General features: G+C 51.0%; 48 protein-coding genes and 4 pseudogenes (2 of these 52 cut by a window edge). 19 read left to right on the top strand and 33 right to left on the bottom strand.

Annotation, left to right across the window (positions count from 1 at the left end; all coding sequences use genetic code 11):
- On the bottom strand, nucleotides 1–566 hold the 5' portion of the coding sequence (locus EB241_RS06920) for a helix-turn-helix domain-containing protein (protein ID WP_158612391.1). The gene continues 307 nt to the left of window position 1, outside the view; only the first 566 of its 873 coding nucleotides appear in the window; the start codon lies at nucleotides 564–566; its stop codon lies off the left edge, out of view.
- A gap of 358 nt (nucleotides 567–924) precedes the next feature.
- On the opposite strand from EB241_RS06920, the gene EB241_RS06915 reads away from it, so the two are divergent.
- The 11 genes from EB241_RS06915 (at nucleotide 925) to EB241_RS06860 (ending at nucleotide 8,969) form a co-directional block, all read left to right on the top strand.
- The gene (locus tag EB241_RS06915; RefSeq protein WP_124232467.1) at nucleotides 925–2,190 is read left to right on the top strand and encodes a PrgH/EprH family type III secretion apparatus protein; all 1,266 of its coding nucleotides are present in this window, start codon (nucleotides 925–927) and stop codon (nucleotides 2,188–2,190) included.
- Between the two features lie 3 nt (nucleotides 2,191–2,193).
- On the top strand, nucleotides 2,194–2,454 hold the full coding sequence (gene sctF / locus EB241_RS06910) for a type III secretion system needle filament subunit SctF (protein ID WP_124232466.1): 261 nt from the start codon (nucleotides 2,194–2,196) through the stop codon (nucleotides 2,452–2,454).
- Between the two features lie 20 nt (nucleotides 2,455–2,474).
- Nucleotides 2,475–2,798 (top strand): type III secretion system inner rod subunit SctI, encoded by a 324-nt coding sequence (gene sctI, locus EB241_RS06905; RefSeq protein ID WP_124232465.1) that lies wholly within the window; start codon nucleotides 2,475–2,477, stop codon nucleotides 2,796–2,798.
- On the top strand, nucleotides 2,798–3,556 hold the full coding sequence (sctJ, locus tag EB241_RS06900; RefSeq protein WP_124232464.1) for a type III secretion system inner membrane ring lipoprotein SctJ: 759 nt from the start codon (nucleotides 2,798–2,800) through the stop codon (nucleotides 3,554–3,556). Before sctI ends, sctJ begins: the two co-directional genes overlap by 1 nt.
- On the top strand, nucleotides 3,553–4,101 hold the full coding sequence (locus tag EB241_RS06895; protein ID WP_124232463.1) for a hypothetical protein: 549 nt from the start codon (nucleotides 3,553–3,555) through the stop codon (nucleotides 4,099–4,101). The genes sctJ and EB241_RS06895 overlap by 4 nt, the downstream gene beginning before the upstream one ends.
- The gene (locus EB241_RS06890; protein ID WP_233592553.1) at nucleotides 4,088–4,780 is read left to right on the top strand and encodes a type III secretion protein; all 693 of its coding nucleotides are present in this window, start codon (nucleotides 4,088–4,090) and stop codon (nucleotides 4,778–4,780) included. The genes EB241_RS06895 and EB241_RS06890 overlap by 14 nt, the downstream gene beginning before the upstream one ends.
- Entirely contained in the window at nucleotides 4,767–5,186 is a 420-nt protein-coding gene (locus tag EB241_RS06885; RefSeq protein WP_124232462.1) for a hypothetical protein, read from the top strand. Before EB241_RS06890 ends, EB241_RS06885 begins: the two co-directional genes overlap by 14 nt.
- 110 nt (nucleotides 5,187–5,296) lie before the next feature.
- Nucleotides 5,297–5,569, top strand: coding sequence for a helix-turn-helix domain-containing protein (locus tag EB241_RS06880; protein WP_124232461.1), 273 nt, complete (start codon nucleotides 5,297–5,299; stop codon nucleotides 5,567–5,569).
- A 693-nt stretch (nucleotides 5,570–6,262) separates the two neighbouring features.
- The gene (locus EB241_RS06870; protein WP_124232460.1) at nucleotides 6,263–7,375 is read left to right on the top strand and encodes a hypothetical protein; all 1,113 of its coding nucleotides are present in this window, start codon (nucleotides 6,263–6,265) and stop codon (nucleotides 7,373–7,375) included.
- Nucleotides 7,285–8,226: an AvrE-family type 3 secretion system effector gene (locus EB241_RS06865; RefSeq protein ID WP_124232459.1), complete on the top strand. Its 942-nt coding sequence runs from the start codon at nucleotides 7,285–7,287 to the stop codon at nucleotides 8,224–8,226. The genes EB241_RS06870 and EB241_RS06865 overlap by 91 nt, the downstream gene beginning before the upstream one ends.
- 50 nt (nucleotides 8,227–8,276) lie before the next feature.
- A complete protein-coding gene (locus EB241_RS06860) occupies nucleotides 8,277–8,969 on the top strand; it encodes a hypothetical protein (protein ID WP_124232458.1) in 693 nt (230 codons plus the stop codon).
- 84 nt (nucleotides 8,970–9,053) lie between these two features.
- Here EB241_RS06860 and EB241_RS06855 read toward each other — a convergent pair whose 3' ends face one another.
- Nucleotides 9,054–11,120, bottom strand: a complete 2,067-nt coding sequence (locus EB241_RS06855) for an AsmA family protein (RefSeq protein WP_124232457.1) — start codon at nucleotides 11,118–11,120, stop codon at nucleotides 9,054–9,056.
- Between the two features lie 880 nt (nucleotides 11,121–12,000).
- On the opposite strand from EB241_RS06855, the gene kdgK reads away from it, so the two are divergent.
- A complete protein-coding gene (gene kdgK / locus EB241_RS06850) occupies nucleotides 12,001–12,945 on the top strand; it encodes a 2-dehydro-3-deoxygluconokinase (protein ID WP_124232456.1) in 945 nt (314 codons plus the stop codon).
- Between the two features lie 60 nt (nucleotides 12,946–13,005).
- On the opposite strand, the gene EB241_RS06845 is transcribed toward kdgK, so the two are convergent.
- On the bottom strand, nucleotides 13,006–14,286 hold the full coding sequence (locus tag EB241_RS06845) for an alginate lyase family protein (RefSeq protein ID WP_124232455.1): 1,281 nt from the start codon (nucleotides 14,284–14,286) through the stop codon (nucleotides 13,006–13,008).
- 131 nt (nucleotides 14,287–14,417) lie between these two features.
- A pseudogene (locus EB241_RS06840) lies at nucleotides 14,418–15,069 on the bottom strand (IS6 family transposase).
- Between the two features lie 372 nt (nucleotides 15,070–15,441).
- Here EB241_RS06840 and EB241_RS06835 point away from each other — a divergent pair.
- Nucleotides 15,442–16,197, top strand: a complete 756-nt coding sequence (locus tag EB241_RS06835; protein WP_124232454.1) for a helix-turn-helix transcriptional regulator — start codon at nucleotides 15,442–15,444, stop codon at nucleotides 16,195–16,197.
- On the opposite strand, the gene EB241_RS06830 is transcribed toward EB241_RS06835, so the two are convergent.
- The 3 genes from EB241_RS06830 to EB241_RS06820 form a co-directional block, all read right to left on the bottom strand.
- On the bottom strand, nucleotides 16,169–16,801 hold the full coding sequence (locus EB241_RS06830; protein ID WP_124232453.1) for an acyl-homoserine-lactone synthase: 633 nt from the start codon (nucleotides 16,799–16,801) through the stop codon (nucleotides 16,169–16,171). The two genes, EB241_RS06835 and EB241_RS06830, sit on opposite strands and share 29 nt — an antisense overlap.
- A 640-nt stretch (nucleotides 16,802–17,441) precedes the next feature.
- Nucleotides 17,442–17,573, bottom strand: a complete 132-nt coding sequence (locus EB241_RS06825; RefSeq protein WP_124232452.1) for a transposase — start codon at nucleotides 17,571–17,573, stop codon at nucleotides 17,442–17,444.
- A 317-nt stretch (nucleotides 17,574–17,890) separates the two neighbouring features.
- Nucleotides 17,891–18,169: a hypothetical protein gene (locus EB241_RS06820; protein WP_158612390.1), complete on the bottom strand. Its 279-nt coding sequence runs from the start codon at nucleotides 18,167–18,169 to the stop codon at nucleotides 17,891–17,893.
- A 1,150-nt stretch (nucleotides 18,170–19,319) separates the two neighbouring features.
- Here EB241_RS06820 and EB241_RS06815 point away from each other — a divergent pair.
- Complete coding sequence (locus EB241_RS06815) at nucleotides 19,320–20,195, top strand: alpha/beta hydrolase (protein ID WP_124232450.1); 876 nt, start codon at nucleotides 19,320–19,322, stop codon at nucleotides 20,193–20,195.
- A 63-nt stretch (nucleotides 20,196–20,258) separates the two neighbouring features.
- Here EB241_RS06815 and EB241_RS06810 read toward each other — a convergent pair whose 3' ends face one another.
- The 5 genes and pseudogenes from EB241_RS06810 to EB241_RS20880 form a co-directional block, all read right to left on the bottom strand.
- Complete coding sequence (locus EB241_RS06810) at nucleotides 20,259–21,758, bottom strand: M16 family metallopeptidase (protein ID WP_124232449.1); 1,500 nt, start codon at nucleotides 21,756–21,758, stop codon at nucleotides 20,259–20,261.
- A 233-nt stretch (nucleotides 21,759–21,991) separates the two neighbouring features.
- Complete coding sequence (locus EB241_RS06805) at nucleotides 21,992–23,272, bottom strand: dicarboxylate/amino acid:cation symporter (RefSeq protein WP_124232448.1); 1,281 nt, start codon at nucleotides 23,270–23,272, stop codon at nucleotides 21,992–21,994.
- 213 nt (nucleotides 23,273–23,485) lie between these two features.
- A complete protein-coding gene (gene hmsP / locus EB241_RS06800; protein ID WP_233592552.1) occupies nucleotides 23,486–25,525 on the bottom strand; it encodes a biofilm formation regulator HmsP in 2,040 nt (679 codons plus the stop codon).
- A 161-nt stretch (nucleotides 25,526–25,686) separates the two neighbouring features.
- Nucleotides 25,687–26,199: pseudogene (locus tag EB241_RS06795) on the bottom strand (cellulose synthase subunit BcsC-related outer membrane protein); the annotation flags it as partial.
- Nucleotides 26,200–26,202: 3 nt separating this feature from the next.
- Nucleotides 26,203–26,355, bottom strand: coding sequence for a hypothetical protein (locus EB241_RS20880; RefSeq protein ID WP_158612389.1), 153 nt, complete (start codon nucleotides 26,353–26,355; stop codon nucleotides 26,203–26,205).
- A gap of 57 nt (nucleotides 26,356–26,412) precedes the next feature.
- Here EB241_RS20880 and EB241_RS06790 point away from each other — a divergent pair, with 57 nt between their 5' ends.
- Nucleotides 26,413–26,592, top strand: a complete 180-nt coding sequence (locus EB241_RS06790) for a hypothetical protein (RefSeq protein WP_124232445.1) — start codon at nucleotides 26,413–26,415, stop codon at nucleotides 26,590–26,592.
- A 171-nt stretch (nucleotides 26,593–26,763) separates the two neighbouring features.
- Here the strand turns inward: EB241_RS06790 and EB241_RS06785 are convergent, their stop codons facing one another.
- The 8 genes from EB241_RS06785 to bcsO all read right to left on the bottom strand — a co-directional run bounded on the left by EB241_RS06785 (nucleotide 26,764) and on the right by bcsO (nucleotide 40,090).
- Nucleotides 26,764–28,251, bottom strand: coding sequence for a T6SS phospholipase effector Tle1-like catalytic domain-containing protein (locus EB241_RS06785; protein WP_124232444.1), 1,488 nt, complete (start codon nucleotides 28,249–28,251; stop codon nucleotides 26,764–26,766).
- Nucleotides 28,252–28,374: 123 nt separating this feature from the next.
- Nucleotides 28,375–29,370 (bottom strand): glycosyl hydrolase family 8, encoded by a 996-nt coding sequence (locus EB241_RS06780; RefSeq protein ID WP_124232443.1) that lies wholly within the window; start codon nucleotides 29,368–29,370, stop codon nucleotides 28,375–28,377.
- Nucleotides 29,371–29,381: 11 nt separating this feature from the next.
- Nucleotides 29,382–29,849, bottom strand: a complete 468-nt coding sequence (gene bcsD / locus EB241_RS06775; RefSeq protein WP_124232442.1) for a cellulose biosynthesis protein BcsD — start codon at nucleotides 29,847–29,849, stop codon at nucleotides 29,382–29,384.
- A gap of 2 nt (nucleotides 29,850–29,851) precedes the next feature.
- Nucleotides 29,852–33,667 carry a cellulose biosynthesis protein BcsC gene (locus tag EB241_RS06770; RefSeq protein ID WP_124232573.1) on the bottom strand — a complete coding sequence of 1,272 codons (3,816 nt, stop codon included), beginning with the start codon at nucleotides 33,665–33,667 and terminating at the stop codon, nucleotides 29,852–29,854.
- Between the two features lie 5 nt (nucleotides 33,668–33,672).
- Entirely contained in the window at nucleotides 33,673–36,066 is a 2,394-nt protein-coding gene (bcsB, locus tag EB241_RS06765; protein ID WP_456073064.1) for a cellulose biosynthesis cyclic di-GMP-binding regulatory protein BcsB, read from the bottom strand.
- Between the two features lie 467 nt (nucleotides 36,067–36,533).
- Complete coding sequence (bcsA, locus tag EB241_RS06760; protein ID WP_124232441.1) at nucleotides 36,534–38,627, bottom strand: UDP-forming cellulose synthase catalytic subunit; 2,094 nt, start codon at nucleotides 38,625–38,627, stop codon at nucleotides 36,534–36,536.
- A 90-nt stretch (nucleotides 38,628–38,717) separates the two neighbouring features.
- Nucleotides 38,718–39,515, bottom strand: coding sequence for a cellulose biosynthesis protein BcsQ (bcsQ, locus tag EB241_RS06755; RefSeq protein ID WP_124232440.1), 798 nt, complete (start codon nucleotides 39,513–39,515; stop codon nucleotides 38,718–38,720).
- On the bottom strand, nucleotides 39,506–40,090 hold the full coding sequence (gene bcsO / locus EB241_RS06750) for a cellulose biosynthesis protein BcsO (protein ID WP_124232439.1): 585 nt from the start codon (nucleotides 40,088–40,090) through the stop codon (nucleotides 39,506–39,508). Before bcsO ends, bcsQ begins: the two co-directional genes overlap by 10 nt.
- Nucleotides 40,091–40,552: 462 nt before the next feature.
- On the opposite strand from bcsO, the pseudogene EB241_RS06745 reads away from it, so the two are divergent.
- Together EB241_RS06745 and EB241_RS06740 are read left to right on the top strand one after the other, a co-directional pair.
- Nucleotides 40,553–40,903 (top strand): annotated as a pseudogene (locus tag EB241_RS06745) (Hcp family type VI secretion system effector); the annotation flags it as partial.
- Between the two features lie 56 nt (nucleotides 40,904–40,959).
- Nucleotides 40,960–41,232, top strand: coding sequence for an arylsulfatase regulator (locus tag EB241_RS06740; RefSeq protein WP_124232438.1), 273 nt, complete (start codon nucleotides 40,960–40,962; stop codon nucleotides 41,230–41,232).
- A 35-nt stretch (nucleotides 41,233–41,267) separates the two neighbouring features.
- Here the strand turns inward: EB241_RS06740 and EB241_RS06735 are convergent.
- From EB241_RS06735 to EB241_RS06680, 12 genes and pseudogenes are all read right to left on the bottom strand, one after another.
- Nucleotides 41,268–41,444 (bottom strand): annotated as a pseudogene (locus EB241_RS06735) (IS256 family transposase); the annotation flags it as partial.
- A 132-nt stretch (nucleotides 41,445–41,576) separates the two neighbouring features.
- Nucleotides 41,577–42,644 carry a hypothetical protein gene (locus tag EB241_RS06730; protein ID WP_124232437.1) on the bottom strand — a complete coding sequence of 356 codons (1,068 nt, stop codon included), beginning with the start codon at nucleotides 42,642–42,644 and terminating at the stop codon, nucleotides 41,577–41,579.
- 150 nt (nucleotides 42,645–42,794) lie between these two features.
- Nucleotides 42,795–43,820, bottom strand: a complete 1,026-nt coding sequence (gene dppF / locus EB241_RS06725) for a dipeptide ABC transporter ATP-binding subunit DppF (RefSeq protein WP_148089638.1) — start codon at nucleotides 43,818–43,820, stop codon at nucleotides 42,795–42,797.
- Nucleotides 43,792–44,778 (bottom strand): dipeptide ABC transporter ATP-binding protein, encoded by a 987-nt coding sequence (gene dppD / locus EB241_RS06720; RefSeq protein ID WP_124232435.1) that lies wholly within the window; start codon nucleotides 44,776–44,778, stop codon nucleotides 43,792–43,794. The genes dppF and dppD overlap by 29 nt, the downstream gene beginning before the upstream one ends.
- A gap of 9 nt (nucleotides 44,779–44,787) precedes the next feature.
- Nucleotides 44,788–45,690, bottom strand: coding sequence for a dipeptide ABC transporter permease DppC (gene dppC, locus EB241_RS06715; protein WP_124232434.1), 903 nt, complete (start codon nucleotides 45,688–45,690; stop codon nucleotides 44,788–44,790).
- An 8-nt stretch (nucleotides 45,691–45,698) separates the two neighbouring features.
- Nucleotides 45,699–46,718 (bottom strand): dipeptide ABC transporter permease DppB, encoded by a 1,020-nt coding sequence (gene dppB, locus EB241_RS06710; RefSeq protein ID WP_124232433.1) that lies wholly within the window; start codon nucleotides 46,716–46,718, stop codon nucleotides 45,699–45,701.
- Nucleotides 46,719–46,916: 198 nt separating this feature from the next.
- Complete coding sequence (gene dppA, locus EB241_RS06705) at nucleotides 46,917–48,527, bottom strand: dipeptide ABC transporter periplasmic-binding protein DppA (protein WP_124232432.1); 1,611 nt, start codon at nucleotides 48,525–48,527, stop codon at nucleotides 46,917–46,919.
- A gap of 705 nt (nucleotides 48,528–49,232) precedes the next feature.
- Nucleotides 49,233–50,522 carry a lytic murein transglycosylase gene (locus tag EB241_RS06700; protein WP_233592550.1) on the bottom strand — a complete coding sequence of 430 codons (1,290 nt, stop codon included), beginning with the start codon at nucleotides 50,520–50,522 and terminating at the stop codon, nucleotides 49,233–49,235.
- A 618-nt stretch (nucleotides 50,523–51,140) separates the two neighbouring features.
- Nucleotides 51,141–51,314 carry a hypothetical protein gene (locus EB241_RS06695; RefSeq protein WP_233592549.1) on the bottom strand — a complete coding sequence of 58 codons (174 nt, stop codon included), beginning with the start codon at nucleotides 51,312–51,314 and terminating at the stop codon, nucleotides 51,141–51,143.
- Between the two features lie 69 nt (nucleotides 51,315–51,383).
- Nucleotides 51,384–51,599 (bottom strand): hypothetical protein, encoded by a 216-nt coding sequence (locus EB241_RS06690; protein WP_124232429.1) that lies wholly within the window; start codon nucleotides 51,597–51,599, stop codon nucleotides 51,384–51,386.
- A gap of 52 nt (nucleotides 51,600–51,651) precedes the next feature.
- Entirely contained in the window at nucleotides 51,652–52,065 is a 414-nt protein-coding gene (locus tag EB241_RS06685; protein ID WP_124232428.1) for a hypothetical protein, read from the bottom strand.
- Between the two features lie 218 nt (nucleotides 52,066–52,283).
- Entirely contained in the window at nucleotides 52,284–52,619 is a 336-nt protein-coding gene (locus EB241_RS06680) for an SMR family transporter (RefSeq protein ID WP_148089640.1), read from the bottom strand.
- 586 nt (nucleotides 52,620–53,205) lie between these two features.
- Here EB241_RS06680 and EB241_RS06675 point away from each other — a divergent pair.
- Entirely contained in the window at nucleotides 53,206–54,357 is a 1,152-nt protein-coding gene (locus EB241_RS06675) for an ABC transporter substrate-binding protein (RefSeq protein WP_124232427.1), read from the top strand.
- 47 nt (nucleotides 54,358–54,404) lie between these two features.
- Nucleotides 54,405–56,381 carry a catecholate siderophore receptor CirA gene (cirA, locus tag EB241_RS06670; protein ID WP_124232426.1) on the top strand — a complete coding sequence of 659 codons (1,977 nt, stop codon included), beginning with the start codon at nucleotides 54,405–54,407 and terminating at the stop codon, nucleotides 56,379–56,381.
- Between the two features lie 96 nt (nucleotides 56,382–56,477).
- Here cirA and eptB read toward each other — a convergent pair whose 3' ends face one another.
- A protein-coding gene (gene eptB, locus EB241_RS06665) for a kdo(2)-lipid A phosphoethanolamine 7''-transferase (protein ID WP_124232425.1) crosses the window boundary here: on the bottom strand, nucleotides 56,478–57,671 show its 3' portion. Its footprint extends 507 nt past the window's final position; only the last 1,194 of its 1,701 coding nucleotides appear in the window; its start codon lies off the right edge, out of view; its stop codon occupies nucleotides 56,478–56,480.

The following is a 57,671-nucleotide window of genomic DNA, read 5'->3' as shown; positions in this document are numbered from 1 at the left end:
TCATCCATGACCTGTGATAACAAAAAATAAGCTATCCAGTAACTTTCCGTGCTACAAATAAAAGAAAGCAGATCTTCCGTGCAGCTCATCTCATCATATAACATATTACTAACCAGTAGCTTCAATAGCGTTTTCTCGTCATTTTCCACAACAGAGATAAAATTTCTCTGGGTGTTAAGTAACACTGGATATACTGTTCTTCTTTTCCTTATTCTGGCTTCACCATCATCTGGGGACTGTGCCTGATAGTTCAAAAAAGCAGCAAGCGTGGTGACTTGCGGTAAAGAGAAAGATTCAATATGCCAGGGACCTTCAAAAAAAACCTCCAAACGGTCCTCACTTAAGAGTATTGCAGACTTATTAAGGCATTCTCTTTCTCCTGCTTTCACATCAAGAGATTGAAAAATGAGTTTTGCTTCATCACTTACGGGGTGGGAATATAAAAGCTCGTTATTGATTGTTAATTTTTTATTATTGATAATTGTAGGAATTGACTTTAATTTTTCATTTCCTTTTCCGGGTGTAATATGAAACCCACCGCCATCACCCTTTAAAAAACAATTCATAAAGCTACACCTCCCACGAAGGCCATGCATGTAAAAATGACATAACAATACATAATAAAAATAAGTAATATTCAGCAGTGAACAATCCTTGATCGTCCGGTGACCGATGTCAATGCCTTAATTTGAAGATTGAGTCTTAATAAAAACACTTACGAAGAAAAAGAGAGGGATAAGGCATAATAACTTGAAATTAGCCTGAAGCATATTCATCCTTTAGGGGAATTTAGAACAATAAAAACAAAGCAACCATCATTGCACTATAAGGCAATAAAAATTAAACAAGGCAACAACCAAGAATTAACTGATAAAACTGAATATTTTTCCCCACAATACAGAAAATTATGGTTAATCTTACATTATGAACAATGAACCGGAAGAAGAATCTGTTATCGTCAGCCCTGAGGGTCAACAGCAAAACTATGCATTAAAGATTCTATTTGGTCCTATGCTTGGATGCGAACTTCATCTGCCTGCTGATGATTATTTTTTAATTATCGATCCGGGACTGGCTCTTAAAGATACAGCACACACCGTTTCATCAGCACAGCAACATGCGGCATACTATGCGCAGAGTACGCTTTATATTCCATGTAACGTATCATCACCGAACATTGCACTAAACCTCTCTCAGCCTGCCGAAAGTGAAGAAAATAAGAAAGGCTTCCGGCTGGAGTTGCAGGACAGTGCGGGAAGCTGTGTCAGTTTTATTGAAGAGAATAAAATCTTCACGTATGAACATATTAATCTTGCCCTCAAGCGTCAGGAAGATACCTGGTCGGATGATATTTTAAATTTTAATTTCCGCTCCACCAGAACAACAGATGAACTGAATTACAGCTTACCGCAAAAAGTAAATCCCAACAGAGGAAAAAAACTTCTGGCTGGAACATGCTGTTTTATGATATTGATCATCCTGGCCACTGTAATATGGTTTAAAAAGAATGAATATAAACAACAGGTATTAACCCTGAGCGAAGTTTTGTCTGGTGCACCAGCACCTCTTGAGATTGTAAAGAGTCGTGATAATAAAATCCTTTTTGTGCTGGCCAAAAACCTGCCAGAAATGGAATGGGCAAAACAGGCTCTTTACAGGACCAATGAAACCACAGTGGTTATCCCCGTCTGGTTGAAGCAACAAAGCCAGGATATTATCAGGCGTCTTCTTCAGGCGGGTTATCCGGTATTGCAGATTGATTACAGTTCTCCCCGACATCCTGTTATTGCAGTTTATCGCAAACTGTCGGCTGATGAAGAAAGGAATTTGATAGATGAGTTAATGAAGAATATTAAATTTGCTGTCGATATCAGCATTATAATTAAAAGCAAGGATCAACTTTTAGTTGAAGCTCGTCAGGGGCTGGATCGCTTTCATGTGCAATATCGCCAGATTAACACAGCAGATGGATATGGATTAATTGTCAGAGATGCACTGAACGATAGTGTACTGCTCTCACTACATGGTTTTATATCTGAGTTCCATCATAAATGGGGAAGCAACATTATTAACTTCTCGATAAATTTAGATGAGAACTGGCTACAGAACAAATCTTATATCGACTCTACTGAAGGCTATCTTTTTTTAAGTCCCAGACACTGGTATTTCCCTCTTAATAATACGAGATAAATTATGGCAGATTCATATACACCCAAGTTCAGTAATGACATCTTTCTCGATAAAACTGCAGGTGCTTTCGAAAGCGGTGCTACAGATATGATGAGTGAGCTGCAAAAAGCACAAGAGGCTTTGGAACAAGATCCGTCAAACCCAAGTGTTCTGGCAGCCTATCAGTCGAAGCTTTCAGCTTACACGCTGTTTCGCAGTGCCCAGACCAGCGTCGTTAAGGCTTATAAAGATATTGGCGCGAGTATTATCCAGAACTTCAGATAAATGTTACATAAGGTATCAAGATGAGCAAATTTAATGAGTCTTTATCTTCCCCAACTCAAATTACATCTTTTGAATACACAGCGGATGACAACTTATCCTCCGGTTTTCATGACCAGAATTTTAATAATCTGGTCAGCAGCACATTTAACGAAGTCAGCGAAACCAATGCACAATTTAAGGATGTGATTAACACATTGAGTCAGTCTCCCCGATTCACCAGTGACCCTGAGACCCTGCTGGTGCTACAAAATTATGTGGGTGAATACACTAATCATATTTCGCTGGTAAGTGCACTGGCCCGTAAAACTGTCAGCACGATAGAGACTCTGGAAAAGTCACAATAATGTTGAAAAATCGATTACGCGCCATACTGTTGCTCTCGTCCGTCATTTTTCTGTCAGCCTGTAAAGATGATGCATTATTAAATAATCTGACACAGGAACAGGCCAATCAGGTTTTGGCTATTCTGCTACAGCATAATATCGCGGCACAGAAGAACGGCACGTTAAAAGCAGGCTACAGCATTACGATAAATCACGCGGATGCCACTGCCGCGCTTTCAATAATCAATCAGTATCAACTGCCGAGGCCGGCTGATGTACAGATAAGCCAGGCCTTTCCTGAAGGGTCCCTTGTCGCCTCACCCAACGCAGAGCAGGCTCGCGTCCTCTCCATGCAGGAACAGCGACTGGAACAGACGCTGAAAGTTATCGCACAGGTTGTTAATGCAAAAGTACATATCAGCTACCCACCTTTCGATAACGGTCCGGGAAATAAAAGGCCCGCTGGGCATGTGGGCGTGCTCATTTCCCATAAAGGCGATATAGACGAGAATACTTTTATCCCACAAATCAAATCCCTGATTAAAAACAGTCTGAACGATATTCGTTATGAAAATATTGCGATTGCACTTTTTCCCGCATCCTCAATACAATATGCTTCTCCCACCAAAGCACCAACGACGCTATCCGGCGTCTGGGTTTGGTTACCGGCGGTAATCGTCCTTTTTGCTGCCATAACCGCCGGGTACATTCTCTTAAAATTCAGTCACCGACCTCATCCAGCCACAGGATCTGGCACGGAAGAGGTTAAGTCAGAATGAATGCGGATTTTGAACAGTTGCTAAGGATAATGTACGACCCATCATCTTACACGCACCCAAATCATCTGGCAGAAACGTTGTTGAGTAGGGATATCTGGGATGAAATCCTGATTAATTACTGGATAATCAGCCATTATCAGCTTGAGGATCTGCCCGACAGGTGGTCAGCCCGCGATATGATGACATCACTGATCCTTGATAACTGGCTACTGTTGCCGCAAGCGGCGCACTTTGCTGGTAGCTATCTGTTACGTAATCAGTTAATGAAGCAAAGTGCACTGCTGGCTACGGATGCAAAGCTACTGGCCTTTATTTCACTACCGCTCGTTTATCAGGTTAGTCTCACCATGGCAGCAGAAGAGATAACCCCTGCTAAATGTGGTGCCGATTTTATTAAAAGTATGGTCACTGGCCTGCCTGTTGCTTTACAGCAACGAATAATGCTGAGCTTTCCTTCTACTGAAAAGGAAACCAAATGTATCGCTTCGCCGACTCCTGACAATATCAATTTATTCAAAATGTCTCTTGCCTATGCGTACAATTAATTTATCCGAACTCCCTGACGATGCAGATCATCGCTCGCTTATAAAACGTGGCGAGCGGACGCGCCACCGTAGTATGGCAACCGCTCTGGAGCGCACACTTTCCTGCTGTAATGAAATTCAGACTGCATCGCGACTGCATGCTATTGAGTTGAAAGAAAACAGTGAGAAAGAGGGTTTTGCTGCCGGGTTTCAGCTTTTTTTTACCCAGCTTATGATGGCGCTGGATGAATATGATAAATTGCAAAATCAGCGCTTTGCCAAATTACAGCAGGATTTAGGCGAGGCGCTGAAAAACTCATTTTTTGACCCTGTTATTGTTGATCGAATTATCTGTCATTTGCAGGAAAAAATTGGCCAGCAGAAAAATCTTAAAATCATTATACCCCGCAAGGTATCGTTACCCAAAAATATCGATGAATCTAATTACCTTTTTACTGATGAAAATAGTATCACCGTCCGGGATGACTATCATGCAGTAAGATTCCCTTCTGAAACGCTTTGTGAAAAATGGTTAGATGAAGCAAATCTCAGTATGGCTACTTCCAATAATAAAATTAACAAACTTATTCCTGAAACGCTCATCAGGATTAGCGATGACCTTATCAAATTAGCCGGAAACCAGCAGGACAGTTATCCCGCCAACAATTATTATCACGAGGAAAAAGATGGTCAAAGTTAATAGCAATGCCGATATTACACAATATTATGAATATGACAACGCCACTGAATATCAGCAAGACCTGTTGGATTTTATAAAAAAAACGCAGCCAAATGGCAACAATGAATACAAAGCCAGCCACCTCAATGAGCTAATTGAGGTGATGAAAGAAAGGTACAGGGAAATTAATCCCAACGGTAAACCGACACTTTCTGAGCTTAACAGCACATTATTGTATGTGGATAGCCAGTTACGCAAGGAACTTAGCGATGGCACTATGACTTCAGAGCAAAAGCAGTTAAGTTATTATGTTGAAAACCATCTGGATAAATACGCCAGCCAACTCAGCTCCGTTAATTATTTGATGAATGAAATGACGAGAAAGGCCCTGTTCCCTGAAGAGAGTGAGCAAATGGAAAAATATTAACAATAATATCTACTGGTAGCGACTCAATCTGACAATGGACCTTAAAAGCTTGAGAGTTACCGGTCTTGATATGGGTATCGAAGCCTTATATAAAACATGAGATAACGCTCATGATTCATACTACCAATCCCATCATCAAATACCAAGCCGGTTTGCTCAATCTGGCTGAAGATCTGAGCAATCTGTCGAAAGCCGGCAACATCATGGGTGTCTTGTGTAACCCGTTATACCGTTGTCGCGAACTGGCAAATAAAGGCGGCGTGAATACGTTGTTTAATCACGGCACAGGTGCCCATAAACTTAATAACCGCATCGATGTCGCCACAAAAATGATATCTGTGCGCGGTTTCACAGGACGATATTGCAGGAATTCTGTCAGCTGACGTGCCGCAAAAAGTGGCATAACGATCCCAATATATTACCAACAGATGTTGATGAATAGCTGAGTCGCTATAATTATAATCCAATAAGAAATAAGCATGTAAAAATTCATCGCATCAGATTTTCTTTTGCGTAAATGTCTCCCTGCTGTTCCCTGTTGCAGCCACCGATCTTACCCGTGGCCATTGTCATTGTCATTGTCATTGTCATTGTCATTGTCATTGTCATTGTCATTGTTATTGTTATTGTTATTGTTATTGTTATTGTTATTGTTATTGTTATTGTTGTTATTATTGCGAAAATAATAATAACGGCTATCTTCCTCTGTAAATCATTTCAGTCATATTGCCAAAGAGTGTGTGCCCCGCCTTGTGTGGAATAATGACAACAGCGTGTTCCCGTAATGTCTACGTTCATATTCCAATAATAAATCCACTGAGATCCATTATATTACTTCAGTAAATTTTCACACTTTCGAAACAAAATATAAAATAGTCGATAAAAATCGTTATAATATGCCCAATTTGGGGGGTGTCGTGTATATTTCACAATGAAAGTAACATTTTTACCATGTAATTTGCCGCTCCAAATAAAATAACTGTAAGTTAGAAAATTCACAGCCAGGGAAAGAAAATAAAGACATATAGCATGCATCAATAGCATGGAAAATATTATTTAATAACATGGAGAAAAATATGTTAAAAAGAAGTCACAGTACGAGTGATGCCAGATATTTTATCGATACTCACAACGTTACCAGGCGTCACTCATTTTCATCCGGGAAAGAAAATTCATATCTTGAAAAGATTGAAAAAATAAAAAGCAGTTTGGCAGAATTTAAACACAGCGACGCAATTTTAAATTTACATCTTGCCTTTCAGCCCGATCTGGCGGAAATAGCCTACAGTGACGCCAGGGTCGAGGATATCAGCGCGAAAGATTTTGTTTATTGCGGCACCGCTGTGGCATTACCCGTCAACAAAGCAGGTATCTTGCTTGATAAAGAAGGCCGTCTGATGTTAATCAAGGGAAAAGAATACAATTTATTCAAGGGGTTGATAGTCAAATATACATCAGGTTACAAATACCAGATCGCACCGTTAATCACTGGAAAACAGGATATCAGGTTTAGCCATTTATATATGAACGACAAGGGGTTGTTGATCGGAGATGAGAAAGAGACCGGAAAAAGCCATATAATAAAGATCTCAACTCCCGAACATTCTGATAAAAGCGAAAAGCAATATATCTCTATTGGTCTTGAAGAATACAATAAAAATAATATATCTGACGATCTGATGTTTAAAGTTGATGAAAATACTTTTGTGTCATACTTTTTTTCAGATAATAAATTATACCTTAAATCAATTCGTACTGATAAACAAGATAAGGATATATCTATCCTTTCCCATGAAATATTCCTACCTTTGAAAAAAAACTGCACATTAGCCAGCGTAAAAAGATCGCAAAACCATCTACAGATCGAAATTAAAAAAGGCAACAAGACAAGAATTTATTATATTAATCCGGCGCACATTTCTAACAGAAAATTATTAATAAAAAAATCAGCCATAAGCCACCACAAAACTTCTCATCTCGCTTTGGTAACGATCCTCACGAGAAATACCATGCAGGTAATCCATTCTCCTCAGACCGAAAAGGTAATTTTAGTAGCCAATATGTGCCTTTTTTTTCCTCCCTTGTTGATAATTTCAGGGTGCACAATAAAAAGGCCAGGAACTTTCTGGCAAGTTCAAGGTATGGGCAAGCGGCAATTCAAGGTGCCAGATCGATTGATCCTGGGATAGAAAGCGTTTACCGTACCGTTCCCGGTGTATTCGGCAACCGGATAAAAGAGGTAAAAAATAAAACGGACTTATTCGAACATAACAACAATAGATTAATGTCGCATACCACACCGTTAGTCAAACTGGCCAGTGATGCCCTGAAGACAGATTCCCGATTGACGATATCAGAAGCATTACAACGCCTGGCTAAAGAAATCAAACCGAAAGAGGCGGTGCATCTGACCACCAGCAATTCTGTCTCCGCATTTTTTGGGGTTGCATTAGGTGGCACTCCTTTCGTACCAGGTTGGTTTGCAGGCATTGTTGCTAATTTATCTGACAGATATGGCCTCACACTTTCAAAAACAGACGAGGATCACATCAGGCTGTCATTTAATAATCAGAATCAGCGTGCCCTGACTGGTATTGCGGGAACTGGCCAGGGACTTGAGAAAACGCTACTGGATGCAAACAGTGTAAACTACATGACGGTTATGCCTGCCGAAGCTAATGCGATTATGGTGGTTCAAAACCTTTGTGGTAATAATTTCTCATTCAATTTAACACAGGAGGACTTTGATAAATTCGTTACGCAGTTAGCCTGTGAAGAAATAGCACCTGAGCTGCAAAAACAAATCATCAGCGAAGCAGAGTCAGAAAAAATAACAGAAAATGGATTTATTCTAAAGATTGAAGCCAAAAGCGAATTAAGACTACAGGCTGGAAAAATGGTCAATGACAATACCTTTATGGTAATGCCAAGAACAGCTGTAGGTGCAAGTCTTGCTTTAGATTTTCTCAAGGTGCAAAATAGTTCACATCAAAAAGCCAAAAAAATGAAGATGATTATTCAATACCTGCTAATAAGTTAAAGGTTACCACATTAAATTTTGACGCCACGTTATTCGCTGAATGGCAAATCATGCCTGTCGCCATGCAAGAGCGAAACAATGACCAGCCCTGGTGTTTTCCACTCCCCTTAATTGAAGAAAACCAGCGCTTTATTTCATATCGTGCTGATGGCCCTGTCATCCTGGAAAAACCTGGACAGAATAATATCTCCGCAGCGCCAGTTAACGGCTTAACGACACAGAGTCATCTAAAGACTGTCAATAAAACACCGCTGCATATTACTTTTGATGCGAATAACAAGTCAAAGAAAGGACTCAGAATTAAAGACATCGCCCAAAGCGATAAGGTCATGAATTCAGTCAACGGGATCATTACGGGTATAAAAAAATCGTTAGTCAATCGGGAAGTATCCAGTCAACATAAATCATCTGAATACAATGTTATTTCCCACTATGAACGTATTGATGACAAATCCCCGGCGATCGGGCAGCGATTTACTTCTGCTTCAGAAGGGCCTGGCCTGCCTGATAACGCTGAGCACAACGTTTCAGACACCAGGACATATCGGCTGCAAAAACTGGAATTCCGCAGAACGGGTACACTGTCCCATATAGCCGCCACGCTTCCCGTGCCCCTTCTGAACATGTCAAACAAAAACAGCATTACTCTGGATCAGCACCTGGGAGAAATAGAATTTTTATATGATAACGACATTGATATATTACCGACCGACATAAAACGGCGCATAAATATATTGTATTAATGCCATCCTCTGATAAATAGGGATCAACCCGTTAATTGCATTGCAAAACCGGCCTGATGGCCGGTTTTATCATCGCGCTGCAGCTTATTTCTTGCCCTTCATCTGCTGAAGCACATTGGTACACTGATTCTGTTCGTTATCACTGGGTGAAATCAGCGCCAGCAGTGCCGCTGCGGGTGTCACGACTGCCCCCAGCGCAACGGCCGCTACCCCTCTTGCTAACAACGGTCCCGCCTTTACGCCCGCATCCGGGTTCTTAAAGGTGCCACGCACATACAGCGGTGAACGCAGTGTAATAATGCGAATACCTTTGCTCTCCGGGTTAATTGACAGATCCATCCGTTCATTGGCAAAGTTAGTGGTGCCGGTGATATTAATCACTGCGTTTTCGGTATCAAAAACAAACAGCCGACTGGACGCCAGCCCATTGGTGATATTCAGGTCAGCCGCCGCACAGTTGATACGTACCTGATCGTCACCAAACAGTTTACCCACCACGTAATTCCCAACGTTAAGGCCAACAATTTCCATCAGACTGCGGCTGATCACCCCGTCATTCATCAGCAGCTTAAGCTCGCCATTGCTGGTCGCAAGCATATCTGCAACCGAGTTGCCCGTGCCGCTCAACGTGGCGTCTCCGTTCATTTGCCCCATACTGCTTTGCATCGCCTTTACACCGGGAAACAACTGCTTAAGCTTCAGGTTGCGGGCGTGCAGGTCAGCCCTGACACGCATCGGTGCACTATCGCCCGCCATATGGATAGTGGTGTTGAGATGACCGCCCGCCATGCCAAAACGTAGTGGATCGAGCAACAAATCCCCATCTTTCAGCACCAGATGGGTGTAAAGATCGCTCAGTGGCAGTGAATCACTGTGTGCGATACGTTTGCCACTGAACTTCACATCGGCATCCATTACCCGCCAGCTTTTAGTATCAAACCGGTCATGCGGCAGCACCCTGTCGGCTGGCTGGCTGGCCGCATCGCCCCTTGCCGCCTTCGCCTTCTCCGTTTTATCACTGCCTTTACCGGATTTAACGCCAATCAGCGGTCCCAGATCGGCCATCCGCAGCTGGCGGGATTCCAGTGTCCCTTCCAGTTTGGCGCGCGGCGTTGTCTGGCGCCAGGTCATGGTGCCGTGAATATCGCTGTCACCAATATGGCCATTGAAGTTTTCATAACGGAACTCCGTGCCAGCCTGCTGCCGGAAGCGGGCAATCAGATGACCATCGGTCTCATAGGGCGGCGTATCAGGCAATACGATACCGGTCAGGCCATACAGGTTAGCCAGCGTGTCGCCAGCGAAGCGCAACCGGATATTTAACCCACCGAGGTTCAGCGGATCCTGCAAACTGCCTGCGACCTGCACGCGCGTGGTGCCGTTGCGTATATCGGCCTGTACTGGAAAAGGATTGGTTTGACTGCGCAAAGAGAGCATACCGCCGATTTTTCCCTCACCGCTGAGCTTTTCATTGTTGTAAGTCCCCCAGGCCTCCCAGCCAAAAACAAAATCCGATGCACCTTTACTGACCACATCGTCTTTACTGCCCGCCACCTGCGGATACGGCACAGGCTTACCCAGCGGGGTGACCGCAATCTGCATGTCTGCTTTATTTATCGCATCACGGTAAGCAATCTTTCCCTGATCAAACAGGATATTATCGAGGCGAAGAGACCATGCGGACGGTTTCTGTCCGGGATCGGAATTATCACTGCCAGCCAGACTGAAGGTCCAGTTATTATGGCGATCGGCGGTCTGGATCAGTCTGACATCAGGCTGCTGTAATTTAATCCAGGGAATAAACACCTGCCTGTGCAACAGCGATAACGGAGACAGCGTGGCATCCACTCGCTGTATATGCACCATGGTGATCTCAGGAATGTCAGGCGGGTTGCCCAACATAATGTCATCTGCATGAAGATGCGGCCAGGGCACCCAGCGATGCCAGCCCGTCTCATCACGATTGCGTTGCCACACCACCCCCAGCTCCCCCCGAATAGCAAAGGGACGATTGAGTTCCGTCGAGACTTTCTGGTTAATGGTGGGTTTCAGGCGGTTCCAGTCAAACATCGCGATAACGATCGCCACCACAATCACCAGCAACAAAAAAGTCCCGGCAATCCAGCTAATTATTTTTCCTGTGCGTGACATGCTTCGTCCTCTTCCATACTTCTGCGTTCAGTAAAGATAGACGAGGCAAACAGAAACAACATCAGGCGGGCTGTCAGGTTGCTGGAAAGTGGGCGGGACAGCTCAGGGCAGACACACGCTGTCTGAGAGCAAGCAACGTCTGACCATCAAGGCACATCACCTGAACAGCAATATATTACAGGCTGCAAACGCCTGGTGAACATGGTTGAAGACGGCGGTACCCGGTGATTTAAAACAGCGTAACGACCTACGTCGCCCGACAGTGAAGGAGACTGGTTATCGCTGACAGTTTTGCGCTGGACGGGTTAACCGTCAGCCAGGACAAATCTGTCCGGTCACGGCTAAAAATCGGTAAGGGTAAGCCGGAAGATATTCTGACAACCGAAGCCATCGGCCGGTCGGTAATGACACTACAAACAAGGCTAAGGGGTACAGTCGCCCCTGATGCTGGCAATAGCAGCAGGATACCCACCAGGTGAAAAACCGATAACCGACACGCCTGCCTGAGTCCGTGCTGTCACCTCAGTTACATCGCCCGGAACTGGCCCTCACGCGACACAGTCATTGGCTGAAAAACAGGATAGAGCAGTGATCGCAAGGCAGGCCATAGTTTAACCGCCAGTGAGATCCCCCGCACTGTTGAACGCTATGGCAAAAGGCTGGCGCTCGGTTTGCCGGTATAAACATATCCCCCCAATGCGTATCAGCCCGATGAAATACATTACTCGCCGGGGAGATTTAGCCTGCGAACCGCGTTGGCAGGCAGATGACTTTTTCAGCGTATTTCCATCCTTCATAAAAAATAAAACATCGTTTTAAAATATTGACTCTGCCAGTCAGTGCGACGAGACTGAAGCAAATTTCCGATGAGTTGATGACCATGAAGCAAAAAAACATTGCCGTTATCGGTGAATGCATGATTGAACTTTCAAAGAAAAACAACGATATACACCAGGGATTTGGCGGCGATACGCTTAACACGGCGGTTTACCTCGCCCGCCAGGCACCACAATCGCAACTGCATGTAGAGTATGTGACCGCCCTCGGCACAGACAGTTTCAGCAGTGAGATGATTGAGGCCTGGCAACAGGAAAAAATCGGCACTTCTCTTGTTCAGCGGTTGGAAAACAAACTTCCGGGTTTGTATGTAATAGAAACGGATGCACAGGGGGAGCGGACATTTCTCTACTGGCGAAATGACGCCGCCGCCCGTTTCTGGCTGGAGAGCGAACACGCCGGGGAAATATGTCAGCAACTGGCCCACTATGACTGTCTTTATCTCAGCGGTATCAGCCTGGCCATTCTCAGCCCGCAGAGCCGGGAAAAGCTGTTGGCCCTGCTGGCAACCTGTCGGCAGAATGGTGGGCAGGTTATTTTTGACAACAACTACCGGCCACGGCTGTGGCAATCAGCGGCAGTAACACAGTCAGCCTATCAGGTAATGCTAAGCTGTACTGATATTGCCTTCCTGACGCTGGACGATGAAGATCTGCTGTGGGGTAAAGCCAGCATTGATAAGGTGATTGCCAGAACCCATGCCGCTGGCGTCAACGAAGTAGTAGTCAAGCGTGGTTCAGGATCCTGTCTGGTATCGCAACAGGGGCAACCGTTGATTGATGTCCCTGCCATCAGGCTTGCCACCAGCAGCGTGGTGGATACCACCGCCGCCGGGGATTCGTTCAGCGCAGGCTATCTGGCGGTAAGACTGACGGGCGGCAGCGCCGAAGAGGCCGCCAGACGCGGGCATCTGACCGCCAGTACGGTGATCCAACACCGTGGGGCAATCATCCCGCTTTCCGCCATGCCTGTCTGCCCACCGGCGTAACTCCTGCGGGGGACGGCAATCTGAAAGGGGCAGGCGTTGGCTGTCACCGGGTCTGAACTGTCAACACGGCTTTCTGCCCACCTGGCACCGGGCAAAACGAGGCAGTGACAGCAACCAGGTATCGCGTCGTGCATTGTCTGATGCCCCGCGCTGAGCGTTATCCTCAGTGGTAAAATCGGCCTGTTTCACCCACTGCTGATAATGGTCGCTGTTGAGGCTACTGTCTGCCTGCGAAAGCAGGGGGATCAGCCGCTGACCGAGACGGTCGCGTGTCGGCCAGGGCCACGCCCTGCTGCTGTCGATATACGGAGCCATAAAATCCAGCGCGGTAACGATAGCTACCTTATCTTTAACGTCAGGTCGCCACAGGTCGCCAGCCCCCGCTTTATCGGCCAGCACGGCCAGCGTCACCAGCGCCTGAAGATTAAAGTAACTGTAGTGAAATGAGCGGGTACGCTGTAGCTCCAGCGGCTGGGAGCCATCGGCAGCAATCTGCTGCTGCATTCTGCTTCTCGCCGCCCTAACCTGCTGCCGGATCAACGGCATATCTTCCAGATACCAGGCAATGCCGGCGACCTGGACGTTGTACCAGCTGCCATGATTGTTCTTCGCTCTGGCTTCCCGTTTTCCGGCTTTGCTGTTTTTCAACCAGCTCAGATAATCCTGCATCCAGACGCGGATACCCTGTTCATCCGTTTGCTGCCAGCCTGGGGCTGAACGCAGTATAATCACCGAATCCACCACGCGGGTGGCGAGATATCGCCCATCAAGAATGCCGCCAGAGCGTCCGGGCGCAACGCCCTCCACGCCTTGGGCAAAATTAAGGTTGGGGTTCATTTTACTGGCCGGATTAATAAACCAGTAACGTAGCAGAGCCATCGCTCTGTCGGCATACTTCTGCTCACCGGAAAAATACCAGGCCAGCGTCAGCGTCTGTACCCTGGCGGTAAACGCCGCCAGTCTGACGCCATCCGATTGGTTATTTTTGCTGGCCGGATTAATTTCGCCATCGCGACGAACCCACCGCCCCTGGGGATGCTGAGGGTCCGGCCACCAGTAAGCACTCAGGCTGAGATAGTCATGCTTTGTTCCGCTGGGCGGCACCATCCCTTTTTCTGTCACGCTCATCAGCGGCAAAGGCAACGCCTTATCAGCCTGTCGTTTCAGCTGTTGCCATGCCTGCTGGGTCGGTTCGCTGGCCTGATGATTGTGCAGCTGCTCCCTTACCTGGGCCAGCACAGCCTTATCAAGAAAAGCAGGCGAAACAGCCCGCACTGGCAGCGTGACCAGCAGCACCCCTGCGGTGAGAGATAAAGCAAAAATCAGCCAGCGTGAACTCATAGTTTTCTCCTGCGGCGCAACCCGGATAGTTGTGCCAGCGTTAAACAATCGCGTTCCTCTTTCCGGCACAGCGATAAAAGGGATTCTGTCGTATTAACGACACAAAGTCAGCAGAGTAGTATTGCGGATTTTCAGACGCTCAACAGATAACATTGTTCGACAGGTGGCAATCCATCATTTTGCGGATATTGATATTGCCCTTACGTATCATATGATACCAGCTCAATACCAGTAAGGAGCGTCCGGGCACGCCTGAACGAGTTGAATCCCGCCATCAGTTTTATCCTGCACTTAATGTACGATGGTCCTGCTTAACCGGGTTATTCAGATAATTGCTGTGCCTGACGGTGATGGTTTTTTCATCAGGCCTTCCGGCATGAAGTATGCCCAGCGCTGCCGCCGCTTTTATCGAGGGTCACCGTTTCCGCTTCACCGTGGTAACGGATGGCACAGCGGAAGAAACGCAGAGCGGTTGCCGTTGCCCCGTCAGCAGCACGTCGATGGTCTGACCATCAGTATCAACGGCGACAGATATTTCCAGTGTCCTCTGACACCTATATCGGTTTCGTTCATTCGCCACCGGCGACCCACAGCACCTTTGTGCCGGCAGAATGCCCTGGCCAGCAGCGGTACCAGGCGGTGAAGCGTGGAATGGTCAACAATAATGCCGCGCTCTGTCAGATTTCGCAGGCTGAGTGAATACGCCAGATACCAGCGGACACACTGCACAATAACATCTGTAGGATAATGCAGGCGTCGGAAATATTTTCGGAACAGAAACATAGTCAGGAAAGATGACAAAAAAACAGCACATACCTGACACCGCCTTAATGCGACAGAGCCTGTTAGTGTGTATTGTTCCCGCGCAGGCAATGGATACTGGCGACGTGGCTGGCGTTTGATTGGTGGGCTGTCGGGTGGTAAGATCAGGCCCCTTTCCGGCGGAGACTTTATATGTGTTCCGTCCGGTCGGGGTTTTCCCTGGTGTTGATTATTTTACGGTCTGACTTTGCAGGTCAGTTTTTTTCCGTATTAACAGCTAAACTGATTGTAACCTGGTCAGCATGATATGTAAGCTATACTTAAGTTTTAGAGGGCCTGTACTTAGGTATAGTTACTGTTTTAAAAGCAGATGAAAAGTCATACGGAGCCTGAATGTTCTCCCTTTTTCGTGAAAATCGAACGCTGAAAGATACGCTCAGGGCTTACATAGACAGAAAGCTCTCCCCGTTCGGGGAACTTGAGTATGCTTATACCGTTGTTGGTAAGAAAAACCCTTCCGATGTACTGATTATTTCCAGTTACCCTGACGAGTGGATCCGCCTTTACCAGACGGGGCAGTTTCAGTTAACCGATCCGGTGATCCTCACCGCATTCAGACGGACCTCTCCGTTTGCCTGGGACGAAAACATCACCCTGATGTCAGAGCTGCGCTTCACCCGCATCTTTTCCCTGTCCCGGCAGTACAATATCGTTAACGGATATACGTTTGTGCTGCATGATCATATGAATAATCTGGCGTTGCTGTCGTTCATTATCAAATGCAATGATCAGGGAGGACTGGAGCAACAGCAGCGACTGTCATCTGAGCAGGCGGTGCTCCAGATGCTGCTGATTGATTTCAACGAGCAGATGTACCGGCTGGCTGGCCCTGATATCGCCGGGGCGATGAAGACCGCGACAGCCGAAGAGAAAGCCATCTTCTCACCGCGGGAGAATGAGGTGTTGTACTGGGTCAGTATGGGTAAAACCTATGCCGAAATCGCAGTCATTGCGGGGATATCCCTGAGTACAGTTAAATTTCATATGAAAAATGTTCTTCTCAAACTGGGCGTCAGTAATACCCCACAGGCGGTCCGGCTTGGCATTGAACTTGATCTTATCAGACCGGCAGCCTCAGTGGCCAGGTAGTCAGCAAGTCGGTTACGCAATCTGTTCTGGCGACAACACCGCGTGCCAGCTGTTCCTGGTCACGATCTCCAGCTGGCAGCTTCAGCAGGTAAATTCGTTCCCTTTCACTAAGAAAGGCTTCTTTCAGCAACGTAAATTGCCAGCCGGAACGGCTCAGGATGGTTAGCATAGGGCGGCTGACAATAGTGTGTATGCAGCCATAACCGTTATGTTGCGCCCAGTTCACCATGGCAAGAAACAGCACCTGGCTGACGGGAAAGCGTTCACCCAGCAACGCGCGTACGCGTGCCTTATCCACAAAAAAACGGCTGGACTCAATGCCTGCAGTCGGGAGACTGACCGTGCTGAAGCAGGCATTGAAGGTGTGGGTGATCATGTTCGGCCGGTCAAGATCGGTGAACCTCACGCTGCACACCAGTTTATCCCCGCACAGGCCCAGAATATACCGGGTCCCGGTGCCGTCAAATTCATCCGACTCCATGCCCTGGCTACACAATACTTCCCAGCCGAGGCGGTCACTGAAGGTTTTTTTTCGCAGCCGGTAGAGTTCTTCTGAACGGGTGGTTTTCAGTTCCTCATAGCTGACGTCAAAGAGTTCAAGCATTTTATATTTCCTGATACGGCCGCTCTGGCCTGACGAGTGACATTCTACAATTTTTTACACACCAGATCAGCACCATATGATCCCATATTCAATTGATACTGAGAAGGAATACAAAGCGATTTGTGAGACTAATTCCACATTTTTAATAAAGAATGAATAAATTGTGTTGTTAAAAAATGTCATCTTTTACATAAAAATAAAAAACTCGATTGCGCTTATAAAAACAATTTTTTCCAGAAATCCACATACGATACTTAATGAAAGACAGTCAAATTGACTCATGGCTCTTCGTCAAAAAAATTTTGCTGTATTTTATATGTTTACAGGTACGAAAACCATTATGGATAAATATAAAATATCGTGCAATTCCAGTGGATCTGTGCGTGAAATGCAACTTAATAGCGCGGGCATGTCATTGCTGCCAGTTGCAGGCATCAGTTTATTTATGGTTATTTATGGTTATTTATGAAAATATCATCGGTGTTAATCAGATCAGTTATTAAAAAACACCTTCTGAGATGACCGTACTACCAGGAAAATACTGGGCCACAACCGCTTTATTCACGCCATTTCGGATGATTATTCCCTTCAGCCAGCGTTACCGGCCGCTACAACGTTCATCAGGGAGGTTTACGACGCGTCACACCACGGAACGGGCGCCATGGATAAGTAACCCTCGCAGGTCACTGTTCCCGCGTTTCGTTATTCCCCTGAGTTTGACCTTTCCGCCGCTGCTGTGCTCCTTCGGGACCGGCCCCAGAGTACCAGCCATGTTGAAAATCACTGCTGTCACCCAGTAATACGATCAGCGCTGATGCCCCCGGTGGCCCGATACCCGGTATTCCCTGTAGCCTGACGGTATTCTCATTTTGCTGACTGATATGGGCAAGACCTACGTCCGCCGCTGCTGACTGCTATGCAGTCCCTGTAGCATCTCGTGGAACAGCTGGCGGCCTGGTGTCGCCAGTTCATTTTATGCATCTTCCGGGTCATCAGGCAGACAGACCATAATGTTATGTGCGCCTTCCGGGATGGCAATACCGTATTCCAGGCCCCCTCTTATCGGGTTGATGAGGGACGTTGTGTTTTTCATCCGTCGCTGGCGAACCCGGTGCAGACACTGAATATTCTGCTGCTCAACGCTTTTTTTGGCACATAACGCATTCCCGGACGGCTGTCAGCCTCAACGATAGCGATGGCATTATTTAAATCGTTTTCACTTCCCACTCTGAAGGGAGCCACATATTGCGGACTGATTTGTTTAACTTCATGTCCGAATTGACTGAACTGCCGTGCCCGGTAATTGGCACTGCCACAGGCTTCCATAATAATTCTGGACAATGGTGGCTGAGCGATAAAAGTTCTCACGGGTAAGCATTTTGTTGACCTTCTTTTCACCCTGTAGAGAAACGATATGAACCTGAAAACTCGCTTTGCCAGATCAATTCCGATAATTTGTTCCACGGGACACCTCTTTATTTTGCGGTCGGTTTGCGCTTACAGCATGGCCCACTGAAGCCTGCATGGGGAGATGTCCATGTCATTAGCGTGCAATAGTGCTTCCCTCCTTTACCGCGCAAAGGGCGTTCAACAGGTAAAAGTCCAGCCATCATACGGTTCTGTGGGCCTTAGCTGCTAACTGAACAAATATTATCCACAATCGGTCACTGTAGCGGTGTCAAACGTAGCTGTTTATTTTTTCTGGTAAAAAAAATATTACCGCTCTACAGTTAAAAAGTTAAAATCCGTATAAATATTAATGAAAAAACCACTCTGAATAAATCAATTTTCAGCAACTGAAATATATCGACAAAAATTTATCTCATTTCATCATATAAGGTTAAATAAATTGCACCGTTATTATTTTGGCACATTTTAAAGATCATTATTTACGTTATAATCTGAAATGATTGTGGATTTTTCCTGATATGGAAATCAATACTCTGAAATAAATAACTTATCTTTATTACGTCTCGTGCAAACGAGATACAGGTTAAAGATTATTTATGCATTTCGATTCTGCCAACAGGTATACCGCAATCATGTTCCCCTTTCTGACACATTCGCCTTGTAAAATGAAATCCAGCGTTGAATCATAAACCGGTTGAAACAGACGTCACATTGCCGGGCATTTTCACCGTTGCCGATGTCATATTTCCCTCAGCAGAAAAGTATAATCTCACAATACTTCACTATGGCGAATAAAAGGCCAGATGAGAAAATTAAGAATGAAGAAGAGATACCAACTAATGACATGAATATTATAAATATTGCCTCAATTTAACTTAAGGTGAAATAATAAACATATTTAAACCAAGGTATATATGTCAGCAAATCATCCTGATAAATAACTGAGATCTTCGTTATTTAATACCTTATTCAGGCATAGTCTGAAACACAGTGGCATCTGCGATATTTTCTGGACGAAATAATAATTTATCGGCAATGCTTATATTGCACCCGTATGACGATTTCTTTGCGGACTTTGCCATACTAAAAACGATAAACAGGAGTATCGATGAAAACTGAAATAATCAATATCTGGCCGACCGGAGATGCTCCCGGTGCCAGTGATTCACAGGTGCAGCCACAAATTATTGATCTGGCAGAGGAATACCAGCCTCACGATCGTGCCGCCTCTGGCGTGCGCTGTCCGGAAATCGCCTTCTGGCACCCGGAAGAGTCAAACGGCACAACGCTGCTGGTCGCGCCAGGCGGGGCGTTTGAACAGATAATGATTGATAAAGAAGGCAGCGCACTGGCGATGTTCTTCACCAATATGGGCTATACGCTGGCAGTCATGACCTACCGCTTCCCACAGGATGGACACCATGAAGGAGCCGATGCCCCGCTGGCTGATGCACAACGGGCCGTTCGCATCCTGCGTCATCGTGCCTCACAGGGTCTGAACGGCAAGCGTGTGGTTATGATGGGCTTTTCTGCCGGGGGTTATGTGGCAGGGAGCGTCGGTACGCGCTTTGCTGAAAAATGCTACCCGGTACAGGATATAGCCGACTCACTGTCCGCCAGACCCGATGCGCTGGTGCTGATTTATCCGGTGATCAGTATGCGTGAGGGGCTGGCACACCCGGATTCACGTCAGCGCCTGCTGGGCGAACATCCCACCCAGAAGGAGATTGACAACTGGTCACTGGAAACCCGTGTCACAGAGGAAACACCGCAAACATTGCTGATCCACGCCGTAAACGATCGGTCAGTGCCGATTAATAACAGCATGGTCATGTTCAGCGCGCTACGTGAGAAGAAAGTTGCCAGCGAGCTGCACTTCTATGAGCAAGGCGGCCACGGTTTTGGTATTCGCAACGTAGCCGATCTGCCGCTTGCCAGCTGGCCCATGCTGGTGAATGAATGGCTTCGGGCGCGTAAGTGGTGAGGTAAGGAATGCCTCCGCGCCAGCGTCCCTTCAGAGACAAGGCCGGCGCATTCGTCACACCTCTCAGTTCTGTGACGCAGGGATGTCGGACACTTCCGGCCTGGCTTCATCAAGGGTGTTAGAGGGTACCTGAGCATGAGCGGCTGGCTGCATAATCTTTTGCCAGTTCTGCTGCAACATCTGCACGTCGGTTTCCGCTTCGCCCTGCGGCTGCATCAGTACCGTGATGATGTCCTGCGACAGCTGCTGGCGCAGCTCCTGATTCATCATCTGTAATGTCAAACCAGCCAGAAAGTTCTGCCGCAGTTTCTGGTACTGCTCTGGTGCAATATCCACCACCGCATTCTGCTGTGAACGCAGGCGCTGGCTCATCAGCACATCCGTATCGGTGCGGGCATAGGTAGCAAACAGCTTGCTTAGCTCTGCGGTCTTCTGCGCCATCAGCGCGTCAAATTCTTCCTGCGGCAGACCGTTATCACGGATATTCGCCATCTCATGCGCCACCAGCGTAAGATTGCTGACAAGCGTTGCGTTATCCGCATCGAGATTAATGGCACACTGAGCACGCTGATACAGCACCCGGCAGTCAAAACCCACCTGCACTTTTTGCACTTTGTTTTCGCTCAGAACGCGCTGAACGTGCCAGAACAGTGCCTCACGTGCCAGGTCACTCTGCCAGTAATGTTGCAGATTCTGCGAATCACGAATCGGCTGCCACGCTGAATCCCACACCAGAGAAAGACGATCCTGATTAAGATTGCCGTTGATCAGACTGATCGGATGCGTTGGAAGTGGCGGCAACGCCGGAACAGGCGTTGGGGTGCTGCGCTTGCCCTGCAACGGTGAAAACGTTTTATTAATCTGTTCGACCAGGCTGCGGCTGTCAACATTACCGACCACAAACAGCGTCATCGCATCCGGTGTGTACCACTGCTTATAGAAGGCATTCAGCTTTTCCGGGTCGACGGGTGCACTGGCGGGCTTCAGGGGATCGTGGTCCAGAAGCGCTGAGCCTTTCAGACGGTAGCGCCACCAGACGTCCTGCGGGTTGGCAGGCCAGCTGGAAATGGGATCGCCCACATTGAGCGCCGCGTTAACCGTCTGCTGGTTGATGCTCATACCACCTACCGTGGCGGCCAGCCAGCTGAGGGCTTCCTTCACCACTTCCGGCCGGTTATTCGGGAGACTCAATGAATAAAGGGTATAATCATAAGAGGTCATGGCCGGCGGCTGTGGACGATCGGGATCGATACTTTGCTGCCACAGCGAACGCTGCTGGGCCGTATCCAGCTTAGCGTTATGCACCAGCGCCAGACGCGGCAGTATATGACTGTATCCGCTCTGCTGGGCATTTTCCATCAATGAACCGGTATTAACCATCAGGCGCATTTCAACACGATCGCTGGGGCGCTGTGGTGTTGCCAGCACCTGCCAGCTGAAATCATTATTCAGTTTTCCCTGCTGCCATGCGGGATCGGGTTGCAGTGTTTCAGCCTGTACAAAGCCGCTGGCAGCGGTCAGCAGTAATCCACCAACCAAAAGACGAATTCTGGTGCCCTGCATGTAAACCCCTACTCAATCACAAACCAAAAATAATCACTGATGGTCCGCCTGCTACTGTCAGCAGGAAACGCTGTTAAAAAGAAGAACAGCCTCTTAGACCACGTCCAGGTCAGTAAGTCTCACCGGAAAGTGAAAAATGATAAAATCTTCGAGGGTTATTATGCAAATGCCCGCTGCGAGGGCAAGTCGCAGCGGGCATTTGTGAGGTCTTTTAGACAATTAACAGCTTAATGTCAGATTTCTGACAGCTTTTTAGCTTTTCCCGCTGTAGAAAGCGTCTCATTAAGTTGTTTTTCATCCAGCTGATCAACCCACTTCGCTACCACAACGGTCGCCACACCATTACCAATCAGATTCGTCAGCGCACGCGCTTCTGACATGAAACGATCGATACCGAGGATAAGGGCCAGTCCGGCCACCGGCAGATGCCCCACGGCAGACAGCGTTGCTGCCAGAACGATAAATCCACTGCCAGTCACACCCGCCGCCCCTTTTGAGGAAAGCAGCAACACTACCAATAGCGTAACCTGGTGGAAAATATCCATGTGGGCATTGGTGGCCTGAGCAATAAATACTGCCGCCATAGTCAGATAAATTGAGGTGCCATCCAGATTAAAAGAGTAGCCGGTAGGGATCACCAGGCCGACCACTGACTTTTTACAACCCAGCTTTTCCATCTTATCCAGCATACGCGGCAGGGCCGACTCAGAGGAAGAGGTGCCAAGTACAATCAGCAGCTCCTCTTTGATATAAGCGATAAATTTGAAGATATTAAAACCAACCACGCGGGCAATCAGCCCCAGTACGACCACCACAAACAGCACACAGGTAATATAAAAACAGATAATCAGCTGGCCCAGCTGGAGCAGCGAGCCCACGCCGTATTTACCAATGGTAAACGCCATCGCACCGAATGCACCAATGGGTGCCAGGCGCATGATCATATTGATGATACCGAAGATAACGCGGGAGAAACTTTCAATAAAATTGAAAACCAGCGTACCTTTATCACCCATGTGATGCAGGGCGAAACCAAACAGAATGGCGAACAACAGCACCTGAAGAATATTGCCACTGGCAAAGGCACCGATCACGCTGCCGGGGATGATATCCAGCAGGAAGGCGACCACGCCTTGTTGTTCCGCCTGCTGCGTATACACCGCAACTGCTTTGGCATCCAGCGTGGCGGGATCGATATTCATTCCGGCACCGGGTTGCAACACGTTGACCACCACCAGACCAATAATCAGCGCAATGGTGCTGACCACTTCAAAATAAAGCAACGCCACCGCACCCGTTCGACCCACGGCTTTCATACTCTCCATTCCGGCAATACCGGTGACGACGGTACAAAAGATGACCGGGGCGATAATCATCTTAATCAGTTTTACAAAAGCGTCGCCTAATGGCTTCATTTGCGCACCCAGCTCAGGCCAGAAATGACCAAGCAGCACACCGATAGCGATAGCAGTTAAGACCTGGAAGTAAAGACTTTTAAACAGAGAAGTTTTCATAGCAATATCCGTTAACGGCTTAATGACGGGTGGGTTCGTTGTAGTTATCGTCAAACATCAACGCAAAAGTAACACCCCGTTAACCAAATTAATATGAATTGAGACGCCCTGATGCAACTAACCTACGGTTTTAAGAGCTGAATCACTTCAGCTACCGTCAGGCTCTGGATAGTCTGGCGCAGGAAAAAAGAGACCGTGGTGGAAAGAACAGGTTCAGCTCGCGTCAGCAATGCTGGTAGCCGGGTCTGAGGCCACCTGATGTGCGGGGAAATATTTCTCATTAAATGTCTGAACGGGGAGCGCTTCAGAATAGAGATAGCCCTGAGCGATGAAGATGCCACGCGCCAACAGCCAGTCACGTTGCTGCGGGGTTTCCACCCCTTCCGCGATAACATCCAGTTTGATTATCTCGGCAATCGCTGAAACTATCTTCACCATCGTGTCGTCATGGGGCAATAAACAGACAAAACTCCGGTCCATTTTCAGCTTGCTGATGGGCAGCGATTTAAACTGGCTCAGCCAGTTCAGGTTGGCATAGCCCATGCCAAAATCATCCAGCGCCACCGATACCCCCAGCTGCTGCAATTCACCCAGCATACGCAGCGCCAGCTCCGGCTCCCCGACCTGAGCCGTTTCAGTGATTTCCAGTATCAGGCTACCCGGTACAATGCCGTGGCGCTCGATCAAATCGCGCAGGTGCACCACCATATCCGGTTCACGAAGTTGCGTGGCAGAGAGGTTGACGCTGAGCGTCAGCGTTACACCGGCTTTCTGCCAGGCCGCCAGTACCCGACAGGATTCTTCAAATACCCAGCGGCTCACTGAACCGATCACCCCAATCTCTTCAGCATTGACGATCAAATCTTCCGGTAGTAACCAGCTACCATCCGGCTGACGCATACGCAGTAATGCTTCCGCCCCCACCAGCTGACCATCGCGCATATCCACCTGCGGTTGCAGAAACAGACAGAACTTGTGTTCAGCCAGCCCCTGTAAAATATCGTACTCCTGCGTCAGGCGTCTGTGCGCCCGCTCCATCATCGCCGGGTCAAAAAACAGGATCTGATTTTTGCCCTGATGGCGCGCTGACATCATCGCTGAGACGGCACGGCTGAGAAAATCCTGGGCATTGAGCTGGCTGTCATCACGCTGTGCCAGCCCAATACTGACATTGGGACGAAGTTGCATCTGCTGAAGCGTCACCGGCTGATTCAGGCGTTGCAGAAGCTGACGTGCCAGTCGCATTGCGCGGAACGGGCTGTTAGCCCGACGAGCCAACAACACCAGGTCACTGCCTGAGATCTGCCCCACAATGGTGTGACTGTCGATACCGCTCCTGACCCTCTCCAGCAGCGTCAGCAACAGGGCATCACGCTGTTCATCCGCTACCACGCCGTTGGCTTCCAGCAGGGTTTCAACGCGCAAAATCAGTACGGTGGACGATTCATCGCCGGACAACGAATTGAGGTGCTCATCAAGCAGGGCAAGAAACAGGGCTTTGTTCGGCAAATTGGTCAGTGAAAATCGGGTAGTCAGACGACTCATTTCGCTGTAGACCGACTCCGCGATCTGCTGATTGCGGTTGTAGCCACGAATAAGCATACCAAGCTCATCATCCCGGTGATATTTCGGTAACACCAACTGATGCGAGATGACCTCCTGCGGAGGCAGATCCTGCAATTCGGCAGCAATTGCCCGTAATGGACGGACAATTAACCGGTTGATACACCAGCTAACCGACACCGACAAAATCAACGCCAGCAACAGCCAGGTCGTTACCATGGTTGACAGTGCGTTGAGAATGAACTGATAAACCCGCCAGGAATCCGCCTGCAATACCAGCAGCGCCATAGGTTTCGGGTTAGATGGCTCCAGGGAATAGAGCGGCACGGTAATTTTTACCGGAAGCTCAAACAGGCGGGCAATCAATTCCGGCACTGGCCGGGTGGGTTCGAAATCGGTATGCAAAGCCTGCATACCATTGGGGAGCACCACTTCGGCCTGCGCGAGTATCCCGGCAGGTTTCAACGACGAGAGGATCATCCCGGCCTGGCTGATATCGGCTTTAAGCACCGCATGGGAGAGCGGTTGCCGCACGGTATGCGCGATATTCTCCATTTGCTGGGCGTAGTCGGTCCTGCGCTGCTGCACAAAATGGAAAAGCTGAATGACGATAAAAATACAGATAGTCACGGCTGCAACACCTGAAACCGTCGCCATCTGCTTTATCGTTAACGAACGACTCACGCGCAAGCCTGTTCTCCGCAATGCTGGGACCGCCATACCGGCGAAAAAACTGTCCCTGGGTATATCTGATGGCGAACACCTGTTAAGTGCCCCTCAGGGAATCGAGCGGGGCAGCCTTTTTCAGGATATAACCTTGCAGCCTTCACCGTGAACCGCCCCTCTGCTGGCTAATCGAGGTCGGCATAAGGCGTTAAAGGTTGCACAGGCTTCGCCAAATCGCCCTGCCATCCTGCCATAGAATAACGGACATAAAGTAGAGCATGGCTGGCAGTGTAATCTTTCGAATGCTGGAGATCCACACCCACGCCCAGCGTCCAGTGTATGCTCAGGCGTCTTTCCACCATCGCCTGAAGGGTGTAGCCAACCCCGCTGCTGCTGCTGTCACTCCCCGCCGGATTATCACTGGCGAGCACGCCAAAATCCAGCGGATAGCCCGATTCATCCCGGCGACGGGCGTGCGAGAACGACACCGTGCCGCCCAGCTCCCATGACCCGTTTTCTGTACGTTGCCGGTAAGTGAGCGGCACCCCCAGTGACTGATAACATTGCAGACTGTAGTACCCTTCCTGACCCAGCGAATAATTACTGAGATCGTGAGCATAGCGCCACAGCATTCCGTTCAGTCCCACCGTCACCCGGCGGTTATTTTCATCAATCAACTTATAGTAATAGCCCGCCATCAGCTACTGGCGGAAATCAGGGCGACAGGCCGCGTCATCGTTGGCACAGGTAGCCATGTTATCGGCAATATTACCCGATGCATCAGGTGAAAAAGTTCCCGCCGAGACATCGACATTATCCAGCCGCAGAAAGCCTTTCCCTTCAGACCATGGCATCTCCAGCTGCATCATGGTGGTGTGGGCGGTAAAATCAGAAATATCCCCGGAGTCCTGATGACGGAAATCGTCCTCCGCCAGTGTCAGCGTGCTCTCATGGCATCGGGCATGCGTCGCCGCATCGCTGCGAATACTGCGCTTCAGCCAGTCATCACTTTGCTATTGCAGGTCAGCCGGGTAAACGCCTGCGGATCTGCCGGGACGGTAGCGCTGATACCACTCGCCACCATCGTCTGAGCATAATCCGCCTGTGCGACAGCCTGTCACGGTCGCAGGTGGCGTCAGAGATGATAACGCCGTGGTTGTTATATATCAGGGCAAACCCTGGAGACGGCTTAACGGCGGGGACTGGGTGGCTTACTCGCAGTAAACCGGTAGGTGAGGAGGCGCAACGGCCTTCCGTCACCGTCACATTTTCCTGCCATCTGAGGCATAAACCGTGCGTTGCCAGCGCTGGTCCGGGCGGTTGGTAAATGCCACCCGCTTACCGGCTCTGACTGCGCGGGTAACGCTGCCGTCGTTGTTGGTGACCACCTCGTTCCAGTTGGCTGAACAATGCAGATACTCCGCCGCCAGCAGGTTCAGCTCCTGGGTGGTGAAACCCACTACCTCCCGTCCGGTCCGCGCCGCCCGGCCCAGCTCGACAGCCTTTTCACACAGGCTTTCCAACTCTGCGGGCAGGGTCAGTTCCGCTACCGAGGGACCGACAGGCGAAAATATCGCGCCCGCCTCGCTGGCCGCATCCAGCATCACCCTGAGCGCCACCTTTGCCCAGTCGTTACGCACCCAACGACGCATAATCACCGCCGCAGCGCTGCGTTTTTGCATTGTGCCGTAATGATCTGTCGGCATACGATCATCATGCCAGCTGAGAAGCTGAGTCGGGTTGTTGGCAATTAACCATGCGCTGGCCGGATACCCCCTCAGCGCTTCCAGTTCTTCACCGGCCAGCCGGTAGATTTCTGTCTGTTGATCATCCTGGTCGAGCGGCACAGTGACAAACTGTGGACGGGTGAGAAAGCAGTGCTCTTCTTCCAACGGGTGATAACCTCCGCCAATATCAGCGTGGACGCCCGGTAATGCCAGCTCCGGCCAGCCCGGTTTTACACCATTAAGGGCAAAGTTAAAACGGCACTCATGCTGAGCGGTAAGATGAAAAACCCGCTCAGCCACGCCGGGTCGCAATACCAGGTTAACGTCGCCCGTGTCAGCATTGTTGGGATTAAAACCATTTGTCGCGTTGCTGATGGCCGCGACGGTATCAAACAGGCCAAGAAAACGTACTTTGCCAGCGGACGCGCCCTGGTACTGAACACCTTTCAGCCCCTGATCCAGCGCGGCAACGATCGCGCTGTCCCGCTCAAAAACCCGGTTGGCGAAATGTCTGGCACAAGCCGCCCCCCGGCTGAAACCAAACAGATCAAATTGCAGTTCGCTGATAACCCAGGAAGTGGCATCCGGCTGGCGGGAAAAGCAGGTGCTAAGGATCTCCGCAATGGCCGCAATCGCTTTATCCGTTTTAGCCACCACCCCCCGTTTTCCGGTGCCAAAAGCACTGTCCAGCAGCCGATCATGCTCGCCCGCTTCCGTGCCAATGCCATCAATATAAACAGACCGTTGCCACTGCCCTTCAGCAGCGGGCAGGTCCGTCCGGTACAGGGTATTCAGCCAGTGGATATTGGTGTAGTAACCCAGATGGCTGCCGCGAAGGTTGCTCTGCCCCGCGGTAACCGGGAGCGCCTGAGCACCTTCCGGTGGGGGGTTATCAGACGCAAAGGCTTGCCGAAAAGACGTGGTGTTAATCGCGTTATTTGCCGTGCCGTCAAAGAAAATGCCGACGGTTAAGACAATCTTCGTGCGCCGAACGTCCGGCGAAACGGCGTCAGGTTCCTGCATCGGGGGCTCCGGTCATCTCCGTGGTGTGCCCCCAGTAAACCCCCGCGCCCGCTGCCAGACAATCCTTTCACGGCGTCACATTTTACCCGCCTGTCGGCAAAAATTGATAACTTACTCAGATAATTAGCGATCTTTCATCGCAATCCAGGCAAGCAGTTGCAGGCTGGCAGAGTAATAATCTTCCCGACCGTTCAACTGGTCGCTCAGATTACCCGCACTGAGCGTTAAATCGCGTACCGCCAGCAGCCCACCCGACATGTTATAGGGCGCTTTATTGTTGTTCAGCACATCGATCCACGCTGGCGTTTGCTGCCGGGAAAATCCCATCCAGTAACGCTGGAAAGGCACCAGTTGCAGGCTTTGCGGATCATACCAGTAAACATACAGCGGGATGCGGATAGCGTCATAGCTGAAACGCGGTGGCCAGGCCGTCGCCGGGGCCACCGTACCATCGGCGTTCAGCGCCACCCAGTCAACCGGCAGTCCGGCATCACCAAAGTGCATCTTCGACAACAGATCCATGCCGCTGTCGATCAGGTTATCCCATACCTTCAGATGACTGCGGCTGGCAAAATCACGCCACGCCGCAAACAGGAAATAAGAAGGATTGATCACCACATAGCTGGTTTTGTTAAAGCCATGCCCCGCGGGCAGCATCACCGTATAGCCGCCAAAGCTTGTCACATTGCTGCTCACAATGGCGTGCTGAATACGGTCGGAGGCCTGCAAATAGGCATTATTTTTCCACTTCTGGCCTGCTTTGAGCAGTGCCCAGGCGATCAACACATCACCATCAGACGCATTGTTTTTATCCGCCACCGGATCGGCAGCCGCCGGATTATATTTCCAGTAAAACAGACCGTTTGCCGGGTTTTTCAGGCGCTGCTGCGTCCAGCGCCACAGGCTGTCGAAGCTGGCGCGGTCGTTATACCAGACCGCCATCAGCATCGCGTAGCCCTGCCCTTCGGTATGGCTGATATTGTTGTTGCCCGTGTCCAGGATCCGGCCTTCGCTGGTCATAAAGCGATTTTTGAAACTGGTCCAGCCATCGGTGGCGCTGGCCTGTACGCTGACCAGCATCATCGCGATTATCATCACACTCGCCCTGAGTAAAACCATCTTTACTCTCCTCACCGTTGGTAGTGGAACGTTAACGTGGTCGGGTCGCTGGTCTCTTTACACACCAGCGACACATCAGGAGCACCGCCCTGATCGCCCAACCAGCGGCTGTACAGACCGAGCAGCACCGCGCCCAGCGCCTGACGCCACTGGCGAGCCTCAATCAGCGTGTGTCCCAATGGCAGGGCCATATGGCAGAGCGTTAATGAGGTGGCAGCAGGCTTAAGGTCGACAAACCCCCAGTTAAAACGTGCCAGTACCGCGTTGATCTGCTGCTCCAGATCGGCCACCGTTTGCGCCGCACCCAGCGGGTATCTGTCGGCCAGCGTTTCGCCCATCTGCCGAAGAAAGGCATGGCTTTCGCGCTCCCCGGCGTTACGCAGCATTCCGTCAATCATCACCCCAAGCAGATCGAACCAGCCCGACTGCTGCTGTTGCTGACGATAGTAACTCAGGGTACGGTCCGTCATGTCACTCATGCTTATTGCTCCCCCAGCATATAGCGAAAATAGAGTTGAGCCGTGCTCTCGTTATAGTCCCCAAAGGTATCGTAGCTAAGCTGGCCGCCAATGGTGACATCTTTGGACACCCGATAATCCGCCCCCGCGTGCAGGTTGTAACCCAGACCGTTTTTACTGCTGCCGCTGTACCAGGCTTCGGTGACAGCCCCCGCGTCATAATAGTCCTGCAACTGCTGTTGTTTTTCCGCATCGGCGGGGAAATAAGCACTACGATCCTGCGAATAAGACTGATAACCCACCGATCCGCCAAGTTTCACTTTCAGATCGTCGTAGTTCCTGCTCCAGTCTACCGGGAAGGAGACGGCAGCAAAGTTCTGCGGGCTGAAGTAGCCCCCCTGGCCATAACTGAAGTAGCTGAGATTTTTTGAGAAATCCATCCAGTTGAAACTGATACCGGTTTTCAGCTCGCTGTTATCATCATGATAGGGTCGAACATAGGCCCCGGCTGACGCCATCAGGCTTTGGTTGCTGGCGACATTTTCACCCTGATAGCGGTAAGCCCCCGCCCCCAGCCAGAATCCGGCATCGCCGTTATCGTAACTCAGCAGCGCATTACCGCCATTTTTGCTCACCTGGCCCCAGCGTTTGCCACTGAGCTTGTCTTTCATGCCCACATAAGAGAGCAGGCTGTCGGTGACAGCCCGGCGTTCACCGGTCAGGATCAGCGTCAGATAATCCGCCAGCCTTGGGGACCACTGAATACCGCCCACCAGCGTGTTCAGATCCTGGCCGAGCGGTGTCGAACCGAGGTCAATTTTGAAATGGTCATTGCTCAGGGCAAGATTGACCTCGGCCCCGGTGGCGCTCTGCGCACCAGGCGAGCTTAACGCCACCGAGGATGGCGTGACCGCATTCGCCTGGGCGATACGTCCCTGCTCCAGTGCCTCTGTGCCAAAACGCGGAACGGCGGTGCCAGCCGGGCTGCCGGCGCTCAGGGTGACAGGCGTCAGCGTGAAGTCAAAGCGGGTATCACCATAAGGCACGGTTGAAAATGTCAGCGGCGCTTTGGCTTCGGTCAGCTTGCTCAGACCCGATTCGCCGTCTCGCGCCCTGACCTGCACCGCGCCCTGGGCCCAGGTGCCGGTACTCGTCTGCAAATCATCCATCATGGTATCGATCTGCTGCCGGGTCTGTGACCGTTGAGAAGGAACGTCAGTCGTCGCCACCGGCGTGCCGCTGTCCTGACTGGCCGACGCCTGCTGCCACGGCATCACCGTGCCATAGGTTGAAGAAGAAGACGAACGGTGCACTGGCAGCGTGGTACGGTTGATAAACGGATTATCCGCCAGCACCATACCGCCAATCACCGGCCGGGAGCCGTCGGACGTTTGTTGTACCCCATTGATTTTGGCATGGGCCGTACGTAAATAGGCCAGCGCCTGTTGCCGATCGCCACCGGCCTCGGCCACCCGTGCCATCAGCAGCAGCCGCTCCGGGGTCTGCTCGCCATGAAGACCCGCCACCAGCGATTTCGCTTTTGGCACATCGTGTTGCGTCAGCGCCACGTTGATTGCGCCGATGCGGGCATCCTGCGCCGGCGTGTCGCGGGTCATCAGGTAGTCATAGACCACGCCCGCCTGCGAGTTCATTTTGCCGGACTGGTACAGCCGGGCCATGGCAAACATCAGATCGGTGTTTTGCGGATCGTGCTGCAATGCGCCGATCAACTTGTCGTAAGCCGCCGCGTACTCACCCTGATTACGCAGACGATCCGCTTCATTGATCAGATAACCATTTTGCATTCCCGCCAGCTGGCCTGGCGTACTGCGCGACTGCAATTCCGGGTTACTCAGGAAGCGTTGCGCCTCGCCGCTCAGACCCGCCTGATTCAGCACCAGCACCTGGTCGGCGTAATCCCCGGCGTTACCCTGTACCCCACGCTGCATATTGTTGCGCACCAGCGTAACAGCCGCAGGCAAAAAGCCCGCCGCCGCCAGGCTTTTTGCCAGACTACCCACATCCGCCGGGTTATCCGGTGGATTTATCGCCAGCGCCCGCAGGGTATTTGCCGCGGCGGTATTGGAACCCTGCGCCAGATACTGCTGGGCCACATTCATTTGCAGATTAAAATTCACCCGGCGCGACAGATCGCGCATGTCGCGGTTCTGCTGACGTTCAGGGATCCGCGCCAGCAGGGACTGTGCCTGCTGCCAGGCACCATTTTCACTGGCGAACAGCGCCGCAGCGTAGCGCTGGTTACTGCTGGCATTCTGATAGAAGGCGGGCTGCATTACCCCTGCCGCCAGGCTGGTGTTGCCCTGTTGCTGATAAATGCGCGCCAGGTCCAGTCGCAGCCAGCCATCCTCAGGAAAGCGCCGGATCCCTTGCTGAAGCAGCGCAATGGCCTGTGCGGTATTACCCGCCGCCAGAGCCTGCTTCGCCTGGCGACGTAGCGGATCGCTGGTTTCCGTGGGACGCGGGGCCATGCTGGCACGGACGCTGTCCGGCAGGGCCGCCAGCAGGGTACTGGCTTCCGCGGTGCGGTTCTGCTGACGCAGCACGTAGAACAGCCCCTCTTTTGCGGCGCGGTTGTCCGACTCGCTTTGCAACACCGATCGGTAGGTCTGTTCAGCCGCCTCTGGCTGATTGCTACGGCGCTCGACGTCGGCCCGAAACAGTTTGGCAGAGATGCCCATCTCGCCTTCCGCCTGGGCCAACGGTTCACTGAGACTCAGCGCCCGTGCCATATCGCCAGACTTCATTGCCTGCTGGGCCTGCCCCAGCTGGGCGTAAAAGCGGGCATCGGCAGCCTGCTGCTGGCGTTGCTGGCTGTTGTCGCCCCCCAGCTTTGCCGCCCTGTCGAGATAATCTGCTGCTGCCGCATAGTTACCGCTACGCTGGGCAACATAGCCCAGGCCCGCCAGCGCGTCGGCGTCTTCCGGGTTGGCTTTCAGTACCTGACTGAAAGCGGCCTGCGCCCCGCCGACATCGCCACTGTTCAGCGCGGTAAACCCCTGCCCCTTTTCCGCGCCGCCCACGTTCTTACGGTAATAGTCCATCACCGCGCGATCCTGCGGGTGACGCTGCTGATAATTCTGGTAGAGCGCCGCGTCTTCTGCCTGCGGCCCCAGCCACAGCAGCGCCTGACGCAGGGATCGATCGGCATCGACATCGCCGCTCGCCATACCTTCCAGCATTTGCAGCCCTTCGCGGCGGGTGGATTCCTGCCAGGTAAGCGCCTTGCCCAACGCCAGCTTCGCCCCGGTATCCTGGGGATGATTTGCAGCGAACTGACGAAGATTATCAATCGCCTGCGGCAACAACGTGCGGTCGCCTGCCATGGTCAGATAGTATTCTGCCGCCACGCTGGCCGGTGGTTCGTTGCCGCTGAAGGTGTTGCGCCATGTTTGCAGCGAGGCGGCAATATTTCCCGCCCGCGCCTGTTGACGGGCCAGCGAGAGCTGGGCAGTGGGGATGGACTGCATCTGGCGGGCATTATCCAGTTCAGCCAGACGGGGATCCTGCGGCGACACCTCGCTAAGACGCGTGCGCCACTTTGCCGCGTTCTCACTGTCACCGCTCTGCTGCGCCCACAGCGCCATCAGATAGAGGGCCTGGCTGTTGTGACTGTCCACCATCAGCACTTTATTCAGCGCATCACGGGCGAGGTCATCATGGGCTTTCTGGTGCCAGTAATTCGCCTGCCCGAATAACGCCAGCAGCGCCGGATTGCTGTTTTCATCCGCCAGCGCAGGACATGCCAGCGCTGAGGCGAGCAGCGCGCCCCCCGGTATCCACAGCTGGCGCATTCTGGCGGTAAGTGGGGTTATTTTCATCATCATCACGTCTCATCGTCTTTACGACGGGCTTCCTGTTGCGGGTTGAGTCGCCTCCAGGCATGTCTTTTCAGCAGCACAAAGGTACTCAGACCGATGACTACGGAGAGCAACAGCGCCAGAAGCACCAGCACCACCGCATGTTGGTTGGCATACCACACCACCATCATGTACCACGGCATTTGTCCGCTGGGGAACTGGGCACCAACGTGGAAACTGCGGATGCCGTTCTCATCGGTGATGATGGCGGTATCCCCGCGAATACCGGCATTAATACGCGCCAGCGAAAGATCGCTGTGTAGCCGTAGCAGCTGCGTATCGTCGGTTGCCAACGTCATCACCACCACGCGTTCGCTGTTCCACGGTGAGCGATAGCTGACAAAACCACGCCAGTCTTCGTTTGATGACAGGTAACGATCCGCATTCACCGCCTGGCGATACCAGTCCCCGGTCAGCCAGCCCCGCAGATTGTCCTGCCAGCCGGGCGTTTTCACCCCCAGCGTATGGCTGTGCAGGTCATAGGGTGAATCACGCAGCATTGACTGGTTAAAGGCGGTTTGTGCCAGGGTGGACACCGTTAGCACATCACTGTTCTGTAACTGTTGCAGCGACGCGCCACCCGCCGGAACGCCGAACAGCACGCTGTTGTGGTAAAGCGCCACACCGGTGGCATTACCGGACCGACCGGCCAGATCAAGCAGGGTGCTGATTTCCGCCGTATCCGGTTCAGACGGCAGCATCAGCACGGTCTGCGAATAATCGGCAAAGCGACTGAACGGAAAGGAGGCGCCAACAAAGTAGGCGAGATTGGGCAGCAGCGTGAAATGGCGGGTATGGCTCAGATCAATATACGCGTCGTCGTCAATGCGGCTTTTAATGTTGTTATTGGTCAGAACGCCACAGGGCGCGTTCTCTTTCGGTTTGATATTGAAATAGAGCTGTAGCTGATTGTCACCGTAAATCAGATAGGGATCGAGCTTCAGGGTGTAACTTTCCTGACGCGCGTCGCCCCCCAGCCAATGCCAGAGCTCCTCCAACAGGCCCACTTTATTCACCGTCAGATTTCGCAGGAAAGTACCGTTGAGAGTGACATTGAGGAAAGATTTGTTTTCGTCAATCCAGCTTTCTGACGGGAAACGGTAGTCCAGGTTTACTGGCAGCGTCTCGCCATCCCACAGGAACAGATCGGGTGCGGCACGAAAGTTAACCCGCAGCGCATCATGCCATATGCCGCTGGTGGTCAGACTTTGGTCTTTACGCAACAGACTGCTCAGGCGCACGGGGCGGTCAGTATTGATCCAACGCGGCGCGTCATACGCCTTACTGACCGGAATACTGTGCAGCGCTACCTGCAATGTATCGCTGTCCACGCTCAGAGGCTGGGTCAGACGCCATGCGGCCTGACGCAGATCGTCGTCGGTTTTCCCGATCACCAGCATCAGTTTATAAACCGGATTAATCGGGTTATCGACCATTTGCAACGTTGGCCCACTGACCTCCGGCACCGCAAGGCCCGCCACGTTGTCACCCGGCCGGACAAAGACAATACCGTTTTTGTCCGGCAGTTCATTACGCAGTACCGGAAAGTGAATACCACGATAATCGGTCTGGATGCCCATCCACGAGGAGACGACCGCGGCGGCACTGACCTGGCCGGGCGTCACGGTTTGTCCAAATACTATGGTGACGCTCGAAGGCGTCATGCGCAGAGGATCAATAAAGGGGCGCGGGAAATTGCGCAGCGTGTTGCCTGTGTTCAACTGCTGCCCTTCCAGAAACAGGGTGGATTTTGGCAGGATCGTCACCTGATACTGGCTGGCACTGTCGCGTTCACACAGCAACTGATCAGCGTCGTTGATTTTAAAGCTGAGATTGTTGCTGGAAACCACCATCGCGGCCGGAATATCCAGCTGGTAGTCCTCGCTGGCACTGTCAGAGGCGCTCAGCGGCAAGGTGCCCAAAGGCTGGCCGTTGAGCATCAGTTGCAGCGAGGTATTACGGGCGGCCAGCGCCTGTGACACCTTCAGTGAAAGATTGAGCCGCGCATTGGTGATCACCTCGTCTGAAGGTAGCGTAAAGACAATGCCGGACTGCAACTGCCCGCCGGTGAGCAGAATGCCTCCGGGTTGGCCCATCTGGGCAACAGATACGTTACTGGAAAGGGGCTGGTTCAACAGCGTATTGCCCGCAGAAAAAACCGGGGCGGCGCTGGCCTGTCCGCTGTCCGTCGCGGCCGTGCTGGTGTTGCCCGCCAGGGCGGCGCTGGCCTGTCCGCTGTCCGTCGCGGCCGTGCTGGTGTTGCCCGCCGGGGCGGCGCTAGCCTGTCCGCTGTCCGTCGCGGTCGTGCTGGTGTTGCCCGCCGGGGCGGCGCTGGCCTGTCCGCTGTCCGTCGCGGCCATGCTGGTGTTGCCCGACGGGGCGGCGCTGGCCTGCCCGCTGTCCGACGCGGCCGTGCTGGTGTTGCCCGCCGGGGCGGCGCTGGCCTGTCCGCTGTCCGACGCGGCCGTGCTGGTGTTGCCCGCCGGGGCGGCGCTGGCCTGCCCGCTGTCCGACGCGGCCGTGTTTGTCTGTCCTGCTGGGGCAGGTAACGGCGGCATATTTCCAGGGAAACCAATATTGTGGCTGGCGTCAGCGTCTGCCGCGGCATTATCGCTGGCAGAAGCTGATGATGCGCCAACCACCCCTTCACGCCGCAAGGGCGTACCCTGCGACGTTGCCGCCGTGTTCCCGGCAGCCGTGCGCCCCACATAATCCGGTGGTGGCAGCAGCGATAATGCGCTGCTGTCCTGAGTCACGTTACCGGCGTCGGCCAGTGCAACGCCGCAACATACCAGCATGCTGAAACAGAAGCTAAAAATCAGTTCCTTCATGCCATGCCATCCTCATCAGACCTGGCGGTCTGGCGGTGACGGCCATCTTTCCAGGAGAGCCAGAACAGTTCAAATACGGTGCGGATAATGGTCAACAGTGAGCGAACCGGCCGGTCTTTAGGGCCTGGCGGTTTGATCCACGCATCAGCACGGGACAATACCACTCTCACCAGCTCACGGCGGCGCGACAGGGGAATTTCGTCAAACTTCAAACGGATAAGCCTATCTTCAGCAGCGATAATGCTGACCGGGATTGAGATTGCCCCGGAGTGCAGCCTGAGGTCGATGGCTTCGATCACATCGGTTTCATGACGGCTGTCCGGTGCCGCTACCTGTACCCCGCCCATTGACAGATTTACCGTGTCAGTAAGCGATGAAATCCCGCTGGCGTAGTGCAATACCACCGGGATATTGGCCTGAACACGAATGGTTTTCCGCGTTTGTTTCGTCTCACGCGCCACGGCAATCGCCGCCATCAGAATGATCAGGCTGAACAATGCCCAACCCACATTCAGTGCGATAACCCAGGGATCGACGCCAAAATAATCGTACGCCACCGCCCTGATAATGCCGCTTACCACGCCAATCAGTAACAACAGGGCACAAATAACATGCGGTCGGACAATGTTGAAATCAAAGAAGCCACTGTCCAGCAGGCCACCCTTATCAGTAACGTTAAACTTACCGTGTTTGGGCGAAATCATGGTTAACAGCGTGGGGATCACCAGATGAAAAGCCATTACCGTCTCGTAGATTTCTCCCCAGAAAGTGGCACGGAACCTGCCGTTCATACGCGAGTTGACGTACAGCGATATCACCAGATGAGGTAGGACATAGGCGAAGATCAGGCTGGCGGAGGAGTGAATAATATTTAGATTAAACAACAGATAAGCCAGCGGCGCCGTCAGGAAGATAACCCGCGGCAGCCCAAACTGAAAGTGCAGCATGGCGTTAAGGTAGCACAGCCGCTGCTGCCATTTCAGACCACGGCCAAGCAACGGATTATCAACGCGGAAAATCTGCGTCATGCCGCGTGCCCAGCGGGTACGCTGGATAACGTGCAGCCCAAGACGCTCGGTGGCCAGACCGGCAGCCAGCGGCAGCGCAAGGAAGGCGGATTTCCAGCCGCGGCGCTGCATTTTCAGCGCGGTGTGGGCATCTTCGGTGACGGTTTCGGTGGCGAAACCGCCAATCTCTTCCAGCGCACTGCGGCGAATGACCGCACAGGAACCACAGAAGAACGTGGCGTTCCAGTTATCGTTTCCCTGTTGTACCGGGCCGTAAAACAACGCCCCTTCATTCGGGATCTGGCGCGCGGCTTTCAGGTTACGTTCAAAAGGATCGGGTGAATAGAAGTAGTGAGGTGTCTGCAACAACGCCAGTTTGGGATCTTTCAAAAAGGGTGCCACGGTGGCTTGCAGGAAAGCGCGGGTCGCCACATGGTCACAGTCAAAAACGGTAATCAGTTCACCTTTGGTGATGCGCATCGCATGGTTGAGATTACCCGCTTTGGCGTGGCGGTTATCATCACGGGTGATATAGCCAACACCAACGTCAGCCGCAAAGACGGCAAATTCGTTCCGTTTACCGTCGTCCAGCAGGTAAATTTTCAGTTTATCGCGCGGATAGTCAATACACTGGGCTGCCAGCACGGTATCCCGCACAACATCGAGGCTTTCATTGTAGCTGGGTACGTAGATATCGACCGTCGGCCATAAGCTGGGGTCATCCGGCATCGGCTCAATGGTGCGCTTCAGCGGCCATGACGTTTGCAAATAGCCCAGTAGTAAAATCACCCACACATAAAGTTCAGCAATAAATAAGCCGATCCCCATCATCGCTTCGATTTCAGAATTAAAGTACAGCGTCTGTGTCGCTCGCCACCAGATGTAGCGCGTTGACATTAACGCGGAGAGGAACACCATCACCATTGAAATTTTATGGCTTTTCGCTAATCCCAGAATAAACACAATGGCGATGGCAACCAGACCGAACATATATTGTTTCTGGCTGTCCATCGGGGTGATAACAATCACTGCGGCAAACGGCAATGACGCCAGCAGAAGCAGGTAGTAGAGGACTTTATTCATAGGTCATCCTGAAAAACGCAATATTTTATGACCGGCGCGCAGGCACAGGCCGGGGTTTCAGGCATCCGGTGCACACGGCTCTGCCGTCAGTTAGCGCGATCCCAGTGGCCCATGCATCTCGCCATCGCCCACTTTGATATTGAGCAGTGCGGCAAGACGTTTGCCAACCAGCTCGATATCAAATGCCGCCGCAGATACCGGGTTGAAATCAACGACAGATTGCTGTGAGGCATTGGCTTCCACCACGCTCTCATCGCGGTTGACCACCCCCAACAACCTGTCTCCCAGCTGCTGTTGCATAAAGGCGGTCACATCACGGCTGATATTGCGCCGGCTGTCGCTCTGGTTCAGCACGTAATAGCTGCCGCTGCGGTGGTTTAGCGGGCCACCGGTCATCCTGTCGTTTTCAATTTTGGGCAGCAGCGACAGTGAAGCGGTATCTGCCAGCATCACCACCAGATGTAAATCGGCCAGCGCCGCCATCGCTTTGAGGGCCGGTCCCGGGCCAGGCGGGAAATCAGCGACAATCACCAGGCCTGGGTAGTTGAGAACGGTATGCAGTCCCCTGGCAAGAAAGTTAGGGTCCTTGGCAAGGTTTTCTTCAAATTCAACACGTTGTTCTTCTGAAACCTCACCATAAGGCATCACAAAAATATTACCGCCAGTGGTGAGGATAGACTGGCTCCAGTCGGGCGAGACGGCGGATTTGGCGACAAAACCACGCGCATCGGCAATGGGGACGCCAAAATGCAAACGCAGTGCGTTCTGTACGTCAAAGTCAATCGCGAGAACTTTACTGCCGCCACGGGCCAGCGACCACGCCAGATTGGCGGCCAGTGTGGTTTTACCCACCCCTCCCTTAGGAGAACAAACACAAACTAACGGCATGAGGCGATTCTCTCCAGCAGATCATGCAGCTGGGTATCTTTAGGCAGTGGCGAGTCATGCGGTTCCGGCACAGAATGAAATAGCTGCTTAAAACGCGGCAGGCCACCGGACGCGGTAGTGACGGGAGCTTCAACGATCTCAACAGACTGCGGTTTGGCTGGTGCACAGTCGCCCACCGTTTCCGGCGTGTCTGCAGACGATAAAGGATGATTTGCCGGATTAAGCTGGGCAGAGATACTGTGCAAAAGCGACTCATCCCCCTGGCCGACGGGTCTCTCGGTGACAGAAGCCGTCACGTTTTGTGGCAGCGCGGGACCTGTCCGGGGCTGTTTTTCCGGCACGATGCGCGAAGCAACCTGCTGGCAAAAGGCATCATCTGCAACGGGCTGCGGCGGTGCAATATGCAAGCTCTGTGCCTGCCCGAATGTCGATTCCGGGCTATCATCCATTAACTGTCGGATAATGGGCCAGTTAGCACTGTCTGAACTCCTTGTCTGATCGGACATGTCCCTGAATTCGATATGGTTTGTTTGCGTTTTTTCTTTAAAACGCTGAAGGTCATCATAACTTTTCATTGGAATGATCGCGAAGAATAGGGCGTTTTGCGGCAATATAACATACAAATTTTGGCTGGACCTGATTATTCTTAACCACACAAAAAAAGCACTTATATCATCCAGTTAATTCTCACGCCCTGAATAATAACCAGAGTAAATTAAAAAACATTATTACTGTCTGCGTAATAAACAGGTTAACGGATTAACCACATTATTCAGCTTAGCAACAGGTTAATCATCGTTATAAATGGATCGGCTACTCAGCACAAAAATTTGCAGTAGATCACACTTCCATCGCCAGTGATTCTTGTACCGGGCCGGTAACTTCCTGAATTCAGTGGCTGAACAATTCGTCGGTATACTGTTGATCGGTGGAACAACAGGCATAGTACGATGAAAATCATCGTAAGCTAATGATTATTATTGACTTAACCACAACGTGTGGTCCGGGCAATGAATATTATGCTGATGAAGATGCCACCTGCCAGCGGTGAAACCTGCACCGGAACGCGCGTTCATAACCCGATAACGATAGTGAAAGAATTTGATCAGACAACACCACTTTTGTACCGCGCTGTCTGCGAAGGCCAAACAATGAAGAAGGCGACAATCAGGATGTACCGTATTCTGCGATCAGGCATCGAGACCGAGTAATTTAATATCATTCTGGAAAACGTTACGTTCACAACCGTTGCTGCATCGTTGGCTCCTGACGGTATAAGTAGCACTCACCTTGAAACGCTCGAATTACGTTACGAGGCGATCACCTGGCGGTATACGAAAGGAAATACTGTTTATCGTGATTCATGGAACGATCGCTGTTGTGCCTGACCACTAAGGGGATCAGAGAAGGCAAATACCTCCTCTGATACTAACGAGGAGAGAAAATGGTCGACTTAACTGCGGAGCAGCAACAGCTGGCGAAGATAGTTCATGATTATGCCTGTCGTTTTCCTCTGACAGAAAATGATGATGCCCAGTTACTGCAGGGCTGTTATGACTATATGGAGGCCTTTAAACGGGTGATGGACAGCGCTTCAAAAGTCCAGATGGATTGCTTCTGCCTGCAACACCCTGGATATTTCCGCTTTGCAAAGTGGATGGAAAGGCTGGCTCAGAGGATAGTTGATGGTGTCCTTGAGGTTCCGAAAGATCGCTAAAAACAGCGGGTCGGAAATTTCGGCAGGTCCGGTGTAGAACCCCGTTTCGGGGCGTTTTTCTCGTGTTCGGAAGGGTCAGTCAGCTCTGCATTGAGCGCTGTTTCGACGGTAAGTCTGATGAGAATACGAGAAAACGCGTTAAGATCGGCTTCGGTTTTAAGGCCTTTCGCCAGTTCAGTCGCAATGGCTTTGAGTTTCTTTTCATCTGTAATTTGCCTGTCTCCGTTGTTGGAGTGAACATATCAAAAACAGGCAATTACACAATTTTAATGCCAGTATCGAAACTTAATAAATACCATTATATCGCCGCAGAGATTAATGAATTTCATATAAAAAACGTTAAATTAATTGTTCAATTTTTCTGATTCGCGCTTTTCAGTTTTGTATCTCGCAAAAGAATAAGATCTATCATTAATAATTTTTCTTGAATTGCCAGCTTTATTTGAGCCAATTAAAACATCCTCAGCAGATAATAAAATTTGTCCAATATTTTCATACGCCACCTTAATATCAGGATACGTTCCCAGTGAAGATTCATATTTTCTCATAAATTGCTCTGTATTATCCTCAAGAATTTCAAGTAATTCACTCTTTATCTCATAAATAGAATCCTGAGGGATATTACGAAGATTTTCATCAATTTCTTTTAATGAACTCTTAATATCAATTATATCTTCACTAAGTAGATTGATAATTACCCGTTTATCTTCTTCACAACCCGGCTGATTGATTGCATTAAGCCATGACATTATATTGTCAATGTTTGAAATCATTTCATCTGTGCTATGAAAATTTTCATATTTCATACCATTTGTATTTACCGTAGCATATTCAACTTCGTCATTATCTTCTATGCTTTTCTCTTCGCTGCTGTCTTTGATTAACCTATCTGTATCAGCATTTATTTCTGATGCTCTGTTTCTGACTGCAACATTCAACTCCGATAAGAATTCCTTCTGCAATGACTTCTCATCAGTTATTGGTGGATCATTATTTTCTGTTATAGAAATATAGCTGACTTCCGAATAAGTACTATGGCAATCAGATGCACTATTGTTGCTACCAGCATATTTGATTGATGATTCTTTTGTAAAAACTGAAAACAATTCTTCTTTATTTATATCAGGAAAGGCAGCCGTGATAATTTTATCGAGGATTTTCAGTTTTTTTTCCAAAATCCGACTATCCTGTCTTTTAAGTTTTCCACAAATATATGTTAACTTATCTTTAACTTCTGCCTGACTTACATGATCTAATCTACTCGGAGAGGGACGAATATCTTTCAGACATTTTAATAAATGAGATTTTTTTACCTTATTATTTTCACAAGTCTTAGATGATAAATTTTCAATGCTATACAAATTGCGATGTATTACATCAAAATAACCGTTTTTTATTGTTTTACCCAACATTATCTCGTCCTGAATTATTAATACAATCTATTCCATTCTATTCACCATAGCGGTCTTAATATTTCAAAAAACGTTTTTTCAGACTGAAAAGCCTTTCCGGCATCAATAAAACGCCCGGTGACGGCTTGTTTGACCGTTACCGGGGGAAATTTACGGCAGAATGGTTTGGTCTTCATCCTGCCCGACCGCAAAGCAGGCAATTTGCTGTTCACCATGCAACTTCAGTTGCGGTTGTAGCTGAGTACAGGGAGCGAAGCGACGGCGGCAACGTGCATTGAATGCACAGCCCGGCGGCGGGTTCAGCGGACTTGGCAGCTCACCGGTCAGTTTGATCCGCTCGCGACGGGCAGACGGGTGCAGACGCGGAGTGGCAGAAAGCAACGCCTGGGTATAGGGATGGCAGGGGTTGTTGAAAATAGCCTCTTTGCTGCCCCGCTCCACGCAACGCCCCAGGTACATCACCATCACTTCATCCGCAATGTGTTCCACCACCGACAAATCATGGGAGATGAAGACATATGACAGCCCCAGCTCCTGTTGCAAATCCATCATCAGGTTCAGCACCTGTGCCCGCACCGACACGTCCAGCGCCGAAACGGGCTCATCGGCAATCAGTACGTCCGGGTCCAGCATCAGACCGCGGGCAATGGCAATACGCTGGCGCTGACCACCTGAAAACATATGCGGATAGCGATCGTAATGTTCGGTTTTCAGGCCGACCTTCGCCATCATCTCCAGCGTTTTCTCCCGACGTTCCGCTTTACTCAGCGTAGTGTTGATCAGCAGCGGCTCTTCGAGGATCTGGCTGATTTTCTTACGCGGGTTCAGCGATCCGTAAGGATTCTGGAAGACAATCTGGATCTTCTGACGACGCAGCTTTTGCGCGGCAGGATCGTGCTTTAACAGATCCTGTCCCTGATAAAACAGCTGTCCTTCTGTCGGGGTTTCGATCATCGTCAGTAAGCGGCCCAGGGTGGATTTACCGCAACCCGATTCACCCACCACCGCCAGCGTTTTGCCACGCTCCAGGTTAAAGGAAACGCCGTCCAGCGCCTTCACCAGGCGCTCCTGGCCAAACAGTCCTTTTTTCACCGGATAGTGTTTTTTCAGATCGATCGCCTGCATCAGCAGCGCGGTATTAACATGTTCAGGCTTCACAGGTCGGTCTCCCGGCATCGTCCAGCGGGTAATGACATTTGGACTGACGTCCCGGAATATCACGTAATTCAGGCTCTAGCGTGCGGCAGAGATCGTCAGCATAGGGGCAGCGTGGATTGAGCAGACAGCCATTCGGACGATCATACTTGCCCGGTACCACGCCAGGCAGCGAGGCCAGACGCGCTTTGTCGGCGGCAAACTCCGGCAGCGCACGCAACAGTGCCTGAGTATACGGATGCCGGGGCGCGTTAAACAAATCTGCCGCCCTGCCGGTTTCCACCACCTGTCCGGCGTACATTACGATAATGTGCTGAGCGGCTTCCGCCACCAGCGCCAGATCGTGGGTGATCAGGATTAGCGCCATATTTTCCTGGCGCTGCAGGTCCAGCAGCAGCTCAATAATCTGGGCCTGGATAGTGACATCAAGCGCCGTGGTCGGCTCATCGGCAATCAGCAGTTTGGGCCGACAGGCAATCGCCATCGCAATCATCACGCGCTGACTCATCCCGCCGGAAAGCTGGTGCGGATACACCTCCAGACGGGACGCCGGATCGGGGATGCCAACCTGCGTCAACAGATCGATGGCACGCTGGCGGCGGGTCTTTTTGTTACCGCCCTGATGCACTTTGATCGCTTCCATAATCTGAAAACCGACCGTATAACACGGGTTAAGGCTGGTCATCGGGTCCTGAAAAATCATCGCCACTTCAGAACCAACCAGCTGACGGCGCTCTTTTTCAGAAATACGTTTCAGGTCACGCTGGTTGAACTCCATCCTGTCGGCCATCACCTTGCCGGGATAATCGATCAGCCCCATAATCGCCAGCGAACTGACTGATTTACCTGAGCCGGATTCGCCGACAATCCCCACAACCTGGCCCTGTTCCACCTGATAACTGATGCGGTCAACCGCCCGAAACGGCGCTTTTTCGTCACCGAAATGCACCGACAGTTTGTCTACATTTAATAAAGCCATCTGCGCCTCTTACTGCTTGAGTTTCGGGTCAAGGGCATCACGTAAACCATCACCCATCAGGTTAAATGCCAGTACCGTCAGCAGGATTGCCACCCCAGGAAAGGTGACCACCCACCACGCACTTTGCGCATACTGCAACACGTCGGAGAGCATAGTGCCCCACTCCGGCGTGGGCGGTTGCGCCCCCATACCCAAAAAGCCCAGCGCCGCCATATCAAGGATGGCGTTGGAGAAGCCCAGCGACGCCTGCACGATCAGGGGAGCCAGGCAGTTAGGCAAAATATTGACAAACATCTGACGCATCGCCCCCGCGCCGGCCACGCCAGAGGCGGTAACATAGTCGCGGTTTACCTCCACCAGCACCGCCGCGCGGGTCAGACGGATATAATGTGGCAGGGCAACGAAAGTCAGCGCGATGGAAGCGTTAACGATCGACGGGCCGAAGATGGCCACCAGCACCAGCGCCAGTAGCAGGCTTGGCAGCGCCAGCATGATATCCACCAGCCGCATAACAGTAGCATCCGTGGCCCCGCCGACGTAGCCGGCGATCAGACCCAGAACCACTCCAAGGATCAGTGACAGCACCACCACCAGACACCCGACCAGCAGTGACAATCTTGCACCGTACATCAGCCGTGACAGCACATCACGCCCGACATCATCGGTACCCAGAATAAACCGCCAGCTACCACCGTCTTGCCAGGCCGGTGGATGTAACAGCGCATCGCGGAACTGCTCAGCAGGAGCATGAGGCGCAATAACGTTGGCAAACACAGCGATTAAGAACATCAGAACTACGTACACCAGGCCGATCACCGCGCCTTTGTTACGTTTAAAATAGTGCCAGAATTCCTGCAAAGGGGTCATCGGCTTGGGTGCGGCAGTCACGCTGCCAGCATCGACTGAAGACATATAGCCCCCTATTTTTTGTGACGGATGCGGGGGTTAACCACACCGTAAAGGAGATCAACCAGCAGATTGACCAGAATAATCAGCGTGGCAACCATCAGCACGCCGCCCTGCACTACCGGATAGTCACGACGCTGTAGCGCATCGATCAACCAGCGCCCCAGTCCGGGCCAGGAAAAAATCGTCTCGGTAAGAATGGCTCCCGCCAACAGCGTACCCACCTGCAAACCAATAACTGTTACTACGGGCAGCATGGCGTTGCGCAGCGCATGGACCACGATCACCCGCATGGGGGTCAGACCTTTGGCACGGGCTGTGCGGATATAATCCTCACCCAGCACTTCCAGCATGGCAGAGCGGGTCATACGCACAATCACCGCCAGCGGAATGGTGCCCAGCACAATGGCGGGCAGGATCATATGCATCACCGCGTCTTTAAAGTCGCCAGGCTCGCCCCACAGGAGGGTATCAATCAGCATAAAGCCGGTTAGCGGTTTGCTGTCATCAAGGAATACCGTGTCACCGATGCGCCCTGCCACCGGCGTCAGATTGAGCTGTACCGACACCAGCATGATCAGCATCATCCCCCACCAGAAAATCGGCATGGAATAGCCGGTCAGCGAAATGCCCACGGCGGTGTGATCGAAGACAGAACCGCGTTTGACCGCCGCCAGCACACCCACCGGGATGCCAACCGCCACGGCAAAGATCATCGCGCAGAGACCCAGCTCCAGCGTCGCTTTAAAGCGCGGAACGAATTCCTGCCAGACCGGAATACGGCTTTTAAGGGAAATGCCCAGGTCGCCATGGAGCACGCCATAGACGTAGGAAACATATTGTTGCCACAGCGGCTTATCCAGTCCCATCTGGGTGAGAAGCTGCGCGTGGCGCTCAGGTGACATTCCACGTTCGCCCGCCATAATCAATACCGGGTCTCCGGGGATCATATGGACAAACGCGAAAGTAAGTAAGGTGATGCCAATAAACGTCGGGATGACAAGTCCCAGACGTCGGAGTATGAACTGCAACATAATCCGTATTCTCTGTAATGTCCCGCAAACCGTAATCTGCGGGCTTATTATTGCTCACATCTGCGATCGGCTGTTCCCGATCGCGACGCCTTTTCAGGCGTCTTTACCATTTTTGTATTCGGGCGGTTTGACTTCCGTGCGGCGCTGCCAGAAATAGGCCGGGGAACCGGCCCAGGGGAGAATCAAAGGACCGGTACGCTATTCCTTGATATCAACGTTATCAAAGTGATGTTTGCCTAATGGGTCCACAACATAACCGGACACTTTCTTACTGACCGGCTCATACACCGTAGAATGTGCGATGATCAACGCAGGAGCCTGATCGTGCATCATCACCTGAGCCTGCTTGTAGTATTCAATACGCTTGTTGTGATCGGCTTCAGCACGAGCGGGCTGGATCAGATCTTCAAACGGCTTGTAGCACCAGCGGGAATAGTTGGAGCCATCTCCCGCAGCAGCACAGCTGAATAGCGTGGCGAAGAAGTTGTCCGGGTCGCCATTGTCCCCGGTCCAGCCCATCATAACGGTCTGGTGCTCGCCCGCTTTCGCCCGCTTGAGATACTCGCCCCACTCGTAGGTGACGATTTTGGCTTTCACCCCAATTTTCGCCCAGTCACTTTGCACCATCTCCGCCATACGACGGGCATTTGGGTTATAAGGACGCTGTACCGGCATTGCCCACAGATCGATAGTGAAACCGTCAGCCATGCCTGCGTCTTTCAACAGCGCTTTCGCCTTCTCAGTGTCGTATGGGTAGTCCTGTACCGCGTCGTTGTAGCTCCACATGGTTGGCGGGATCAGGTTTTTAGCAGGCTGGCCTGCGCCCTGGTAGACCGCCTCGATGATGGCTTTCTTATTTACCGCCATGATCAACGCCTGGCGCACTTTCACGTTATCCAGCGGTTTTTTCTGGGTATTAAACGCCAGATAGCCCACGTTCAGACCTGGCATCTGCATCAGGTTGATATTTTTATCTTCCTTCATGCGGGCAATATCAGCCGGATTCGGGAATGGCATCACCTGACACTCCCCTTTCTGCAACTTGGCGTAGCGCACCGACGCATCCGGCGTGATGGAGAACACCAGACGATCAATTTTTGGCTTGCTGCCCCAATAGTGGTCGAATGCCTTGTAAAGGATACGGGAGTCTTTCTGGTACTGCAGCAGCTGGAACGGGCCGGTGCCGATCGGGTTCAGATCAAGCTTTTCAGGCGTGCCTGCCTTCAACATGTTGTCAGCGTATTCCGCAGACAATATGGAGGCAAAGTCCATGCCCAGATCGGCGAGGAATGGCGCTTCCGAACGGGTCAGCACAAAGCGTACGGTGTTTTCGTCCACTTTCTCAACTTTTTCGATCAGCTTTGGCATGTCCATGCCTTCAAAGTATTCATAGCTGCCGCCAGACACACTATGATACTTGTTGTTTTTATCCAGCTGACGTTCAAAGGAAAAAACCACGTCATCTGCGTTGAAATCACGGGTAGGTTTGAAATCTTTGGAGGTTTGCCACTTCACGCCTTTACGCAGGTGAAAAGTGTAGATCTTGCCATCGGCGCTGATATCCCACTTTTCCGCCAGACCGGACTGGATCTCGGTGGTGCCGGTTTTAAATTCAACCAGACGGTTGTAGATCGGTACAGAACTGGCGTCATAGGTAGTACCGGAGGTAAACAGCTGCGGGTTAAAACCCTCCGGGGAACCTTCTGAACAATAGACCAGGGTTTTAGCCTGCACGCCAGCGGCAACGGTCAACGCGATCAGGCTCAGTCCGACCTTCAGCATTCCTGTTTTAGTCAGGGAAATACGCATGCTTCTGCTCCAATTATGATGTGATGTTGTGTGCATTTGCGTCGGACATTGTTTTTTTAATGCAGTCCTGACGTCTTGCCTTACGGCTGCTGGAGGGGGTTGAGGTGGGTAAGTGCTGAAGATGAATACCATCAGACAACTCCGCATCCTTCCTCACTGAGGCATCAATTTGTCAACAGTTGCATAGAAGGTCAATACAGCGCTGTGCTATTTACACAGTATGTGAGGAACTGCAGGCAAACATAACAAAAACAAAATCCACTTCTTTGTAGTGTGAAAAGGTCGAAATATTCCACATTACCAGAATCATTGCAGGGTAATTTTTATTTACTCAGCTATTTTAGCTGAAAAAAAATTATTAAAAAAAAACCACCAGCCCGCGTATTTCTAAGAGATACGCTTTGCTTATGGTTGGGTATTCAGACAAATATTCTGCAACAACAGCATAAAAATCAGGCAACATGTCAGAAATAACAGAAACCAAACGCGGCGCGAAACAAGTGGTTGGCTGCGAAGGAAATTGAACCAAATGTTGCATACAGGTCTCCCAGCGAACAAAAGACCTGTTTATGCGGAAAAAAAACCATAGCGGCAGCCATGCAGACAGAACAGCCATCCCCCCTCTCGGTCTGGCGAAGGGCTGTCATTTCAGGATGATAGCGCCGTAAACTCAGCGCCTGCCACCACAGGTGGTGCTATCAGACGTCAGGAGCACCGTAGTTTTTCAAACAGTGCGCGCCCCGGGTAGCCATCCTCTGGCAGCTTTTGCTGTTTCTGATAGGCGCGAATGGCACGAACCGAGCCACTTCCTATATTGCCATCAATATCTCCCTGATAAAGATGCTTTTCCTGCAAAAGCACTTGCAGCGCCTTACGCTCATTCATGGTCAGAGGCTGTTGCTGAAGTGGCCATGATTTATGCAGGGTGACACTGTGCTGATAGCTGTCTGACAGGATGCCCACCGTCATCGCATAAGAAACATCGCTGTTATAACGCATAATCGCCCGGAAGTTTTGCGTCACAAGGAATGCCGGACCGTCTTTACCCGCAGGCAGCAAAACGGAGGCATTTTCAGAAGATAATGCTGCCAGATCGGCCTGTGTGGCGCTGTTGACGCCAAGCGCGCGCCAATTTTCGATTGTTTTTTTAGTATCCAGCCCCGTTAGTGAATAGTCAAAACCGTCAGGCAGATTAACTTCAACGCCCCAGGGAATGCCTTTTTTCCATCCGGCTTCATGCATATAATTCGCCACCGATGCCAGTGTATCGGGATAGGAGGTCCATATATTTGCATGATGATCGCCATCATAATCCGCCGCGTAATGCAGGTAAGAGTCCGGCATAAACTGCGGCATGCCCATTGCGCCAGCCCAGGACCCCAACATTTGTTGCCTGGTGGCATCGCCCTGCTGAAGCATCTGCAAAGCCGCGATTAAGTTCTGTCGGTAAAAGTCACGGCGGTAATTATAATAATCCAGGGTAACCAGCGACCGAATCACCTGTTTATCGCCAGCCTGACGCCCATAAGCACTTTCGACAGACAAGAATGCAAAGAGTAATGACGGCTCCACCTGGTAACGCCGGGCAATATTATTTGATGCCTCGGCATATTGCGTCATTAACGCTTTGCCATTGGTGATATTTTCTGCGGTGGTTCTTTTCTCGATATATTCCCATATCGGGGTTATTTTCTCAGGTTGCTTCTGCGTGGCAGCGATCACCGTATCATCTGGTGTCACTCCCTCAAATGCCTGATTCAGCGTCTTTTCCGTAATACCTTTGGAAAGCGCATATTGGCGGAAATTATTCTGCCACTGATCAAAGCTTTCAGCAGGACTCAGTGGTTGTGCAACTGTCCCGGTAATATTATGAGATTTCAGCAGGGCATCGGTATCTTTACAGGTGCCAGCTGGTGCATACTTTGCACACGAACTGAGTAACGAAAGAGAAACAAGGAGATAAAGACACTTTGGTCTGAAATTATTTTTCGACATAAGCATAAATAACCATCTTACCTGTTGTATTGATAAAATAAGAAAAAATACTTTCACCTGTTTCTTATTAAACTGATATAAGATTAATCATAAAATCAGAAACGTAATTTAATTTTTAGATTAATGCAAGCGCCGTTGCTGACCGGCAAACACGGTCATCAGCATTTTACGAATTTTTCCATTCCGACAGGCGACTAAACGGTAAAAATTAAGACGACATTCTTATTTAAAGAATAACTCTACCCTGCCACGAAACTAAATCTACTATAATTATAGTATTGCGGTAAAAAATTCTTTTCCCACCCCCTGTCAGCCAGATGATAATAGCAAAAAAAATAAAAAAACAATAAATATAACAAACAGCATAATATGCTATTAAGACTGGCATTGTTTATTTATCAGCTCTGCTTGAGCCATTAACGGCGGCCGTTTCAATCGGTCGTTCTGCTTTCAGATATCAGGTGCATGAAAAAAGTCAGAGAAAATGAATGCGACCTGAGACCATCACTTAGCTACTGCTCTCTTCCCTCGCCCTTGTTTACTGCGCTTTCTTATCATATGACAGGCGCAGGTCACCACAGCGACATACGCCTTTCTGTTTAGCCGATATTTTCCCCGCTAATCGCCGAATGACCTTCTCATGACACCCGAAGTGAAACCCCGATGCCCGCGCGGAGCGCGGTTGATTTGTTTCCACAGCGCGCCGCCCAACGAACCGCGCAATTCTGCCGAACGCGGCTGCGTGGAGAAAAAAGTACTGCGGTTAAACAGATCCTGTAGCAGATCGGTCATACGCGACGCCATTCCATCCGGCGCCGCATTATTGGGCAAATTCAGACTTTTAAGCAGTTGTACGCGACGTCAGTTACCCGGTGTGGTGACCTGCTGACGAAAGGTGGCGACCACGTCGTCGAAGGCTTCAGACTGACTCCACGACGACAGCCCCAACCGGGACAGCCCACGTAATCCTGATTGCTTCTGCCTGCTTTCCGCCTGCTCCAGCTCAGCAACGCTGTCAGTCCGCAGCAGGGTGTCATATTCGGCAAGACCGTTAAGCAGGCAGGCCCGTTCGGGCACGAGGAGAGTTTGCCTTGCGCATCATCTGCGGGTAACTGCACCCCGGATGCCTTCAGCTTTTGCTGACTTCACACAACTGGGTCAGCAGTTCGGCTTCACGCCCGCTTAATGTTTTCGGATTATCGGCAGCGGCACGAGCAAGCGATGAAAGCGCACGGTCAACATCCGGCAGTACATCATTGCCAGCCCGTGAGGTTGCCCGACAGATATTTGAGGTGAAATGTCGCCACATTTCGGCCAGGTGGTAGCTAAAGTTCGAGGCAGTGGATTCAACGCCGGGTGTGTTGCGCGTGGAAAAATCCGCGGCGATAACACCTTCGTGGTAACCAATCTTACGTAACTCGCGCAGCAGCGAAGCTAACTCCTCCTCACGCATGGTAATCAGATGTTCACCCTGAGTCGCCGATAGCCCGGCACGTTGATGCTGGCCTGGATACGTTGGCTGACGTCCCTTTGCCCTGTACATATCTCATGGCACCCGCCTCTGCTTTCTCTTCGAGAGTCATGAGAAGGTCTTCTCGTCAGGTTGTCCCCCGTAGAGGCCAGTGTTTGCTGATAGCGATACAGCAGCGGCAGGGTACGAATGCGTCAGGCGAAGGCACACACCGTTATACTACCTCTGTTGCAGGTTAACTCAGGTGGACAAGTCTGCGAGCATCCGGGGTGTATCAGAAAGCATTCACATTAATGTGAGACGGCCCGGGAAAGCGTATTAATGATCACCACCCCGGCAATGATAAACACCAGCCCGATTATCGCGGGTAAATCCAGCCGCTGCCCATGCCATAACCAGGCAACAAGCGATATCAGCACAACCCCGACGCCAGACCAAATAGCATAGGCAAGGCCAGTAGGTATCTGCTGTAGCGTAAGCGAAAGGCAGTAAAATGCCACCATATAACAAAGTATCGTGCCGACACTGGGCCAGAATCGGGTAAAGCTTTCCGCTGATTTCAGCAGTGTGGTACCAATCACTTCTGCCACGATGGCGATAAAAAGCGGAAAATAGATGCCTGGCATAATGTTCATTCTCCTGTCATTAACCGCCTGCTCAGGCTGGCTATTGATTGGGTTGGCGAAATCCTCAGGATGGCCTGTCACCAACAACCAATCGGTGAAAACGTATCGGGCATAACCTGGGGGATAAAACTGACGGCCTGTCGCCTCAGCATGAAGCAGGCAGATCATCCCTGTAACTAAATTAAATTTATTGATCACGCGCATGAATTAAATCTCTTTCCGCACAGTCAACCGAAGCAAGTGCTGACCGCCATCAGGAAAGTGACCTTCTGAACAATAATAGTAATGCATCATGAACAACGATGAGCGAAAGCAAAAAATTTCATCAACCGCTTATTTATTAAGGATAATATTACACCAGTTGCCATCATCACCCGGTCTGAACTCCCTGATGCTCAGTGGGTCATCGACCGCTGACAGCGGTCTGTACGTCAGCGCACCGGCCCATATAAACGCTGTACTCATAAGGTAACATTGCCCACATTTCTTTAGATTTCCTGACGATTTATGTAAATTCAATTGATAATGATTATCATTCATTTACAATTAATTTCTCTTCATGGAAACGTAAAGGAATAGGAAGAAGATGAACAACCAGCAAAAGATGATACGTGCGCTGTCTGGCAAACGAATTGCCAGAGGATTAGCAGGATTGATGCTTGGTCTGATAAGTTTTGCGACACCGGCGGTCACCGTGACGGATGTCGCCGGTCGGACCGTGACGGTGCCGGATAATGTTCAACGTATCCTGCTGGGTGAAGGCCGATTGTTCTACGCCATTTCCCTGCTGGAAGGTCAGAAACCGCTGGACCGGATTGTCGGCTGGCAAGGGGATTTCCGCATGTTCGATGCGCAAACCTACGCTATTTATCAGGCCAAATTTCCGCAAATCGATAATATCCCGCTGATTGGTAAAGGCAGCGCCGACAGTATCAGCCCGGAAAAAGTGCTGACGCTGAATCCACAGCTGGCTGTTTTTGGTTTATCAGGGCACGGTCCAGGCAAAAACAGTGAGCTGGTCAATCAGTTACAGAAAGCGGGCGTACCGGTAGTATTTGTTGATTTCCGTACTTCCCCACTAAAAAACACCCTGCCAAGCATGGAACTGCTGGGAAAAGTCCTTAACCGCGAGCAGCAGGCACAGGACTATATCCGCTTCTGGCAGGAGCAAATTAAACGCGTCACCGACGTTACCAAAAACATTCCTGAACAGGATAAGCTAAAAGTCTTTATCGAATTACGCGCCACAACCACGGTCGAGTGCTGCCATTCGGCCGGTAACGGCAACATGGGTGACTTTATCGAACTGGCGGGTGGCGTCAATATCGCCAGGCCGCTGCTGCCGGGGCCGCTGGGGCTGGTGAATCTTGAAAAAGTCATTGCCGAGCAGCCCGATATCTATCTGCTCAGCGGCGGCAGCAAGCCGCCGAAAGCAGGCGACCCGGCACCGTCCGGGCTGGTGCTCGGCGCTCAGACCACGCCGGAACAGGCACGCGCCAGCCTCACTCCCCTGCTGGCGCGTAAAGGCATCAAGACGCTTGATGCCATCAAAAATGGCCGCACCGTTGGCATCTGGCATAACTTCTACAATTCGCCGTATAACGTGCTGGCCGTACAGGTTTTTGCCCGGTCGTTCTACCCACAGCAGTTTGCCGATCTCGATCCACAGCAAACGCAGCAACAGCTCTATAAACAGTTTCTCGCCATCGAACCGAGCGGCACTTACTGGACAGAGTAAAGGACATCGCCCCGTGCTGACGGGGTTTTATCTCAAGGAGAGAAGACATGATTCGCGTTAAATTCACACCAACAGTCAGAGCCGGGCTGCTCGCACCGCTTATCTGTGCCACCTGCCCGGTCATGGCGGAAGAAGCCGCCAGCAGCGTCGACGAAAAAACAGAACAGATGGTGGTCACCGCGTCTGCCGTCGAACAAAATCTTAAAGATGCCCCTGCCAGTATCAGCGTCATCACCAGGGAAGACCTGCAAAAGAAACCGGTACAAAACCTCAAAGCGGTGCTGAAGGATGTGCCGGGCGTGCAGATCACCAATGAAAGTGACAACCGTCAGGGCGTCAGTATCCGTGGGCTGGGCAGCGGCTATACGCTGATTCTGGTCGATGGTAAACGCGTCAGTTCACGCAACGCCGTCTTTCGGCATAACGATTTCGATTTAAGCTGGATCCCGGCTGAATCTATCGAGCGTATTGAAGTGGTACGCGGGCCGATGTCATCGTTGTATGGCTCCGATGCGCTTGGCGGGGTGGTCAATATTATTACCCGTAAGGTGGGAAGCGCGTGGCATGGCACACTGAGTGCCGATACCACCATTCAGGAACACCGCGATCGGGGCGACAGTGGCAACGGTAATTTCTTCGCCAGCGGGCCGCTGCTGGATGATTTACTGGCGGTCAAAGTCTACGGAGCATTGGGCAAACGCGAGAAGGACCAGGCAAGTTCAGCCAGTGGCAGCAGCGGCACCCCCCGTATAGAAGGCTACACGTCCCGCAATGCCAATGTTGAATTCTCTCTGACACCGGACGAGGATCAGGACATCACTTTTGGCTATGGCCTTGACCGTCAGGATCGCGATTCCGACTCGCTGAATAAAAACCGCCTTGAACGTGAAAGCTATTCACTTGGTCATAGTGGCCGCTGGGGGTTGGCGAATACTGACCTGCGTTTTTACGGTGAAAATATCCAAAACAAAAACAGCGACACCATCACCTCGAAAAACAACGCTCTCGACGGCAAAGTGGTCATCCCGCTGGGCGATTACAATCAGTTGCTGACGTTCGGTGGTGAATACCGTAACAACAAACTGGATGACAGCGTCAACATGAAAAATAGCGGCAGCACCCAGGCTAATCAGTACGCCCTGTTTTTGGAGGACGAGTGGCGAATCATTGAGAGCCTTGCGCTGACCGGCGGTGTACGCATGGACGATCACGAAAACTACGGTATTAACTGGAGTCCGCGGGCCTATCTGGTCTGGAATGCCACCGACAGTGTGACGCTGAAAGGTGGCTGGGCATCAGCCTTTAAGGCACCGTCGCTGTTACAACTCAGCCCGGACTGGCAGAGTAAATCCTGCCGGGGCAGTTGTTCTGTTATCGGTAGCAAAGACCTGAAAGCGGAAACCAGTCAAAGTGTTGAATTTGGCCTGTATTACGCCGGGCAGGAAGGCCTGCTGAAAGAGGTGACCGCCAGTTCGACGGTCTTCCAGAACGACATCGACGACATGATCACCGTGATCCGTACCACTAACCGTGCGCTGGCAACAACCTACCAGAACTTTGTCGGGTTCGATGCCAGCGGTAATCCGATATTCCGCTATTACAACGTCAATAAAGCGCGGGTCCGTGGGCTGGAGACGGAAATCGGCTTACCGCTTTCCGGGAACCTGAAACTTAAGCTGAACCACACCTATAATGATGCCCGCGATCTGAGTAACGGTGGCAATAAACCCCTTTCAGAACTGCCATTCCATACCAGCAACGCCTCACTCGACTGGAAGCCACTGACGGACTGGAGCTTTTATCTTTCCGCCAACTATAAAGGCAAAAGCCGCACCGTCACCGACGGTAACGAGACGCCCGGCGGCTATACCCTCTGGAACACCGGCGGTTCATATCAGCTCAGCAAAGCTGTGAAACTGCGTGCCGGTATACTCAACCTGACGGATAAAGATCTGAACCGCGATGATTACAGTTATAACGAAGACGGCCGGAGATATTTCGCCGCCGTGGATTACAATTTCTGAGGTGATGACGCTGACGGAAAGCATCGGATAGGACCGGTTCACAGAAAAAACCCCGTTCCTGCTACAGAACGGGGGTCAGCGCCCGGCTGGAACCCGTCAGGCTTTAGCAGGCGCTGCCTGTGACGCCCTGGCAGGATCGGCACACCAGTTATTGGCGTCGTTGATGCCCCCATTGGGAGAAGTAAAGCCCAGACAGCCCATAATGCTGTCGAACAGTTCATCGTGGCGATGGACCTTACCCTCGCGCTGTTGCACCTTCAGACGCTCAAAAGCTGCCTGATTGTCTGGATCGGCCAGGTATTTATCTGACGCCCAGACGATAAGTGGCACCCTGAACTGCTCCGGCGGTGCCATATTACGCGGCGTGCCGTGTAAGTGCATATTCTCATCAATGGACTCACCATGATCGGCCGCGTAAAAAACGATCGCTTTTTTATCACGTAAACGATCAAAAACGCTGTCCAGCACGGTGTCGGTATATAAAACCGAGTTGTCAAAGGCATTGATTAGCATCGCCTTACTGCATGTCTCATCAACGCCCATGCATTCCGGCTGGTAGCGGGCATATTCACGCGGGTAGCGCTGAGAATAAAGATAGTGCGAACCTTTGGTATGCAGCACCACCAGGTGCTTACCCTGTGGATGACGACCAAGTGACTTTTCTAACTCCGGGATCAACAGCATATCATCCACCGATTTTCCCTGGTTCTGCTGCTCTGAGCCAATTTGCTCACGGAAGGCGTAATTATCGGTATTGGTGTTGTTGTAGAACCACACTTCACTCTGCATGGCAAAGAGCTCTGAACTGAAGCCCAGCGCTTTCAGCACCGCAAAAACATTTTGCTCTTTTAAGGTTCTTCCCGGCCCCTCATCGGTACCGCCTTTACGCACAAACATGCAGCGCAGCGAGAGCTTGGTGGCGGTATCACAGGATTCGCCACGGAAGGCCACCAGGTTCTTCTCTTTTGCAAGCTTTGGCGTGGTGTCGCGGCTGTATCCCAGAAGACCCATATGATCCCAGCGGGTGGTTTCGCCAATCACAAAAACCACATAGGTATCGTTGAGGCCCGCCGGGGCGAGATAAGTGAAATGTTTCGCCGGGTCAAACAGCGCTTTTCTGCCTATCTGTTCATTAACGCTGGTATAGGCAAACAGCCCCAGCGCTGAGAGCCAGTTAGAGGGCAGATAAGAATGCGCCACCACCCCCCCGTAGCTGGGTAAATCAATATTGGTTTGTCGTTCTGCCATGTTCTGCTGCTGGTCAAAATAGCGAACAGGCAACCAGACCAG

The organism is Erwinia psidii (assembly GCF_003846135.1).
Classification (GTDB): domain Bacteria; phylum Pseudomonadota; class Gammaproteobacteria; order Enterobacterales; family Enterobacteriaceae; genus Erwinia; species Erwinia psidii.
This window is presented reverse-complemented; position numbering and strand designations above follow the sequence as displayed.

Coding starts and splice junctions, on each gene's coding strand:
- EB241_RS06700 (WP_233592550.1), bottom strand. CDS start 50,522: ATGTCGAAAAATAATTTCAGACCAAAGTGTCTTTATCTCCTTGTTTCT.
- EB241_RS06830 (WP_124232453.1), bottom strand. CDS start 16,801: ATGCTTGAACTCTTTGACGTCAGCTATGAGGAACTGAAAACCACCCGT.
- sctI (WP_124232465.1), top strand. CDS start 2,475: ATGAGCAAATTTAATGAGTCTTTATCTTCCCCAACTCAAATTACATCT.
- bcsB (WP_456073064.1), bottom strand. CDS start 36,066: ATGGCCGCGACGGACAGCGGACAGGCCAGCGCCGCCCCGGCGGGCAAC.
- EB241_RS06695 (WP_233592549.1), bottom strand. CDS start 51,314: ATGACCGATCTGCTACAGGATCTGTTTAACCGCAGTACTTTTTTCTCC.
- bcsO (WP_124232439.1), bottom strand. CDS start 40,090: ATGAAAAGTTATGATGACCTTCAGCGTTTTAAAGAAAAAACGCAAACA.
- EB241_RS06810 (WP_124232449.1), bottom strand. CDS start 21,758: ATGCAGGGCACCAGAATTCGTCTTTTGGTTGGTGGATTACTGCTGACC.
- bcsD (WP_124232442.1), bottom strand. CDS start 29,849: ATGAGTGACATGACGGACCGTACCCTGAGTTACTATCGTCAGCAACAG.
- EB241_RS06780 (WP_124232443.1), bottom strand. CDS start 29,370: ATGGTTTTACTCAGGGCGAGTGTGATGATAATCGCGATGATGCTGGTC.
- EB241_RS06805 (WP_124232448.1), bottom strand. CDS start 23,272: ATGAAAACTTCTCTGTTTAAAAGTCTTTACTTCCAGGTCTTAACTGCT.
- EB241_RS06915 (WP_124232467.1), top strand. CDS start 925: ATGAACAATGAACCGGAAGAAGAATCTGTTATCGTCAGCCCTGAGGGT.
- EB241_RS06685 (WP_124232428.1), bottom strand. CDS start 52,065: ATGTACAGGGCAAAGGGACGTCAGCCAACGTATCCAGGCCAGCATCAA.
- EB241_RS06815 (WP_124232450.1), top strand. CDS start 19,320: ATGAAAACTGAAATAATCAATATCTGGCCGACCGGAGATGCTCCCGGT.
- EB241_RS06740 (WP_124232438.1), top strand. CDS start 40,960: ATGGTCGACTTAACTGCGGAGCAGCAACAGCTGGCGAAGATAGTTCAT.
- EB241_RS06890 (WP_233592553.1), top strand. CDS start 4,088: ATGCGTACAATTAATTTATCCGAACTCCCTGACGATGCAGATCATCGC.
- kdgK (WP_124232456.1), top strand. CDS start 12,001: ATGAAGCAAAAAAACATTGCCGTTATCGGTGAATGCATGATTGAACTT.
- EB241_RS06895 (WP_124232463.1), top strand. CDS start 3,553: ATGAATGCGGATTTTGAACAGTTGCTAAGGATAATGTACGACCCATCA.
- dppC (WP_124232434.1), bottom strand. CDS start 45,690: ATGTCTTCAGTCGATGCTGGCAGCGTGACTGCCGCACCCAAGCCGATG.
- bcsA (WP_124232441.1), bottom strand. CDS start 38,627: ATGAATAAAGTCCTCTACTACCTGCTTCTGCTGGCGTCATTGCCGTTT.
- bcsQ (WP_124232440.1), bottom strand. CDS start 39,515: ATGCCGTTAGTTTGTGTTTGTTCTCCTAAGGGAGGGGTGGGTAAAACC.
- EB241_RS06730 (WP_124232437.1), bottom strand. CDS start 42,644: ATGTTGGGTAAAACAATAAAAAACGGTTATTTTGATGTAATACATCGC.
- EB241_RS06870 (WP_124232460.1), top strand. CDS start 6,263: ATGTTAAAAAGAAGTCACAGTACGAGTGATGCCAGATATTTTATCGAT.
- EB241_RS06680 (WP_148089640.1), bottom strand. CDS start 52,619: ATGCCAGGCATCTATTTTCCGCTTTTTATCGCCATCGTGGCAGAAGTG.
- EB241_RS06885 (WP_124232462.1), top strand. CDS start 4,767: ATGGTCAAAGTTAATAGCAATGCCGATATTACACAATATTATGAATAT.
- EB241_RS06770 (WP_124232573.1), bottom strand. CDS start 33,667: ATGAAAATAACCCCACTTACCGCCAGAATGCGCCAGCTGTGGATACCG.
- EB241_RS06835 (WP_124232454.1), top strand. CDS start 15,442: ATGTTCTCCCTTTTTCGTGAAAATCGAACGCTGAAAGATACGCTCAGG.
- EB241_RS20880 (WP_158612389.1), bottom strand. CDS start 26,355: ATGCCATGGTCTGAAGGGAAAGGCTTTCTGCGGCTGGATAATGTCGAT.
- EB241_RS06855 (WP_124232457.1), bottom strand. CDS start 11,120: ATGTCACGCACAGGAAAAATAATTAGCTGGATTGCCGGGACTTTTTTG.
- EB241_RS06860 (WP_124232458.1), top strand. CDS start 8,277: ATGCCTGTCGCCATGCAAGAGCGAAACAATGACCAGCCCTGGTGTTTT.
- dppA (WP_124232432.1), bottom strand. CDS start 48,527: ATGCGTATTTCCCTGACTAAAACAGGAATGCTGAAGGTCGGACTGAGC.
- dppD (WP_124232435.1), bottom strand. CDS start 44,778: ATGGCTTTATTAAATGTAGACAAACTGTCGGTGCATTTCGGTGACGAA.
- cirA (WP_124232426.1), top strand. CDS start 54,405: ATGATTCGCGTTAAATTCACACCAACAGTCAGAGCCGGGCTGCTCGCA.
- sctJ (WP_124232464.1), top strand. CDS start 2,798: ATGTTGAAAAATCGATTACGCGCCATACTGTTGCTCTCGTCCGTCATT.
- EB241_RS06825 (WP_124232452.1), bottom strand. CDS start 17,573: ATGGCTGGTACTCTGGGGCCGGTCCCGAAGGAGCACAGCAGCGGCGGA.
- EB241_RS06785 (WP_124232444.1), bottom strand. CDS start 28,251: ATGCAGGAACCTGACGCCGTTTCGCCGGACGTTCGGCGCACGAAGATT.
- EB241_RS06675 (WP_124232427.1), top strand. CDS start 53,206: ATGAACAACCAGCAAAAGATGATACGTGCGCTGTCTGGCAAACGAATT.
- dppF (WP_148089638.1), bottom strand. CDS start 43,820: ATGCCGGGAGACCGACCTGTGAAGCCTGAACATGTTAATACCGCGCTG.
- EB241_RS06790 (WP_124232445.1), top strand. CDS start 26,413: ATGACGGAAATCGTCCTCCGCCAGTGTCAGCGTGCTCTCATGGCATCG.
- dppB (WP_124232433.1), bottom strand. CDS start 46,718: ATGTTGCAGTTCATACTCCGACGTCTGGGACTTGTCATCCCGACGTTT.
- EB241_RS06880 (WP_124232461.1), top strand. CDS start 5,297: ATGATTCATACTACCAATCCCATCATCAAATACCAAGCCGGTTTGCTC.
- sctF (WP_124232466.1), top strand. CDS start 2,194: ATGGCAGATTCATATACACCCAAGTTCAGTAATGACATCTTTCTCGAT.
- EB241_RS06845 (WP_124232455.1), bottom strand. CDS start 14,286: ATGAGTTCACGCTGGCTGATTTTTGCTTTATCTCTCACCGCAGGGGTG.